General features: G+C 72.8%; 53 protein-coding genes. 34 read left to right on the forward strand and 19 right to left on the reverse strand.

What is annotated here, in order from left to right:
- Positions 1–217 precede the first annotated feature (217 nt).
- On the forward strand, positions 218–1,093 hold the full coding sequence (locus A6A27_RS23450) for a biotin--[acetyl-CoA-carboxylase] ligase (protein WP_073836811.1): 876 nt from the start codon (positions 218–220) through the stop codon (positions 1,091–1,093).
- A gap of 127 nt (positions 1,094–1,220) precedes the next feature.
- Positions 1,221–1,793 carry a PH domain-containing protein gene (locus A6A27_RS23455; RefSeq protein WP_073836812.1) on the forward strand — a complete coding sequence of 191 codons (573 nt, stop codon included), beginning with the start codon at positions 1,221–1,223 and terminating at the stop codon, positions 1,791–1,793.
- A 95-nt stretch (positions 1,794–1,888) separates the two neighbouring features.
- Here A6A27_RS23455 and A6A27_RS23460 read toward each other — a convergent pair whose 3' ends face one another.
- The gene (locus tag A6A27_RS23460) at positions 1,889–2,608 is read right to left on the reverse strand and encodes a GtrA family protein (RefSeq protein WP_073836813.1); all 720 of its coding nucleotides are present in this window, start codon (positions 2,606–2,608) and stop codon (positions 1,889–1,891) included.
- 63 nt (positions 2,609–2,671) lie between these two features.
- Complete coding sequence (locus A6A27_RS23465; protein WP_073836814.1) at positions 2,672–3,208, reverse strand: GtrA family protein; 537 nt, start codon at positions 3,206–3,208, stop codon at positions 2,672–2,674.
- 493 nt (positions 3,209–3,701) lie between these two features.
- Here A6A27_RS23465 and A6A27_RS23470 point away from each other — a divergent pair, with 493 nt between their 5' ends.
- From A6A27_RS23470 to A6A27_RS23485, 4 genes are all read left to right on the forward strand, one after another.
- The gene (locus tag A6A27_RS23470) at positions 3,702–5,546 is read left to right on the forward strand and encodes a phosphoenolpyruvate carboxykinase (GTP) (protein ID WP_073836815.1); all 1,845 of its coding nucleotides are present in this window, start codon (positions 3,702–3,704) and stop codon (positions 5,544–5,546) included.
- 37 nt (positions 5,547–5,583) lie between these two features.
- Positions 5,584–6,435, forward strand: coding sequence for a hypothetical protein (locus A6A27_RS23475; protein WP_073836816.1), 852 nt, complete (start codon positions 5,584–5,586; stop codon positions 6,433–6,435).
- A gap of 99 nt (positions 6,436–6,534) precedes the next feature.
- A complete protein-coding gene (locus A6A27_RS23480) occupies positions 6,535–7,677 on the forward strand; it encodes a geranylgeranyl reductase family protein (protein WP_073836817.1) in 1,143 nt (380 codons plus the stop codon).
- Positions 7,678–7,708: 31 nt separating this feature from the next.
- Positions 7,709–8,479 (forward strand): isoprenyl transferase, encoded by a 771-nt coding sequence (locus A6A27_RS23485; protein WP_073836818.1) that lies wholly within the window; start codon positions 7,709–7,711, stop codon positions 8,477–8,479.
- Between the two features lie 38 nt (positions 8,480–8,517).
- Here A6A27_RS23485 and otsB read toward each other — a convergent pair whose 3' ends face one another.
- The 3 genes from otsB to A6A27_RS23500 form a co-directional block, all read right to left on the reverse strand.
- A complete protein-coding gene (otsB, locus tag A6A27_RS23490) occupies positions 8,518–9,342 on the reverse strand; it encodes a trehalose-phosphatase (protein WP_073836819.1) in 825 nt (274 codons plus the stop codon).
- A gap of 67 nt (positions 9,343–9,409) precedes the next feature.
- Positions 9,410–9,763, reverse strand: coding sequence for a hypothetical protein (locus A6A27_RS23495; RefSeq protein WP_073836820.1), 354 nt, complete (start codon positions 9,761–9,763; stop codon positions 9,410–9,412).
- Between the two features lie 162 nt (positions 9,764–9,925).
- Positions 9,926–10,366: a helix-turn-helix domain-containing protein gene (locus A6A27_RS23500; RefSeq protein WP_073836821.1), complete on the reverse strand. Its 441-nt coding sequence runs from the start codon at positions 10,364–10,366 to the stop codon at positions 9,926–9,928.
- A 264-nt stretch (positions 10,367–10,630) separates the two neighbouring features.
- Between A6A27_RS23500 and A6A27_RS23505 the strand changes: the two genes are divergently transcribed.
- The 6 genes from A6A27_RS23505 (at position 10,631) to A6A27_RS23530 (ending at position 16,066) form a co-directional block, all read left to right on the forward strand.
- Positions 10,631–10,972, forward strand: coding sequence for a hypothetical protein (locus tag A6A27_RS23505; RefSeq protein ID WP_073836822.1), 342 nt, complete (start codon positions 10,631–10,633; stop codon positions 10,970–10,972).
- A gap of 91 nt (positions 10,973–11,063) precedes the next feature.
- Entirely contained in the window at positions 11,064–11,498 is a 435-nt protein-coding gene (locus tag A6A27_RS23510; RefSeq protein ID WP_073836823.1) for a hypothetical protein, read from the forward strand.
- Positions 11,499–11,843: 345 nt separating this feature from the next.
- On the forward strand, positions 11,844–13,259 hold the full coding sequence (locus A6A27_RS23515) for a PhoH family protein (protein WP_073836824.1): 1,416 nt from the start codon (positions 11,844–11,846) through the stop codon (positions 13,257–13,259).
- Positions 13,260–13,543: 284 nt separating this feature from the next.
- Complete coding sequence (locus A6A27_RS23520) at positions 13,544–14,218, forward strand: lytic transglycosylase domain-containing protein (RefSeq protein WP_073836825.1); 675 nt, start codon at positions 13,544–13,546, stop codon at positions 14,216–14,218.
- 112 nt (positions 14,219–14,330) lie between these two features.
- On the forward strand, positions 14,331–14,993 hold the full coding sequence (locus A6A27_RS23525; protein WP_073836826.1) for a rhomboid family intramembrane serine protease: 663 nt from the start codon (positions 14,331–14,333) through the stop codon (positions 14,991–14,993).
- Between the two features lie 104 nt (positions 14,994–15,097).
- Positions 15,098–16,066, forward strand: a complete 969-nt coding sequence (locus A6A27_RS23530; protein WP_073836827.1) for an NAD(P)/FAD-dependent oxidoreductase — start codon at positions 15,098–15,100, stop codon at positions 16,064–16,066.
- Positions 16,067–16,103: 37 nt separating this feature from the next.
- On the opposite strand, the gene A6A27_RS23535 is transcribed toward A6A27_RS23530, so the two are convergent.
- Positions 16,104–16,796, reverse strand: coding sequence for a TetR/AcrR family transcriptional regulator (locus A6A27_RS23535; protein ID WP_073836828.1), 693 nt, complete (start codon positions 16,794–16,796; stop codon positions 16,104–16,106).
- Positions 16,797–16,937: 141 nt separating this feature from the next.
- Between A6A27_RS23535 and A6A27_RS23540 the strand changes: the two genes are divergently transcribed.
- Positions 16,938–17,855, forward strand: coding sequence for an NAD-dependent epimerase/dehydratase family protein (locus A6A27_RS23540; protein WP_073836829.1), 918 nt, complete (start codon positions 16,938–16,940; stop codon positions 17,853–17,855).
- Here A6A27_RS23540 and A6A27_RS23545 read toward each other — a convergent pair.
- The gene (locus tag A6A27_RS23545; RefSeq protein ID WP_073836830.1) at positions 17,824–18,828 is read right to left on the reverse strand and encodes a DMT family transporter; all 1,005 of its coding nucleotides are present in this window, start codon (positions 18,826–18,828) and stop codon (positions 17,824–17,826) included. The genes A6A27_RS23540 and A6A27_RS23545 overlap by 32 nt on opposite strands.
- Positions 18,825–19,856: a class II fructose-bisphosphatase gene (gene glpX, locus A6A27_RS23550; protein ID WP_073836831.1), complete on the reverse strand. Its 1,032-nt coding sequence runs from the start codon at positions 19,854–19,856 to the stop codon at positions 18,825–18,827. Before glpX ends, A6A27_RS23545 begins: the two co-directional genes overlap by 4 nt.
- A 159-nt stretch (positions 19,857–20,015) precedes the next feature.
- On the opposite strand from glpX, the gene A6A27_RS23555 reads away from it, so the two are divergent.
- The 3 genes from A6A27_RS23555 to A6A27_RS23565 all read left to right on the forward strand — a co-directional run bounded on the left by A6A27_RS23555 (position 20,016) and on the right by A6A27_RS23565 (position 22,708).
- Positions 20,016–20,714 carry a DUF4245 domain-containing protein gene (locus tag A6A27_RS23555; RefSeq protein ID WP_073836832.1) on the forward strand — a complete coding sequence of 233 codons (699 nt, stop codon included), beginning with the start codon at positions 20,016–20,018 and terminating at the stop codon, positions 20,712–20,714.
- Positions 20,715–20,825: 111 nt separating this feature from the next.
- Positions 20,826–21,644, forward strand: coding sequence for a hypothetical protein (locus tag A6A27_RS23560; protein ID WP_073836833.1), 819 nt, complete (start codon positions 20,826–20,828; stop codon positions 21,642–21,644).
- 227 nt (positions 21,645–21,871) lie between these two features.
- Positions 21,872–22,708 carry a hypothetical protein gene (locus A6A27_RS23565; protein ID WP_073836834.1) on the forward strand — a complete coding sequence of 279 codons (837 nt, stop codon included), beginning with the start codon at positions 21,872–21,874 and terminating at the stop codon, positions 22,706–22,708.
- Between the two features lie 51 nt (positions 22,709–22,759).
- Here the strand turns inward: A6A27_RS23565 and A6A27_RS23570 are convergent, their stop codons facing one another.
- Positions 22,760–22,972: an exodeoxyribonuclease VII small subunit gene (locus A6A27_RS23570; protein ID WP_073836835.1), complete on the reverse strand. Its 213-nt coding sequence runs from the start codon at positions 22,970–22,972 to the stop codon at positions 22,760–22,762.
- 23 nt (positions 22,973–22,995) lie between these two features.
- A complete protein-coding gene (gene xseA, locus A6A27_RS23575) occupies positions 22,996–24,240 on the reverse strand; it encodes an exodeoxyribonuclease VII large subunit (protein ID WP_443189996.1) in 1,245 nt (414 codons plus the stop codon).
- 226 nt (positions 24,241–24,466) lie between these two features.
- Between xseA and A6A27_RS23580 the strand changes: the two genes are divergently transcribed.
- The gene (locus tag A6A27_RS23580) at positions 24,467–25,456 is read left to right on the forward strand and encodes a 4-hydroxy-3-methylbut-2-enyl diphosphate reductase (RefSeq protein WP_073836865.1); all 990 of its coding nucleotides are present in this window, start codon (positions 24,467–24,469) and stop codon (positions 25,454–25,456) included.
- A 41-nt stretch (positions 25,457–25,497) separates the two neighbouring features.
- The gene (locus tag A6A27_RS23585) at positions 25,498–25,893 is read left to right on the forward strand and encodes a hypothetical protein (RefSeq protein ID WP_073836836.1); all 396 of its coding nucleotides are present in this window, start codon (positions 25,498–25,500) and stop codon (positions 25,891–25,893) included.
- A 64-nt stretch (positions 25,894–25,957) separates the two neighbouring features.
- Here the strand turns inward: A6A27_RS23585 and A6A27_RS23590 are convergent, their stop codons facing one another.
- Positions 25,958–29,173, reverse strand: coding sequence for a S8 family serine peptidase (locus A6A27_RS23590; RefSeq protein WP_241825419.1), 3,216 nt, complete (start codon positions 29,171–29,173; stop codon positions 25,958–25,960).
- Positions 29,174–29,503: 330 nt separating this feature from the next.
- Positions 29,504–30,733, reverse strand: a complete 1,230-nt coding sequence (locus A6A27_RS23595) for a DNA recombination protein RmuC (protein WP_083672796.1) — start codon at positions 30,731–30,733, stop codon at positions 29,504–29,506.
- A gap of 54 nt (positions 30,734–30,787) precedes the next feature.
- Between A6A27_RS23595 and A6A27_RS23600 the strand changes: the two genes are divergently transcribed.
- Positions 30,788–31,642 carry a hypothetical protein gene (locus A6A27_RS23600; RefSeq protein WP_073836838.1) on the forward strand — a complete coding sequence of 285 codons (855 nt, stop codon included), beginning with the start codon at positions 30,788–30,790 and terminating at the stop codon, positions 31,640–31,642.
- Positions 31,643–31,803: 161 nt separating this feature from the next.
- On the opposite strand, the gene ppc is transcribed toward A6A27_RS23600, so the two are convergent.
- Positions 31,804–34,590, reverse strand: coding sequence for a phosphoenolpyruvate carboxylase (gene ppc / locus A6A27_RS23605; protein ID WP_073836839.1), 2,787 nt, complete (start codon positions 34,588–34,590; stop codon positions 31,804–31,806).
- Between the two features lie 123 nt (positions 34,591–34,713).
- On the reverse strand, positions 34,714–35,769 hold the full coding sequence (locus A6A27_RS23610) for a hypothetical protein (protein WP_073836840.1): 1,056 nt from the start codon (positions 35,767–35,769) through the stop codon (positions 34,714–34,716).
- A gap of 152 nt (positions 35,770–35,921) precedes the next feature.
- Here A6A27_RS23610 and A6A27_RS23615 point away from each other — a divergent pair, with 152 nt between their 5' ends.
- Positions 35,922–36,962: a S66 family peptidase gene (locus A6A27_RS23615; RefSeq protein ID WP_073836841.1), complete on the forward strand. Its 1,041-nt coding sequence runs from the start codon at positions 35,922–35,924 to the stop codon at positions 36,960–36,962.
- On the opposite strand, the gene A6A27_RS23620 is transcribed toward A6A27_RS23615, so the two are convergent.
- The gene (locus tag A6A27_RS23620; protein ID WP_083672797.1) at positions 36,956–37,177 is read right to left on the reverse strand and encodes a winged helix-turn-helix domain-containing protein; all 222 of its coding nucleotides are present in this window, start codon (positions 37,175–37,177) and stop codon (positions 36,956–36,958) included. The two genes, A6A27_RS23615 and A6A27_RS23620, sit on opposite strands and share 7 nt — an antisense overlap.
- A 174-nt stretch (positions 37,178–37,351) precedes the next feature.
- On the reverse strand, positions 37,352–38,266 hold the full coding sequence (locus A6A27_RS23625) for a cyclase family protein (protein WP_073836842.1): 915 nt from the start codon (positions 38,264–38,266) through the stop codon (positions 37,352–37,354).
- Positions 38,267–38,687: 421 nt separating this feature from the next.
- Here A6A27_RS23625 and mfd point away from each other — a divergent pair, with 421 nt between their 5' ends.
- The 4 genes from mfd (at position 38,688) to A6A27_RS23645 (ending at position 45,897) form a co-directional block, all read left to right on the forward strand.
- The gene (mfd, locus tag A6A27_RS23630; RefSeq protein ID WP_073836843.1) at positions 38,688–42,332 is read left to right on the forward strand and encodes a transcription-repair coupling factor; all 3,645 of its coding nucleotides are present in this window, start codon (positions 38,688–38,690) and stop codon (positions 42,330–42,332) included.
- Between the two features lie 101 nt (positions 42,333–42,433).
- Positions 42,434–43,198, forward strand: coding sequence for a hypothetical protein (locus tag A6A27_RS23635; protein ID WP_073836844.1), 765 nt, complete (start codon positions 42,434–42,436; stop codon positions 43,196–43,198).
- A gap of 2 nt (positions 43,199–43,200) precedes the next feature.
- Positions 43,201–44,187: a nucleoside triphosphate pyrophosphohydrolase gene (locus A6A27_RS23640; RefSeq protein ID WP_073836845.1), complete on the forward strand. Its 987-nt coding sequence runs from the start codon at positions 43,201–43,203 to the stop codon at positions 44,185–44,187.
- A gap of 90 nt (positions 44,188–44,277) precedes the next feature.
- The gene (locus tag A6A27_RS23645; protein ID WP_073836846.1) at positions 44,278–45,897 is read left to right on the forward strand and encodes a DUF885 domain-containing protein; all 1,620 of its coding nucleotides are present in this window, start codon (positions 44,278–44,280) and stop codon (positions 45,895–45,897) included.
- An 18-nt stretch (positions 45,898–45,915) separates the two neighbouring features.
- On the opposite strand, the gene A6A27_RS23650 is transcribed toward A6A27_RS23645, so the two are convergent.
- Both A6A27_RS23650 and A6A27_RS23655 read right to left on the reverse strand, forming a co-directional pair.
- Positions 45,916–46,881 carry an NAD(+) diphosphatase gene (locus A6A27_RS23650; protein ID WP_241825420.1) on the reverse strand — a complete coding sequence of 322 codons (966 nt, stop codon included), beginning with the start codon at positions 46,879–46,881 and terminating at the stop codon, positions 45,916–45,918.
- Positions 46,878–47,573, reverse strand: a complete 696-nt coding sequence (locus tag A6A27_RS23655) for a hypothetical protein (RefSeq protein ID WP_073836847.1) — start codon at positions 47,571–47,573, stop codon at positions 46,878–46,880. The genes A6A27_RS23650 and A6A27_RS23655 overlap by 4 nt, the downstream gene beginning before the upstream one ends.
- 232 nt (positions 47,574–47,805) lie before the next feature.
- Here A6A27_RS23655 and eno point away from each other — a divergent pair, with 232 nt between their 5' ends.
- From eno to A6A27_RS23690, 7 genes are all read left to right on the forward strand, one after another.
- Positions 47,806–49,089, forward strand: coding sequence for a phosphopyruvate hydratase (eno, locus tag A6A27_RS23660; RefSeq protein WP_073836848.1), 1,284 nt, complete (start codon positions 47,806–47,808; stop codon positions 49,087–49,089).
- Between the two features lie 29 nt (positions 49,090–49,118).
- Positions 49,119–49,748, forward strand: coding sequence for an FtsB family cell division protein (locus A6A27_RS23665; protein ID WP_073836869.1), 630 nt, complete (start codon positions 49,119–49,121; stop codon positions 49,746–49,748).
- An 83-nt stretch (positions 49,749–49,831) separates the two neighbouring features.
- Positions 49,832–50,389 carry a DUF501 domain-containing protein gene (locus tag A6A27_RS23670; protein ID WP_073836849.1) on the forward strand — a complete coding sequence of 186 codons (558 nt, stop codon included), beginning with the start codon at positions 49,832–49,834 and terminating at the stop codon, positions 50,387–50,389.
- Position 50,390: 1 nt separating this feature from the next.
- The gene (locus tag A6A27_RS23675) at positions 50,391–50,900 is read left to right on the forward strand and encodes an amino-acid N-acetyltransferase (protein WP_073836850.1); all 510 of its coding nucleotides are present in this window, start codon (positions 50,391–50,393) and stop codon (positions 50,898–50,900) included.
- A 33-nt stretch (positions 50,901–50,933) separates the two neighbouring features.
- Positions 50,934–52,223, forward strand: coding sequence for a hypothetical protein (locus A6A27_RS23680; RefSeq protein ID WP_083672799.1), 1,290 nt, complete (start codon positions 50,934–50,936; stop codon positions 52,221–52,223).
- A gap of 8 nt (positions 52,224–52,231) precedes the next feature.
- Positions 52,232–53,161 carry a Ppx/GppA phosphatase family protein gene (locus A6A27_RS23685; RefSeq protein WP_073836851.1) on the forward strand — a complete coding sequence of 310 codons (930 nt, stop codon included), beginning with the start codon at positions 52,232–52,234 and terminating at the stop codon, positions 53,159–53,161.
- A gap of 147 nt (positions 53,162–53,308) precedes the next feature.
- Positions 53,309–53,743: a peptidoglycan-binding domain-containing protein gene (locus A6A27_RS23690; RefSeq protein ID WP_158074035.1), complete on the forward strand. Its 435-nt coding sequence runs from the start codon at positions 53,309–53,311 to the stop codon at positions 53,741–53,743.
- Positions 53,744–53,886: 143 nt separating this feature from the next.
- Here A6A27_RS23690 and A6A27_RS23695 read toward each other — a convergent pair whose 3' ends face one another.
- Positions 53,887–54,576 (reverse strand): hypothetical protein, encoded by a 690-nt coding sequence (locus tag A6A27_RS23695; protein ID WP_073836853.1) that lies wholly within the window; start codon positions 54,574–54,576, stop codon positions 53,887–53,889.
- A gap of 347 nt (positions 54,577–54,923) precedes the next feature.
- Between A6A27_RS23695 and A6A27_RS23700 the strand changes: the two genes are divergently transcribed.
- The 3 genes from A6A27_RS23700 to A6A27_RS23710 all read left to right on the forward strand — a co-directional run bounded on the left by A6A27_RS23700 (position 54,924) and on the right by A6A27_RS23710 (position 56,890).
- Complete coding sequence (locus A6A27_RS23700; protein ID WP_073836854.1) at positions 54,924–55,256, forward strand: PadR family transcriptional regulator; 333 nt, start codon at positions 54,924–54,926, stop codon at positions 55,254–55,256.
- Positions 55,253–56,251, forward strand: coding sequence for an HAAS signaling domain-containing protein (locus tag A6A27_RS23705; RefSeq protein WP_073836855.1), 999 nt, complete (start codon positions 55,253–55,255; stop codon positions 56,249–56,251). The genes A6A27_RS23700 and A6A27_RS23705 overlap by 4 nt, the downstream gene beginning before the upstream one ends.
- Before the next feature lie 141 nt (positions 56,252–56,392).
- Positions 56,393–56,890, forward strand: coding sequence for an LppU/SCO3897 family protein (locus A6A27_RS23710; RefSeq protein WP_083672801.1), 498 nt, complete (start codon positions 56,393–56,395; stop codon positions 56,888–56,890).
- Positions 56,891–56,961: the final 71 nt, after the last annotated feature.

Genomic DNA, 56,961 nt, shown 5'->3' on the forward strand with positions numbered 1-56,961 from the left:
CGCGTGCTGCTTCTCGACCGCGCGCGCCGACCCTGCGTGCACCGCCTCGTCGACCCGGCGTTCCAGGTCCGCCAGCTTGCCGGCGGTGGTGTGGATGTTGATCCCGGTCTCGGTAGTCACCCAGCGAATATAACGATGGTTCAGGTGGGTGCCGCTGTGCAGTGCGCCTCACCGCCTTCCGGGCGACCGCCCGCAGCGGGGGCCGTAGGCTGGCGGGATGCCCAGCTCGCCGTACACCAATCTGGACCGCCCGCCGCTGTCGGCGGCCCGGCTGCGGCGCGCGCTCGTCGCCCCGCACGGGCCGTGGCGCCGGCTGGAGCTGCGCGCGGAGACCGGCTCCACCAACGCCGACGCGGTCGAGGCCGCGCGGGCCGGCGAGCCGGAGGGGCTGGTGGTGGTGGCGGAGCGGCAGACCGCCGGCCGCGGCCGGCGCGGCCGGGTCTGGCAGTCGCCGCCCCGGGCCGGCATCGCGACCAGCGTCCTGCTCCGGCCTGGCGAGGCCGTCGCGGAGCGCGACTGGTCCCCCGTGCCATCCCTGCGGTACGGCTGGCTGCCGCTGCTCGCCGGGGTCGCGCTGGTCGAGGCGGTGGCCCGGCTGGCCGAGCTGGACGCCCGCCTGAAATGGCCCAACGACCTGCTCGTCGACGGCGCCAAGTGTGCGGGCGTGCTGGCCGAGGCGGTGCCGGGCGACGCGCCGGACCAGCCGCCCGCGATCGTGGTGGGCATCGGGCTCAACGTGACGCTGCACGCCGACGAGCTGCCGGAGAACCCGACCGGGCTGCCCGCCACCTCGCTCCAGCTCGCCGGGGCCGCCGCCACCGACCGGGACCCGCTGCTGCGCGCCCTGCTCCGCTCCCTCGCCGACTGGTACGACCGCTGGCGTTCGGCCGGCGGCGACGCGGTCGCCAGCGGCCTGCGGGACGCCTACCTGGCCGCCTGCGCCACGGTCGGCCGCCAGGTCCGGGTGCTGCTCCCCGACGGCCGGGAGGTGCACGGCACCGCCACCGGGGTGGACCCGGACGGCCAGCTGCTGGTCGACGGCCCGGCCGGCGAGCTCCGCCTCGCCGCCGGCGACGTGCTGCACGTGCGCTGAGCGGAAGGGCCCTTGCTGCCGCCTCCGGCATAGGAAGGGGCCCTCCCAACACCCGCCGCGCGGCTGATCCCGTGGACGAGCGTCGACCGGTTACGGTCAGCGCGTCCTGTTCTGCGAGGAGGTTCCCGTGGCGTTCCCCGAAGACGTGCTCACCGAGGACGAGCACGTCGTGCTGCACCTGCACCCGCACTGGAAGGCCCTGATCCGGCCGATCCTCGTGCTGGTGCTCACCATCGCGGCGGTGGTCGCGGGCTGGGTCCTGCTGCCCGAGGGCGACGGCGGCATGATCGCGCTCTACGTGATCGCCGCCCTCGGCCTGGTGCTGGTGCTCTGGCTGGGCCTGTGGCCGTTCCTGGTCTGGCGCACCACGCACTACCTCTTCACCAACGAGCGGGTGCTGCTGCAGGAGGGGGTTTTCTCCCGCAACCGGCGGGACCTGCCGCTGACTCGGATCAACGACCACTCGATGCACCAGCGTTTCGTGGAGCGGCTGCTCGGCTGCGGCACCCTCACCATCGAGTCGGCCGGTGAGCGCGGCCAGTCGGTGCTCGCCGACGTGCCGCACGTCGACAAGGTGCAGACCAAGCTCTACGAGCTGGTCGAGGCCCACCACGACAAGCACTCGCTGGGTGACGGCGAGATGCGCGAGATCCTGGCCGACATGCGCGAGGGCAAGTCCCTCCGCGACCCGTCCGCCTGACCTTCACCCTGCTGATCAAGAAGTTTGCGCCGGATCCATCGGTGGTCCGGACGCAAACTTCTTGATCAACTCTGCTCGCGGTGCCCGCGGCCGGATCAGCGGCGGGGGCGGCGCGGGGTGGGCTGGAGTTCGGCGGCGAGTTCGGCGTCCAGGTCGGCACCGAGGACCCGGCCGAGCCCGGCATCCGCCGCGGCGGGCCGGCTCTGGGTCGGCGCGTAGTCCGGCCGGTGGTCGGCCGCCCGCGTAGCCCGCGGGGCCGGCCGGGGCTCCGTCTCCTCCAGCTCGCTGACCGACTCGGCCAGCTCCGCCACCGGGTCCATCTCGCCCACGTTGTCCCATTCGTCGCGCGGGATGCTGTGCCAGTTCTCCCTCGCGTGCTGCGGAGCCGGCTGGAAGACGAACGTCCGGTACGACCAGAACCGGAACATGGTGGCGAGCAGGACACCGCCGGTCTTCGCGACGTTCAGCATGAGCAGGCTGGTCACGCCGAAGCCGTACTTCGCGGCCGCCAGTACGCCGAGTTCGATGAGCAGGCCGGTGGCGTTGAACAGGAAGAACAGGACGTATTCGCGGCGTAGGGCCGACTTCGGTCGATCCCGGTACGTCCAGTGCCGGTTCATCAGATAAGACGTGATCGTCGCGACGATGGTGGCCACTACCGTCGCCTTGAGCTGGCCGTCGCGGAAAACCGTGAGTGCCAGCGCGTTGAACACCGCGTAATTGATGACGGTGTTGATGCCGCCGACGATGCCGAACTTGAGCGCCTCGTGGATGAACTTCCGCCAGCGCTCGGGCAGCAGACGGACTCCAGGCATGCGAAACACCTTAGGGCAGCGGGCAGGGCCGGCTCGGCCCGGCGGGACGGGATGGGCGCTGAGTCACGCCCCTGACTCTCGGTCGTGGCTCGTTGCCGGAACGGGAGGAGTTCCCGCTTCCACGAAAACGAACCGCCGGTACGACCAGAATCGGAACAGCGTCCCGAGGCCGGTGCCGACGATGAAGCTGGCGATGTTGTCGGCCAGTGGGGTCTGGAACACGTGGGGCCAGAGGGCGCCCAGCCCGTAGCGACTGATCGCGAGGCAGCCCACGGCGATGCCGAGGCCGACGCCGTTGAAGAAGAAGAACAGCGCGTACTCCCGGGCCGGGTGGTTGCGCTGGCGGTGCCGCCAGGTCCAGAACCGGTTACCGAGGAACGCCATGGTCGCGGCCACCACGGTGGAGATGGTCTTCGCCATCACCGGCGGCTCGTGCTGGACGCTGGCCAGGTAGTTGAAGAGCGCGAAGTCGACGAGGAAGGCGAGCCCGCCAACCGTGGCGAACTTGCTCAGCTCACGGACGAGGTGACCGAAACGGTCGATCAGCGCCCCGAGCAGACCTCGACGGGTCTGCGGAGCCCCCGGCTGGTCCCCGGTCATCGTCGTGGCCACCCGCCGAGAGTACCGGTTGGGCGTACCTGGACGGGGTAGCAACGGCGAGCGGGCGGCACCCGGGTCAGGCGTGCCGCCGAGGGCCGGGAAGTCTGCCTGCGGGACGTTGTGTTCACGCCGCCCCGCCTCCCCGCCCGTTCCCGCCTTTGTGAACGGAGCGTAACGGGCTGTCGCCGAATTGTGGACCGGATCACGGAAGTCACGGTTGGTGGGATGGAAGGTCGCGACGGGTCGCTCCGCCAGCGTCCGGCGAAGGTTCTTCACAAGATTTGCGTGAAACTGCGCGCGAAAGCGGGTATCAGATCGCGATGCCGCAGCGTGGCCGTACCTTGTGCAGTTCTTCACAACAAGTCCCACTGACTCGCGACGCAGGCCGGTTTACGCTGAGGCCAATCCCAGGTTTCCACGAAGGCGACGCGCCAGCGCGCCAGAACTCGTGCATCCAATACATCGGTCAGCGTCGACCACAAGGAGATGTGACATGGTTGCTCCGGCTACTGTTCGGGGTATCGATCAGGCCCCGACGTCCCACCCCAAACTGCTTGCCTGGGTACGTGAGGTCGCGGAACTGACCACGCCCGATCGGGTGGTCTGGGTGGACGGGTCCGATGAGGAGTGGCGCCGCCTCACCGACGAACTCGTCGAGAACGGCACCCTGATCCGGCTGAACCCCGAGAAGAAGCCCAACTCGTTCTACGCGCGTACGGACCCGACGGACGTCGCGCGGGTCGAGGAGCGCACCTTCATCTGCTCGGTTGACGAGGCGGACGCCGGCCCCACCAACAACTGGATGGCGCCGTCCGAGATGAAGCGCACCATGACCGACCTTTACCGCGGTTCGATGCGCGGCCGGACGATGTACGTCATCCCGTTCGTGATGGGTCCGGTCGAGGCGAAGAACCCCATGTTCGGCGTCGAGATCACCGACAGCGGGTACGTGGTCGCCTCGATGCGGATCATGACGCGGATGGGTGCCAAGGTCCTGGAGGCGATGGGCGACGACGCCGACTTCGTGCACGCGCTGCACTCCATCGGCGCCCCGCTCGCCCCCGGCCAGCAGGACGTGCCGTGGCCGTGCAACGACACGAAGTACATCTCGCACTTCCCGGAGACCCGGGAGATCTGGTCCTTCGGCTCCGGCTACGGCGGCAACTCGCTGCTCGGCAAGAAGTGCTACTCGCTGCGGATCGCCAGCGTGATGGGCCGCGACGAGGGCTGGCTCGCCGAGCACATGCTGATCCTCAAGATCACCTCGCCCGAGGGGCGCGTCTACCACGTCGCCGGCGCGTTCCCGTCGGCGTGCGGCAAGACCAACCTCGCCATGCTGGAGCCGACCATCCCGGGCTGGAAGGTCGAGACCATCGGCGACGACATCGCCTGGATGCGATTCGGCCCGGACGGCCGCCTCTACGCGATCAACCCGGAGTTCGGCCTCTTCGGCGTCGCGCCCGGCACCGACTGGAAGACCAACGCCAACGCGATGCGGACGCTGGACCGCGGCAACTCGGTCTTCACCAACGTCGCCCTGACCGACGACGGTGACATCTGGTGGGAGGGCATGGGTGAGCCGCCGGCGCACCTGATCGACTGGAAGGGCAACGACTGGACGCCGGAGAGCGACAACCTCTCCTCGCACGCCAACAGCCGGTTCTGCACCCCGATCACGCAGTGCCCGATCCTGGCCGAGGACTACTACGACCCGAACGGGGTGCCGATCGACGCCATCCTGTTCGGCGGCCGACGCCGGGACACCGTCCCGCTGGTCACCGAGGCCCGCGACTGGGTGCACGGTGTCTACATGGGCGCCACGCTCTCCTCGGAGACCACCGCAGCGGCCTCCGGCGCGGTCGGTGTGGTCCGCCGCGACCCGATGGCCATGCTGCCGTTCATCGGCTACAACGCCGGTGACTACTTCCGGCACTGGATCGAGATGGGCAAGGGCGTCGACGGCGACGAGTCGAAGCTGCCCAAGATCTACTACGTCAACTGGTTCCGCAAGGACCCCGAGGGCAACTTCCTCTGGCCGGGCTTCGGCGAGAACTCCCGGGTGCTCAAGTGGATCATCGAGCGGATCGAGGGCCGCGCCGAGGCGGTCGAGACCCCGATCGGCATGGTCCCGGCCCTGGACGCGCTCGACGTCGAGGGTCTGGACATGACCCCGGAGGACGTCCGGATCGCCATGAAGGTCGACCCGGAGGAGTGGCGCAACGAGCTGCCGCTGGTCACCGAGTGGTTCGAGAAGTTCGGGGACAAGCTCCCCGGTGTCCTCTGGGCCGAACTGGACGCGCTGCGCGCCCGGCTCGACGCGGAGCAGCCCCAGCGATAGGTGTGCCGGTTGCCCGCACCGGGCAACATCGGATGCCATGAGGACGGCCGCCGCGACCATCGAGGTCCGGCGGCCGTCCGCCGTCCGGGCGCTGACCCTGCTGCTCGGCGTCACGGCGGCGGCCACCGTCGTGGTCGAGCTGCTCAACTGGTGGTACGCCCCGGGGCAGGAGTTCGGGCTCGCCGTACGGACCGGCTGGGCGATGCTCCGCTCGCTGGGCTTCCTGGTGCTGATCGGGCACGTGAACCGGGGCCGTGCCGTGGCGAAGCCGCTGGGGCTGATCCTCGCGGTGACCACGGTCTTCGCGGTGGGGCGGCTGGTCGTCCCCCGGGCGGGGGTGCCGCCGCTGCCCGGCCTGCTCGGCTTCGGGCTGCTCACCGGCCTCTGCGTGGCGGTGGTCGGGCTGCTCTACCGGTCGGACGTGGTCGGCGGCCACCTGGTCCGGCACCGCAAGGGCCTGGTCATCTCCGGTGGCAGGCTCTCCTGGCGGGAGGTCGCGCCGAAGCGCCCGGCGGTGACCGGGTGGCTGCTCACCGCCCGGGCCGCCGCGTTCACGTACAGCCCGCTGGTGCTGGTCCCGGCGCTGGTCGCGGGCGGGTCCATCCTGGACGGCCGGCTGAGCTCCGTACCCGCGGTGCTGTTCTGGTTCGCGGCCGGCATCGCGGTCAGCTACCTGGTGCTCTTCTGCACCGCGTTCCTGCTGCGCGGCCGGAGCTGGGCCCGGAAGCTACTGGTCGCGATCACCCTCGGCACGCTCGCCGTCGACCTGCCGCTGTGCTGGTGGCTCCTCGGCCTGGACGGCCTCGTCCGCGACGGCGCCCCCCTGCTGGCCGCCGCCGCCCTGGCCCTCTACTCCCTCCACCGCACCCACCCCACCCCCACCGGTTGATCAAGAGGTTTGCGCCCGGATCTGGCCGGACGGCGCCGCAAAGTTCTTGATCAACGCCGATGGGGGTCCTGGCGGGGCCGGCGGGGGGAGGATGGGTGGGTGGGTGAGGAGTGGGACGTGATCGTGGTGGGGGCGGGGCCGGCGGGGTCGGCCGCGGCGCTGTCCGCGCGGCGGGCCGGGGCCCGGGTGCTGCTGCTGGACCGGTACGACTTCCCCCGCGACAAGGCGTGCGGCGACGGCATCGCGGCGCACGCGCTGGACGTCCTCGCCGAGCTGGGCGTGACCGGGGCGGTCGACGGGTACGCCCCGCTGCCCGTGCTACGTCTCGTCGGGCCCGGCGGCGGCACGGTGGCGCGGGAGCTGCCCCGGCCCGCGTACACGGTGCCCCGGGCGGTGTTCGACGCGCGGCTGGTGGCCGCGGCGGTCGCGGCCGGGGCGGAGCTGCGCCGGCACGCCGTACGCCGGGTCGACCTGCGTGCCGACCGGGTGGTGTTCGACGGCGAGTTGGCCGGGCGGGCCGTGGTGGGGGCGGACGGCGCCGGCTCGGTGCTCCGCCGGGCGCTCGGCCACCCGGTGAACCCGGACCGCCACCTCGCGCTCGCCATCCGTGGCTACGCCCCGGCGCTGCCCGGGCCGCCCGAGCAGCTCATCGTCACCTCGGCCCCGCGCTGGCCGGCGTACGCCTGGTCCTTTCCGATCGGCGACGGCCGGGCGAACGTCGGGTACGGCGAGGTGCTGCGCGGCGAGCCGTTGACCCGGACGCACCTGCTGGACCGCCTGGCCGCCCTGCTGCCCGGCACCGACCCTGCCACGGTCACCGAGTTGCGGGCCCATCACCTGCCGCTCTCCACGCACCGGCCGGCGCCGGGGCGGGGTCGGGTGGTGCTGGCCGGCGACGCGCTCTCGCTGATCAATCCGTTCACCGGCGAGGGCATCTTCTACGCGCTGCGCTCCGGCGCGCTGGCCGGCGCGGCGGCGGCCGGCAGCCCGGCGCGGGCGGCCCGCCGGTACGCCGACACCCTCCGCGGCCGGCTCGGCACACATCTGCGGCACAGCTCGGTGGCGGCCTGGCTGGCCCGACGGCGCCAGGTGGTGGACGCGGCGGTCGGTGCGGCCCGGCGGGACGGCCGGGTCTACCGGACCGTGGTGGAGCTGGGGCTGGGTGACGGACGTCTCGACGCCCGCACCCTGGCCATGATCGGCATCGGTCTCACCAACCGAGACCAGCCACCGCGACACTGATCTTCAACCTGGGTCGCTACCCTGCAAGGTGATGACTCTGCGGAAACTCCTCTACTCCGTGTACGAGCGCCGGCTGACGGCGAGGCTCGCGGGCAAGCCGGTGCCCCGGCACGTCGGCGTGATGTGCGACGGCAACCGCAGATGGGCCCGGGAGATGGGCTTCGTCGATCCGAACGACGGCCACCGGATGGGCGCGGAGCGGATCAAGGAGCTGCTGCGCTGGTGCGACGCGGCCGGCGTCGGGCACGTGACCCTCTGGCTGCTCTCCACCGACAATCTCTCCCGACCGGCCACCGAGCTGGATCCGCTGCTCCAGATCATCGAGGACCTCACCACCGAGCTGGCCGAGGAGGGCAACCCCTGGCGGCTGCGCATGGTGGGCGCCCTCGACGTGCTGCCCGCGCACCACGCCGCCGCGCTCAAGGCCGCCGCGGAGCGCACCCGGGACCGCAGCGGCGGGGCGCAGGTCAACATCGCCGTCGGGTACGGCGGGCGGCGCGAGATCGCGGACGCGGTCCGCTCGCTGCTGCTGGAGCACGCGGCCAACGGCGGGACCATCGAGGAGCTGGCCGGCTCGATCGACGTCGACCTGATCTCCGAGCACCTCTACACCAAGGGCCTGCCGGACCCGGATCTGATCATCCGGACCAGCGGCGAGCAGCGCCTGTCCGGCTTCATGCTCTGGCAGTCGGCCCACTCGGAGTTCTACTTCTGCGAGCTCAACTGGCCCGACTTCCGGCGGGTCGACTTCCTCCGGGCCCTGCGCTCGTACGCCACCCGCCAGCGCCGCTACGGCGTCTGACCGCGGCGCGATCGCCCGGCCACCGGCCCGTGGAGCGGTCAGCGCAGCCGGGACAGGGCCGTGCTGAGGAAGTCGGCGAGGGCGGCGGGCGACTCCAGGGTGAGGTCGGCGGCGTCGGCGACCTCGTGCCCGGTCTCCGGGTTGGCGACGGCCACGCAGACGCCGATGAAGTCCGGATCGGCGGCGGCGCGGGCGCGTAGCGCGGCGAACGCCTTGAGGTCGGAGACGTCGTCACCGAAGTACCAGGCGCCGGCGGTGTCCCGAACCGCCTCACCGATGACCATGCCCTTGTCCCGGTCGACCGGGGGCTTCAGTTCCAGCACCATGCGTCCGGCCTGGCAGCGCAGGCCCAGTCGCTCGGCCCGGGCCCGGCCCCATTCCTGGACCAGGTCGCCGAGCTGCGGAGCGGTGCGCCAGTGCAGGGCGACCGAGAGCCGCTTGAACTCCACGAGGGCGCCGGGCGGCAGTTCCGCGCGCGCCTGCTCGGCCAGTTCCGCCATGGTCGGCACCCAGGGCAGGGCGGCCGGCTCGGTCACGGTCTCCCCGCCGGAGTGGCTGTGCTCCAGCCCGTAGAGCCCGTAGAGGTCGATGCCCTCGAGGCCGCCGAGCTGGTCGCGAAGGAACTCGACCGGGCGGGCGGAGACGATGGCGATCCGGCGTACGTGCGGGGCGAGCGCCTCCAGGGCGGCGAGCACCTTCGGCGCGGGCCGTACGGCGGTGGGATCGTCGTCGACCGGCGCCAGGGTGCCGTCGAAGTCGAAGAAGAACACCACGTCGGCGGCACGGGTGGCGGTGGCCCGCCAGGCGTGCTCCACGTCCAACGGGGTCTTCGGCTGCTGGTTGCCCAGGTTCAACGGCGGCACGCGCGACAGCGTACCCCGGTCACGGCGGCATATTCGTGGCCGAGATGTGACGTTCGGGCGACGTGGATCAGCGTTCGGCGGCTCCCCGCCCCCGGCGCCCGAACGGCACCACGGCCGCCTCCGGGCCGTGGCTCAGCAGGTAGCCCTCCACGAAGCCGGTGTTCCGGTCGCCGGTGTGCGCCTCGATCTCGTTGAGCCGCGCCACCAGGAACTCGGTCAGCGCGCTGACCCGGTCGTTGAGCCGGTCGTGCAGCTCGGCGAGGACGGCGAGGACCACCGCGGTGCCGGCCGTGATGAGCGCGAAGAGGTTGACGATCAGCGGAAGCTCCCCGCCGTTCAGTACGCCCACCACCACGTTGCCGGTCACGCACGATGTCACCGACACCACCGCGACCACGACTGCCAACCATTTCAGGGTCATGGACAGACCCCTCCTTCTGTCCCGCAGGGCTGGGTTCGGCCTTGTCCCGTCCCCCCGCCGACGACGAGCCCCAGCAGTACGAATAGGGACGCTAGCGTGCCCGTTCCGCCCGCGGGGCGAAACGAACGGGTCTGACCTTCGGTTCTTTCGCCATCTGAGGAACTACCCCGCCTGTTTACCGCTATTTCGGAGATTGACCGGGAGGGTTGGCCGATAAGCGAGGTAGCGAATGGTTTCTCGAATATGGAATTTCTCCGCGTCCGACACGTTCGGGTCGACCAGTCGGCGGAGCAGTGCCTCGACGTCGGGGTCCATCGGCGGCGGGGTGGCGGCGGCGCGCGGGGTGGCGGCGCGGTCCCAGCCCAGGGCGGTGAAGGCGGCTGCCGGGTTGAGGCCCAAGCCCTCGCAGAAGGCGACCACCCGTTCCGCCTCGGGGTCGCTGGCCCAGTCGCCGCGTACCCAACGGTTGATGGTCTGCCGGGAGACCCCGGTGCGCCGGGAGACCTCGGTGCCGCTCCAGGCCCGCATGGCCCGCGCGTCGTCCAGCGCGCGGCGGACGAAGGTGGCGAAGGCGATCTTCCGGGCGTTGGCGGTCTCGGTCACTCCGTGACGGTACGACCCGTCGGCCTCGCGGGCGCGTCCCGGCACGCTGCTGTCACGCTGACGTGACGAGGTTCTCGGATTTCCGGTAAACGATCCAGTGCTGCTCCTGAGGGGTGTCACCCGGGCAGAATAGAAGGACCCCAGGACGGCGGTAAACAGACGAAAAGCTGATACTGTCACGCTCATGAGACAACTTACGGTGTGTCACGTGCATGAGACGATTAGTGCTCACATGCGTCACTCCGCGGGTGACGAGGGGGTCTCGTGACCGAGCTCGCGACCCGTGCCCAGGCCTTCGGCCTGATCGCGGACGGCGTGGCCGCCGGGCTGAGCGCGCCGTGGCGCCTATACCTCGCCCGGGGCTGCCGGTACCTCTCTCTCAGTGTCGGTGACCGGGACGAGTGGAACGCCTGGCGGACCCACCTCGGCTGTCCGGAGTTGAGCGTCCGGGTCTACGACGCCGGTGGGGAGATCCGGCGCTCCTCGGTGGCCGAGGTGATCCTGGACGGCTGCCGGATCAGCGTCGAGCTGGTCGAGGAGGTCAGCACCGCCGACCTGGAGCGGCTGCTGGTCGTCGACCCCGAGGTCGAGCCGGAGGAGCGATGACCCGGCGGGCCGACCTGGAGCGGCGACTCCCGCCCGACACGTCCGGCGCCGCGCCACGAGTTGTCGACCCGACCTCTTCGGGAGTGACCGGATGAGCCCGTTCCTCGCCGTCGTGCTCGTACTCGTGCTCGGGTCGACCTGCTACGCGGCAGGTCGGCTGCACGGCCAGCTCAGCTACCGGATCGGCTACCGGTTCGGCTACCGGCAGGGATACTTCGACGGCGACCGGGGCGCCTGGCACCGGCGGCGCCGCGACGCGCAGGCCGCGATCGCCCCGGCACTGGCCGGTCCGGTGCCGACGTCGGTGACCACCTCGGCCACCCGCGCCGCGGCCCCGTTCGCCGGCACGGTCGCCCCCGCCGCGGTCACCGCGCGGGCGACCTCCAGCCCGGCCCTGCGGGCCACCGCGACCGCCCAGCTCGGCGGGCTCGCCACCCGGCAGGGCACCACGTACACCGGGTCCTCGTTCAGCGCCTCCGTCGCCGGCGGGCGGCCGACCGGGACCCTCGTCCGCCAGCAGGGCTGAGCCCCGCCCCAGAGCACGGTGTGTCGTCCGCGGCGGACGCGCACCGTCGGGGCCACGTCAGACCGGTGACGGTGGCTCCGCCGGCCGGGATGCGCGCAGGGGGCATGCATCCCGGCCGGTTCCGCCGTGCGCCGTTCATCTCCCGGTCAGGTGAGATCCATCCGCACCACTAGCCGACGGGCTCAGGTGCCATTAGCGTCTAAGCATGGCGCGGGGTTTTCCCGGGCCAGCCGGAGAGCCCGGACCTGCGACCTCGCGCACGGGGCCCGCATCCGACCCCGTGTCCACCGGGCACCGGACGAGGCGGAATACGGGTGGCCGGGTGCCCATCCGCGGAGCAGGCCTGTGACGACTCGCCGTACCCCCGCCGGTGCCGACCAGACCCCGGCCGCGACTGCCACCACCCGCCGGACCACCCGCAGCCGCCGGGCGGCGGCAGCCGCGCCGGCCGGCACCGAGGAGCCCCGACCAGCCGGTCCGGCCTTCGTCCTGGACACCTCGGTCCTCCTCTCCGATCCCGCGGCGTTCCACCGCTTCGCCGAGCACGAGGTGGTGCTGCCGCTGGTGGTCATCTCCGAGTTGGAGGGCAAGCGGCACCACCCCGAGCTGGGCTGGTTCGCCCGCCGGTCGCTGCGCATGCTGGACGAGCTGCGGGTGAAGCACGGCCGGCTGGACCGGCCGGTGCCCGCCAACGACCAGGGCGGCACCCTCCGGGTGGAGCTGAACCACACCGACGACGGGGTGCTGCCGCCCGGCTTCCGGAACGAGTCGAACGATGCCCGGATCCTCTCTGTGGCGCTCAACCTCGCCGCCGAGGGGCGGGAGGTCACCCTGGTCAGCAAGGACATGCCGCTGCGGGTGAAGGCGGCCTCGGTCGGGCTGCGGGCCGACGAGTACCGGCACGGCCAGGCCAGCGACCCGACCTGGACCGGGATGGCCGAGCTGGACCTGGCCGAGGAGGAGATCGCCCGGCTGTACGCGGGGGAGACGCTGGACGTCGACGCGGCCGGCGATCTGCCCTGCCACACCGGGTTGGTGCTGCACTCGACGCGCGGCTCGGCGCTCGGCCGGGTGCGGCCCGACAAGACCGTCCGGCTGGTCCGCGGCGACCGGGAGGCGTTCGGCGTGCACGGCCGCTCGGCGGAGCAGCGGATCGCGCTCGACCTGCTGCTGGACGAGTCGATCGGCATCGTCTCGCTGGGTGGCCGGGCCGGCACCGGCAAGTCCGCGCTGGCGCTCTGCGCCGGCCTGGAGGCGGTGATGGAGCGTCGCCGGCACAAGAAGGTGATCGTCTTCCGCCCGCTCTACGCGGTCGGCGGCCAGGAGCTCGGATATCTGCCCGGCTCGGAGTCGGAGAAGATGTCGCCCTGGGCGCAGGCGGTCTTCGACACGCTCGGCGCGGTGGTGCATGAGAACGTGCTTGAGGAGGTCACCTCGCGGGGTCTGCTGGAGGTGCTGCCGCTGACCCACATCCGCGGTCGCAGCCTGCACGACGCCTTCGTCATCGTGGACGAGGCGCAGTCGTTGGAGCGGGGCGTGCTGCTCACCGTGCTGTCCCGGATCGGTCAGGGGTCCCGGGTGGTGCTCACCCACGACGTGGCCCAGCGGGACAACCTCCGGGTGGGGCGGCATGACGGGGTGACCGCGGTGATCGAGGCGTTGAAGGGTCATCCCCTCTTCGCGCACGTCACCCTCAGCCGTTCGGAGCGTTCTCCGATCGCCGCGATGGTCACGGATCTGTTGGAGGACATTCCCCTCTGAGGCCGATCAGCCGGCATCTTCGTCCCTGTTTGACGGCGTTCACATTGTGGTGCAGATCACAATTGGCCGTCTTCATTTCCCATCAGCCTCACCGTGCGCAATGGTGTCCAACGAGCGCTCATGTACCGGGAGCATCGTCGAGCATCGTTCGCCACGGACGGCGGAGAGCCACGAACGCCGGTGCGTCGGCTGCGACCGCGGGGTCGGGGCGCTCGCGACGCCGGCGCGGCCCACCGACGGCCACGCGTCGCGTCGCGTCCTTGCCCCCGACGAAGGGACACTTCGTGAGTCGGCTGTGGAGCCGGTTCGGTGCCCGTACGGCCGCTGTCGCGCTGCTCTCCGTGGGCGTTGCTGGCGGCTTCTACCTGGGCGAAGACCGACAGGCCCAGCAAGAGGGTCTGACTGCGCAGGCCGGCCTGGAGGTCGACCAGGCGGAGTACGCGTACCAGCGCGAGCGGCAGGCGGACCACCGCCTGGAGTCGGCCCGGCAGCGGGCCGCCGAGTACCAGGCGAAGCTGCAGGCGGCGGCGGCCGCCAAGGAGGCCGCCCGGCGGGCCCGGGAGGCCGAGGCGGCCGCCGCGTCCCGGAAGAAGGCACGCGAGGCGGCGGCCGCGACCAAGCCGTACGACGGGCCGATCCCGGCCTCCTGCGAGGAGTACAGCGGCAACCGGGCCATCGGTTGCGCCATCATGCTGCAGGAGGGCTTCGGCATCGACCAGTTCCCGTGCCTGGACAGGCTCTGGACCAAGGAGAGCGGCTGGAACCACAAGGCCTACAACGAGGGGTCCGGCGCGTACGGGATCCCGCAGGCCCTGCCCGGCAGCAAGATGGGCTCGGTCGCGGCCGACTGGAAGACCAACCCGGCCACCCAGATCAAGTGGGGCCTCGGCTACATCGAGGGCCGGTACAACAACCCGTGCGGTGCCTGGCAGCACTCGCAGAACAAGGGCTGGTACTGATCGGACGGTGACGACGGCGGGGTGGGCGGGCATCCATCCCGCCGTCGTCATGTCGGGGCGTGCCGGGGCGCTCGGGTGGCGGCCGGCCGGGATTGCTGATAGCTGTTGGTACGTGACCTGGCGCGATGGCTCGACGAGCGACGATCCCCGACGGTTCGGCACCGAGGCGTTCTACGCCGCACTGGGCCGGGCCTTCGTGGCCATGTGCGCGGTCGTGCCGGTGCTGTTCCTCATCGAGGCGCTCGACGTCGGCCTGCACGCCAACCTCGACGTCACCGCCGGGATCATCCCGCACCGGATCCAGGGGCTCGACGGGGTGTTCTTCTCGCCGTTCCTGCACGCCGACTTCAACCACCTCTACAGCAACAGCATCCCGCTGATCCTGCTCGGCACGTTCGTGCTGGCCGCCGGCACCCACCGGTTCCTCTGGTCCACTCTGGTGATCATCCTGGTCAGCGGCCTGGGCGTGTGGTTCACCGGCTCCCCGAACTCGGTGGTGGTCGGCGCGAGCGGGGTGATCTTCGGCTATCTCGGCATTCTGCTGACCCGCGGCGTCGTGGAGCGGAGCTGGTGGAACCTCGCGGTGGTGCTGCTGGTCGGCCTGCTCTACGGCTGGCAGTTGCTCGGCATCCTCCCCACCGACGAGCTCATCTCCTGGCAGGGGCACCTGTTCGGGCTGCTCGGCGGGGTGGCGGCGGCCATCCTGTTCCGCCGCCGTCGAGCGAACGGACCGGCGGGGGCACGCAGTGAGTCGCCCACGGTGACCCTGCCCTGACCGGGCATCGAGCCGTCGGCGTCAGGTGCTTGCCCGGCGGCACCGGTCCGCCTACCGTCGGGACCAGCACGCGTTGATCCGTGAGCGGGAAGTGACGGTGCGCCATGCGCGAGGTCGATGTCGCCGTGATCGGCGCCGGTCCGGCCGGGCTCTTCGCCGCCTACTACGCCGGGTTCCGCGGGCTCTCCGTGGCGGTGGTCGACGCGCTGCCCGAGCCGGGTGGGCAGGTGACCGCCATGTACCCGGAGAAGCTCATCCTCGACGTCGCCGGGTTCCCCGCCATCAAAGGGCGGGAGCTGGTGGCGAACCTGGTCGCCCAGGCCGCGCCGTTCCATCCCGAATACCTGCTCGGCGCACGGGCGGAGAAGCTGTCGTACCTCGACGGGCGGCCGGTGCTCGGCCTGGCCGGCGGCGAGCAGCTGCGCTGCGGCGCGGTGCTGGTGACCGGCGGCCTGGGCAGTTTCACGCCCCGGCCGCTGCCGGTGGCTGACAGCTTCCTGGGCGGCGGGATCGTCTACTTCGTACCGCAGCCGGCCGAGCTGGCCGGCCGGGACGTGGTCATCGTGGGCGGCGGCGACTCGGCCTTCGACTGGGCGGTGACGCTTGAGCCGATCGCCCGCTCGGTGACGCTGGTGCACCGGCGGGAGAAGTTCCGCGCCCACGCGTCGACCGTCGCCCGGGTGCGGTCGCTGCCCGTCCGGCTGGTGGTCAACGCCGAGGTGACCCGGTTGCACGGCGAGGATCAGGTCACCGGCGTGGAAATCACCGTACGTGGCGGCGGGGTGCAGACCCTGCCGGTGGACACCCTGGTCGCCGCACTCGGCTTCACCGCCGACCTGGGCCCGCTCGCCGAGTGGGGCCTGCGGCTGGACCGGCGGCACATCCTGGTGGACAGCGCGATGGCCACCAACCTGCCGCGGGTCTTCGCGGCCGGGGACATCACCGAGTACCCGGGCAAGGTCCGGCTGATCGCCACCGGCTTCGGCGAGGCGGCCACGGCGGTGAACAACGCCGCGGTGGTCATCGACCCGACGGCCCACCTGTTCCCCGGCCACTCCTCCGACGGCACCTGACCGCTGACGTCTCGCCCGTTGCTGAGGCGAGGACGGGTCACGCAGCGGGCAGGCCGATGAGGTCGGCCATCAGGGCGGTCTGGTGGTCGAAGTACTCGTCGCGGTGCGGGATGACCCCGTTCAGCCGCCCGAACAAGTCGAAGCTGATCAGCCCGAAGAGCTGGGTCCAGCCGGCCAGGCCGCGGGCCAGCAGCGCCTCCGGCACGCCGGGGGAGAAGCTGGCGGCCAGCTCGGCGAGGTCGGCGCGGACCGGCTCGGGCAGCTCCTCGTCGGTCGGGCTGAGCCGGCCGGCGGCCAGGCCGTCGCGGAGGATGCCGACCAGGGTCAGCGGGGGCCGCGCCGCCGGTGCGACGGTGTCCTCGGGGGCCGCGTACCCGGGGACCGGGCTGCCGTAGAGCAGCGCGTATTCGGCGGGGTGGACCAACGCCCAGGCCCGGGCGGCCCCGCACGCGGCGTGCCAGCGTCCGCGCAGGTCGGCCCGGTCGACGGCGGCGTCGGCCGCCTCCACCGCCTCGCCGAGGGCGTCGTACGCCTCGAGGATCAGCGCGGTGAGCAGGTCGTCCCGGCTGGGGAAGTAGCGGTAGATCGCCGAGGAGACCATGCCCATGTCGCGGGCGACCGCGCGCAGGGAGAGGTTCGCGCCGTCGGTGGCGAGATGGCGGCGGGCCACCGCCTTGATCTCGTCGATCATGCCGGCACGGACCCGGGCGCGGAGCGTGTGAGCCACCATCCCCCCACTCTGCCACGGCCGAGAGCGCTAATCAAAACCAAGAGCGGTGCTCTTGACAGTGAGCGGCGCGCGGACCATGCTGGGGAGGTCTTGGAGAGAGCACCGATCTCGGATTGGATCCATGCTTCGAAGGGTGGCCTCATGGCCCTGCACGTGATCGTCGGCGCCGGACCCGTCGGCACCGCCACCGCCCGCCTCCTCGCCGAACGGGGCGACCAGGTGCGGGTGGTGACCCGCCGCGGCACCGGACCCGAGCACCCGGCGGTCGAGCGGGTCGCCGCCGACGCCGCCGACCCCGCCCGGCTGACCGCGCTGACCGAGGGCGCGGTCGCACTGCACAACTGCGCCAACCCGGCGTACCACCGGTGGCCGGTGGACTGGCCGCCGCTGGCCGCCGCGCTGCTCACCGCCGCCGAGCGGACCGGCGCGGTGCTCGCCACCGTCGGCAACCTCTACGGGTACGGCCCGGTCGACGGCCCGATGACCGAGGCGACCCCGCCGGCCGCGACCGGCACCAAGGGGCGGGTGCGAAACCGGATGTGGGCCGACGCGCTCGCCGCGCACCGGGCCGGCCGGGCCCGGGTCACCGAGGTGCGCGGCTCCGACTACCTCGGCGTCGGCGGCACCTCGCTGGCGATGATGGTGCTGCCCCGGGCGCTCGCCGGCCGGCGGGTCTTCCTGCCGGTGGACTGGGACGCCCCGCACACCTGGACGTACATCCCGGACGTCGCCCGTACCCTGGTCGCCGCCGCGACCGACGAGCGGGCCTGGGGGCGGGCCTGGCACGTGCCCAGCGGGCCGGCGGTACCGATGCGGGACCTGGCCGTCCGCGCGGCGGCCCTGACCGGCGCGCCGGCGCCGAAGCTGACCCGGATGCCCTACCCGGTGCTCTGGCTCGGCGGCCTCGCCAACCCGATGGCCCGTGAGCTGCGGGAGACCGCCTACCAGTTCGACCGGCCGTACCTGATGGACTCGTCAGCCGCCACCGCCACCCTGGGCATCGAGCCGACCCCGCTGGACCAGGCGATCAAGGAGACGGTGGCGGGGCTGCGCGGCTGACCGTCAGCTTCAGCGGCGGTCCGAGCGCGGCGACGAGGACCGCGACCAGGGTCAGCGCCGCGCCGAGCAGGGTGGCCGGCCCGGGGTGCGAGGCCGCCGTCGGCAGCACCACGTCCAGCAGGACCGCGCCGACGATTTGCCCGGCGATGGTGGCCAGGCCGAGCAGCAGTACCCCGGTGAACCGGACGATGGCGGCGGCCAGCGCGATGAACACGATGCCGATCGGGCCACCCAGATAGAGCCAGGGCTCGCTGGGCAGGGCGCCGCCCGGGCGGCCCCGGACCGCCACCTCCACGGCGAAGGTGGCGAGCAACGCGACGGTGCCGACGGTGAAGTTGACCAGGGTGGCGGCCAGGGCGCTGCCGGAGGCTCCCCGGACCTGGCCGTTCACCGCCTGCTGCCAGGCGATGCCCACCCCGGCCGCCAGCGGCAGCAGGGCCAGCGCCAGGGCGCGCGGGTCGCCGAGCCGGCCGCTCACCGCCAGCAGCACGGCCAGCACGGTGAGCACCGCGCCGACCAGCCGGTTCGGGGTGACCGGCTGGCGGCCGGTCGGGCCGATGCCGGCCCGGTCCACCAGCAGGCTGCTGCCGGACTGCCCGGCCACCACGGCGACGGTGAACACGGCCACCCCGAGCGTGCCGATGGTCAGCCCCTGGGTGGCCACCAGAAACGCGCCGCACACCCCGCCGAGGCACTGCCATGGCCGCAGGGAGCCCGCGCGCAGCGCCGCCCGGAGGGCGGCCAGTCCCCGCCGGCCGCCCGGGGTGCCGAGGACCAGCACCAGCAGCACGAGCAGGCCGAGGCCGAACGAGACCACTGCGGCGGCGATCCCGTCGGCCAGGCGTACGCCCAACTCGCCGTTGATCCGGGACTGGACGGCCACCGCGACCCCCGAGGCGGTGGCCAGCCCGACGCCGGCGATCCGCCGCGCAGCCGACAGCGTGGGGGGCGCCGCCGTCCCGGTCGCGGTCACTCCTGCTCGGCCAAGGGTCGTCCGTCGAAGTCGACCGCCGAGTAGAGGGCAAGCTTCTCCAGCCGGTGGTACGAGTCGATCACCCGGATCGTGCCGCTCTTGGAGCGCATCACGATCGACTGCGTGTACGCCCCGCCGGCCCGGTAGCGCACGCCACGCAGCAGGTCGCCGGAGGTCACACCGGTGGCCACGAAGAAGCAGTTGTCCCCGGTGACCAGGTCGTCGGTGAACAGCACCCGGTCCAGGTCGTGCCCGGCGGCGAGCGCCCTCTCCCGCTCCTCGGCGTCCTTCGGCCAGAGCTTGGCCTGCATCATGCCGCCCATGCACTTGAGCGCGCAGGCCGCGGTGATGCCCTCCGGGGTGCCGCCGATGCCCATCAGCACGTCGACGTCCGACTCGCCACGGGCGGCGGCGATGGCACCCGCGATGTCGCCGTCGGAGATGAACCGGATGCCCGCCCCGGTACGCCGGATCTGCTTCACCAGGTCGTCGTGGCGGGACCGGTCCAGCACGCAGACCGTCACCTCGGCGACGTCGGTGCCCTTGACCTTGGCGATCCGGCGGATGTTCTCGGCCACCCCGGCGTTGATGTCGACCACCTCGGCGTACATCGGGCCGACGGCGAGCTTCTCCATGTAGAAGACGGCACTCGGGTCGAACATCGCGCCACGCTCGGCGACCGCGAGCACCGCGAGCGCGTTCGGCATGCCCTTGCTCATCAGGGTGGTGCCGTCGATCGGATCGACCGCCACGTCGACCTCGGGACCGGTTCCGTCACCGACCTCCTCGCCGTTGAAGAGCATCGGGGCGTTGTCCTTCTCGCCCTCGCCGATCACCACGACCCCGCGCATCGGGATCGAGTTGATCAGCTTGCGCATGGCGTCGACGGCTGCCCCGTCGCCGCCCTCCTTGTCGCCCCGGCCGACCCAGCGGCCGGCCGCCATCGCCGCGGCCTCGGTGACCCGGACCAGGTCGAGGGCGAGGTTGCGGTCGAGGTTCTGCGGGGTCCGCGTCCTGGTGGTTGTCATCACGGCTTCCTCCTCGCGACGTTGCGGGGTGGGCCGGCACGCTGCGGCCGTCGCCGCCGCCGGCTATGTCGCTGATCCTCACACGATGACACCTCGCGTGCTGGGTCGGGGCGGAGGAGGCCAGGATCACGTCACCCGGACGGCTGCGAGAATGGGCGGGTGGAAGCCGCACACCCTGCCGATCGCGTACCGACCGACGCCACCCCGCCGGACGGCCAGCCACCCGTCCGGTCGACCGCCGGGCCGACCCCTCCGACGGCCGGCGAGCCCGCCCTCGTGGAGTCGTCGGGCGGGTTAGCGCCGCTGGCCGACGCGGGCGACCACGCCGCGCCGCCCGCGCGGAAGGACCGGGCGCGCTCCGAGCGGTCGCCGCGGGACATGGCGCTCTCGCTGCTGGTGCTCCTGGTCCCGATCGCGCTGCTGCTCGCCTTCTACCGAGGCGTCCTGGGTGGGGACGAGCCGGCCACGGTCGACCCGGCACCTGCCATCGAGCAGGCCCGGTCGGCGGGCGCCTTCCCGGTCAGCCCGCCGGAGGGGCTGAGTTCCGGCTGGCGTACGGTCAGCGCGCGCTACCAGGCCGAGGCGGGCGGCGGGACGCTGCGGATCGGCTACCTGACCCCGGAGGGGCGCGGCGCGCAGCTCGTGGAGAGCAACGTGCCCGCCGACAAGCTGCTCCCCGCCGAGCTGAAAGGTGGCCAGCCGCAGGGGCCGGCCGACCTGGCCGACGGTAGCTGGCAGCGGTACACCGCTCGGGGCAACGAGCAGGCCCTCGTCCTGCTGGAACCGAACCGGACGGTGATCGTCGTGGGCGATGCCCGGGACAACGAGCTCCGCCAGCTCGCCACCGCCGTGCGCTGATCCGCCCGTTTCCGGTGCCCCCCGAGGGCCGGGGCCGGTCCGCTAGGCTGCCCGGGCCGGACAAACTGGCACGCATCACGCGTCCGCACCAAACACCGGAAAGAGAACAACGTGAACATTCGACGGTGGAGCGTCGGCGTCCTCGCCGCCGCCCTGTTCGTCCCTGGTCTGGCCGCCTGCAAGTCCGAGGCCGGCTCGCCGACCGCCGACAGCAAGTCCGCCGCCGCGGGGATTCCGGCGGACCCGAAGGAGGCGCTCGCCGCCGCCACCAAGGAGATCCAGAAGGGCAACTTCACCTTCGGCATCAAGGGTGGTGAGTTCAACGGCAGCGGGACCGTACACATGCCGTCCAAGAGCGCCGAGATGAAGCTGGAGAGCGGGCAGACGGCCAACGACGACCTCGCCATGTCGATGCACCTCGTGTTCATCGACGCCGACAGCTGGGTCAAGCTCGAGCTCGCCGGGGCGATGGCCGACGCCGTCCCCGGCTTCAAGGCGATGAAGGGCAAGTTCCAGCACCTGGACCGCAGCAAGATCAAGGACGCCAAGGAGCTGAACTTCGACTTCACCGACGTCGACCCGGCGGGCGCCGACAAGATGATCAAGGCGATCACCGACGTCAAGCAGACCGGCGAGGGCACGTACGCGGGCACGATCGACGCCACCAAGGCGAGCGACTCCGACCTGCTCGACGCCGAGACCGTCAAGGCGCTCGGCGCACAGGCCAGCGCCGTGCCGTTCACCGCGAAGCTCGACGCGCAGGGCCGGCTGACCGAGTTCGCCGTCCAGGTGCCCGCCGCCGGCGGCGCCGAGGCGCAGGCCGTGACCGTCACGTACGCCGACTACGGCAGCGCCGCCGCCGTCCAGGCGCCCCCGGCCGGCCAGGTCGTCGAGGCGTCCGACCAGCTGTACCAGATGTTCCAGGGCTGATCCGGGTGCGGGTGGGGGGCGGCGTCGGTCCGTCCCCACCCGACGCGGGGTCGTTCGCCCGGAACGGACAGGGATTGCCGAAGGCCGCTTCCGGGAACAGATGAGGGCACGAGCCCGCCGGGGCGCGACGCCGGCCGGACGGGGCTCGTGCGCCGCAGCCGGCGTCAGGGCAGCGGCGCCCGCCTCCGGCACCTCCGTGGGCCGGACGACCCACCTGGAGAGTTCACGTGAAGATTCGACGCTTCAGCGCGGCGGCCTTCGCCGCGGCACTGCTCAGCCCCGCCCTGGCCGCTTGCAACGACAACGGGACCGGCACCGCGGGGGCCACGGCGTCCCCGAGCGTCTCCGGCAGCGTCGCGCCGAGCGCTACGTCCGGCGACGCCAAGCAGGCCCTGCTCAACTCCACGAACGCGATCCGCGACGGCAACTTCCGGTTCAGCATGTCCGGCGCCGGCTCCACCGCGGAGGGGCAGGTGCACGAGCCGAGCCAGAGCGCGGAGATGCGGATGACGATCGGTGAGCCGACGTCCGACCTGATGATGAAGCTGGACCTGATCCACTACAAGCCGGACAGCTGGGTGAAGCTGGAGCTGGGCGGCAAGGCCGCGAGCAGCGTGCCCGGCGTGCAGAAGCTCAACCTCGGCAAGTACCAGCACCTCGACCAGAGCCGGATCAAGGGCAACCGGGCCCTGGGCTTCGACTTCGACCAGATCGACCCGGCCGGCAGCGCCGTGCTCACCCAGGGCATCACCGAGGTTCGCCAGACCGGCGAGGGCACGTACGCGGGCACCGTCGACGTGTCCAAGGCGGCTGAGGCGGGCTCGCTCGACCCGGCGGTGATCACCGCGCTCGGCGCGCAGGCGCAGTCGGTGCCGTTCACCGCCAAGGTCGACCCGCAGGGGCGGCTCAGCGAACTGGTCATGCAGATCCCCGCCGCCGGCCAGAGCGCCGCGCAGGACATCAAGATCACCTACACCGACTACGGCAACGCCAGCGCGGCGCAGAAGCCCCCGGCCGACCAGGTCGTCGAGGCGCCGCCGGAGTTCTACAACCTGTTCAATTGAGCACGACGTCGACGGGGCGGCCCCGGCCGCCCCGTCGGCCGTCCACCCAGGTCACTCCTCGGCGCGCTGCCGGGTGGCGTCGATGCGGGCCCGCGCCCCGTCCAGCCAGCGCTGGCAGGTCTCGGCGAGCTGCTCGCCGCGCTCCCAGAGCGCCAGCGACTCCTCCAGCGAGGTGCCGCCGGCCTCCAGCCGCTCCACCACGCCGGCCAGTTCGGCACGGGCCTGCTCGTAGCTGAGCCGCTCGTCCTTCTTCGCGTCAGTCATCGGCTCCCATCCCAACACATCGCTCAGCCGTCCACGGTCGCGGTGAGCTCACCCTCGGCGAGGCGGACCCGCAGTGGGTCACCCTTGGCCACCTCGGACGCGGCGCGCAGCACGTGGCCGTCGGCGCGCTGGACGATCGCGTACCCCCGGTCGAGGGTCGCCGCGGGAGAGAGCGCGCGCAGCCGGGCCAGGGTGTGGCGCAGGTCGTCGGCGGCACCGCTGAGCCGGTGCTCCAGGCAGCGCCCGGCCCGGTCGCGCAGCGCGGCGACGTCGGCGGCCCGCTGGTCGACCATCACCTGCGGGCGGGCCAGCACCGGGCGGGACCGCAGCAGGTCGAGGCGGTGCTGCTCCCGGTCGACCAGGTTGCGGACCGCCCGCTCCAGCCGGGACCGGGCCTGGCCGATGAGGCGTACCTCCTCGGTGAGGTCGGGGACGATCCGCTTCGCCGCGTCCGTCGGCGTCGAGGCGCGGACGTCGGCGACGTAGTCGAGCAGCGGCGCGTCCGTCTCGTGGCCGATCGCGCTGACCACCGGGGTACGGCAGGCGAAGACCGCGCGGCAGAGTGCCTCGTCGGAGAAGGGCAGCAGGTCCTCGATGCTGCCGCCGCCCCGGGCGATGATGATCACATCGATGCTCGGATCCGTGTCGAGCACCTTGAGCGCGTCGACGATCTGTGGCACCGCGCTCGGCCCCTGCACGGCGACGTTGACCGTGCGGAACTCCACCGCCGGCCAGCGCCGCCGGGCGTTGGTCAGCACGTCCCGCTCGGCGGCCGAGGCGCGGCCGGTGATCAGGCCGATCCGGCCGGGCAGGAACGGCGGCCGGCGCTTGCGGGCCCGGTCGAAGAGCCCCTCCGCGGCCAGCAGCTTCTTGAGCTTCTCCAGCCGCGCCAGCAGCTCGCCGAGCCCGACCTGGCGGATCTCGTCGGCGCGCAGGCTGAGCGTGCCCCGGGCAGCGTAGAACTCGGGCTTGGCGTGCAGCACCACCCGGGCGCCCTCGCGCAGCTCCGGTGCGCCCGCGTCGAGCACGTCCCGGTTGGTGGTCACGGTCAGGCTGAGGTCGGCCGAGGGATCACGCAGGGTGAGGAAGACGGTGGTCGCGCCGGGCCGGCGGCTGATCTGCGCGACCTGCCCGTCCACCCAGACCCAGCCCAGCCGGGCGATCCAGGCGCCGATCTTCTGGCTGACCACCCGGACCGGCCACGGCTCCTCGGACGTGCTCCGCCCCACCTCCGCGCCGCCCCGCCCGACTTCGCCGCCCCGCCCCACCTCGCTGCCCCGCCCCTCGCTCACCCGCCCACCCTACGGCCCGGGGCCGACACCACCCGCGTCGATCATGAGGTTGACGGCGATGTCGATCTCCCCTGCCGCCGCCAACCTCATGATCGACGGTCCAGGCGGGGGCGGCCGGCGCGGTGTCAGACGGGCCGTGCTGGAGGTGTCGCAGGGGTGCGCGGGCGCTGCCGGGGAAAAATCGGGCACGTACGATGGTCGGGTGACTGAGGTTGAGGCGACTCCCCGGACCGGCAAGCGCGTGCTCCTGGCCAAGCCCCGCGGCTACTGTGCGGGCGTGGATCGGGCGGTGCAGACCGTCGAGGAGGCGCTGCGGCTCTACGGCGCCCCGATCTACGTCCGCAAGCAGATCGTGCACAACAAGCACGTCGTGCAGACCCTGGAGGCCCAGGGGGCGATCTTCGTGGAGGAGAACGAGGAGGTGCCGGAGGGCGCCACCGTCATCTTCTCCGCGCACGGCGTGGCCCCCGAGGTGTACGAGCAGGCGAAGGCGCGCTCGCTCAAGGCGATCGACGCGACCTGCCCGCTGGTCACCAAGGTGCACCAGGAGGCCCGGCGGTTCGCGGCCGAGGACTACGACATCCTGCTGATCGGCCACGAGGGGCACGAGGAGGTCGTCGGCACCGCCGGTGAGGCTCCCGCGCACATCCAGCTGGTGGACGGGCCGGACGGCGTCGACAAGGTCACCGTGCGCGACCCCAGCAAGGTCGTCTGGCTCTCCCAGACCACCCTCTCGGTGGACGAGACGCTGGAGACCGTCGCCCGGCTCAGGCAGAAGCTGCCGCTGCTCCAGTCGCCGCCCAGCGACGACATCTGCTACGCCACCTCCAACCGGCAGCACGTGGTGAAGGAGATCGCCCCCGACTGCGACGTGGTGATCGTGGTGGGCTCGCGCAACTCCTCCAACTCCGTACGCCTGGTCGAGGTGGCCCTGGACGCCGGCGCCCGGGCCGGGCACCTGGTCGACTTCGCCCACGAGATCGACGACGCCTGGCTCGCCGGCGCCCGTACGGTCGGCGTCACCTCCGGCGCCAGCGTGCCGGACGATCTGGTCCAGCAGGTGCTCGCGCACCTGGCCGAGCGGGGCTTCACCGACGTCGAGGAGGTCACCACCGCCAACGAGCGGCTGACCTTCTCGCTGCCGCAGGAGCTCAAGCGGGACCTGAAGGCCGCCGCGGCCGCCCGCGGCTGACCCGCCGGAACGGATCGGCGGCCCGGTACGTCCAACCGCTCATGAACACTCCTCGGACGGCGATCGTCGCCCTGCTCGCCTGCGTCGCCCTGGGCGCGTGCGCCAGCCCGGGCGCCGACCCCGCCAGCCTCGGCCCGACGGGAGCCGCCCCGGTGACCAGCACGCCCAGCCCCGACCCCAGCGTCAGCCCGACCGACCCGACAGCTCCCACGACGGGTGGGCCGTCGAGCGGCGCCACCACCACGCTCACCGGCACGCTGCAGGCCGGGGTGGAGCCGGGCTGCCTGCTGCTCGACGGCAACCTGCTGGTCGGCGGCCCGCGCGACGTGCTGAAGGCGGGTGCCCGGGTGACCGTCACCGGCCATTCCCAGCCCAACCTGATGACCACCTGCCAGCAGGGCACCCCCTTCGTGGTGGAGTCCGCCCGCCCGGCCTGATCCAGATAAGACAGGAGGCCCGCCCCCACGTCGGGGACGGGCCTCCTGTCTTGTTGTCGAAGCGTCAGCCGACGTTGCGTACCACGACGTCACCGCTGCCGATGAGGATGTTGGTGTCGGTGCGGACCTGCACCGTGCCGTAGAGCACGCGGCCGGTCGCCGGGGCGGCCTTCACGGTTACCGACCCGGGCACGATCCACGAGGTGCCGCTGGGGCGCGGCGCGTTCGCGTCGCTCACCGCGACGGAGCCGAAGGTCGGGTTCGTGAAGACGTCGACGTAGTCGTAGCTGGTCGAGCCGGCGGGCACCGAGTACCCGTCGACACGGACCTTCCAGGCACCGGCCGCCGGGTTGGAGATGGTCACCGACTCCTCGGAGTCGCCGTCGGCGCTGCGTCCGGCCTCCACGCAGGTCCCGGACGTGCAGTTGAGCACGTACAGGTCGAGGTCGGCGGCCGGGTCGGCGGTCCCGCCGATGGTGGCCCGCAGCTGGGTCGACCCCGGAGTGACGGTCAGGTCGTACTCCTGGACGGTCCGGTTGGCGATGGTGAACGGACCCTGCCGGGCGCTGCCCAGCGTGCCGCCGACCGCCCGGCCGGTGAACGAACCGAGCGTGCTGGTCAGCGAGTACGACCGGGTCACCGGCACGTCCGGCTTGGCGGAATCGATCACGTCGGGGTTCGGGGTGACGGTCGCACCGAGAACCGAGGCGGTCAGCGTGAACTTGGTCCACTCCGCGTCCGAGGTACGTCGGCCGTCCACGGTGACCTCCCAGACCCCGGCGAGGGGGTTGGAGGTCGTGCGGCTGTTCGGCGAGCCGGTGGCGCAGGCGCCCGCGGCCGGGACGAAGCAGGAGGTGGACGCGTTGTCGTCGATGTTGACGCCGTACGGGTGGTAGCGCAGGAACCGCGCCTGGCCGGAGCCCGGCTCGGTGGACGGGCCGGTGAAGTCCACCTTCAGCGCGGGCGTGCCCGCCGGTACCCGGAAGAAGTAGCGCAGCGACTGGTTACGGCCGACCTTGCCGTTGATCGTCACCTGGTAGTTGTCCGCCGCGGCGAACGTGTACGGGGCGATCACGGTGTTCATGGTCTGGTAGTCGACGCCGGTGGTCGCCGGGTCGTCCAGCCGCAGGATCGCCGAGTGCGCACCCGGCGACGCCGGGTTGATCGCGACGGGCACCTCGACGGGCTTGTTCAGCGGCAGAGCCACCGACGTGCCGGAGGAGAAGGTGCCGTCGTTGCCGATCCAGGACAGGTCGTAGGTGACGGCCGGCGACCCGCCGGTGGTGCGGGTGAAGGTGTAGGTGCGGGTGTACTTGCGGCCCACCGTCACGCCTTCGCGGTCGTAGATGCCGACCCCGACACCGGGGGTGGCGAGGAAGCCGGAGAGCACCGTGTTCACCGGGACCGAGGAGGTGATGTCCACGGTCTTGATGTTCATGCGCAGCAGCTCGTACGCGGCCGGCACGTTGATCAGGCCGGCGCCCTGCTCGTACGCGCCGATGTCGTCGAGGAACCGGGCCGAGGACATCATGGCCTGCCGGAGCTGGGCCGGCTTGCGCTGGAAGCCCTCCGCCTTGGCGGCGCCGACGAGCAGCGCCCCGGCGCCGGTGGCCTGCGGCGCGGCCATCGAGGTGCCGTTGAGCATGGCGTAGCCCGGGGGCAGCGGGTACGTGCCCGCGACCGGGCCGCCCGGCTGCCAGGTCGGGGTGCTGGAGATGGCCGAGCCGGGCGCGACGAGGTTGGGCTTGAAACCGCCGTCCTCGCGCGGCCCACGGGAGCTGTAGTAGTGCAGGTTGTCCCGGTTCGACGAGCTGGAGCCGTAGTTGGCCCGCCAGGTGGCGTCGGTGATGTACGAGCCGACGCTGACGACCTTCTCCGCCACCGACGGGTCACCGACGGTGTTGGTGCCGGGCCCGCTGTTGCCGGCCGAGATGAACATCTGCACCTTGTACTGCTCGATGAGGCGGTTGTAGAGCAGCGCGCGGGTGTTGTTGCCGTCGTTGAGCGACGGCAGGCCGCCGATCGACATGTTGATGACGTCCACGTTCGCCTGCTTGGCCGCGTAGATCATGCCCTCGATCAGGGCGTGCGAGGTGCAGCCCGCGACGAAGAGGCAGACCCGAACGGAGACCAGCTTGGCGCCCGGGGCGACACCGGTCATCTTGCCGCCGAACAGTCCGTTGGCGGCAGTGATGCCGGCGACGTGCGAGCCGTGCTGGCCGGACACGATGCCGATGTTGACGAACTTGTTCTTGCCGTCGACCTGCACGACGAACGGCATCGCCTCGGCGATCGGGGTCGCCGGGTTGTCGGTGCCGAAGGTGCCGACGTCGTTGCGGACCTTGTAGTCGGTCATCGGGGTCTGGTCGGCGAAGGAGCCGTCCTGGTTGGTGTCGACCCAGACGGTCTTGTTGCCGTCCCAGAGCACCCCGAAGAGGCCGCTGCTGCCGGCCGGGTTGCCGTCCCGGTTGACGTCGTTGCCGACCTCACCGCCGAGCGTGGCGGCGCGCTCGTTGAAGACGCCGAACCGGTAGGAGCCGGCGCCTGGCGCGGTCCAGGTGCGGCCGTCGACGGCGAAACTCGGGCCGGAGACGTTCGTGGTCATGCTGACCCAGGTCGGGTCAGCGTCGTCGGTCGGCGAGGTCGCGGTGACCCAGTCGATGATCTTGCGCTCGCCGGTGGTCGTCTTCTGCAGTGCCGGGTGCGCCAGGTCGACGCCGGTGTCGAGGATGCCGATGGTGACGCCGCGCCCGTCGAGCGTGGGGTGCTGGGCCACGAACTGCGCCGCTCCCATGTCGCGGGTCGGCATGTACGGGTTGTCGGCGGGTGTGTCGGGGCCCGGCGCGGGCTGGGGCGCCGGCGACTCGCTGCCGTCCGGGCGGGGGTCGGGCAGCGGCACCGCTGCATCGATCTCCACCGTCTGCACGCCGCTCAGCCGCGCGATCTGGTCGGCCCGGTCGGTGGCCACGCTGGCGCGCAGGTAGCCCAGGTCGTCGTCGCGGTAGCCGATGGTCGCACCGAGCGCGGCGAGGCGGCCGGCGACGGCGCTGGACTGGCCCTCCTGTGCGCCGACCAGCACGTCGACGCTCTGCTGGCCCTGCTGCTTCGCCTCGGCCAGTCGATCCTGGTCGGTCGGGCTCCATCCGGCCTTGGGCACCTCGGGCGAGGGCTCGGCGAGGGCGGGGCCGCCGGCGGAGGTCAGCGTCAGGGCGCCGGCGGTCAGCATCGACGCGAGGATCGCGGCGGGTATGCGCCTGCGTCTGATGGGGGTATTGCTCACGTTCTCTTCCTCCGAAGGGGGCAAGGGAGGGCGGGTGCCAAGTTGGACGGGGCGGATTGGCGCGACCGTCACTGCTCCAGCGACCGATGTCACAGCTCCGTTACATCGAACGGGCCGCCACGCAACAGTGGCGTAAGTCATTGCCTAACGGCAACCAAAAATGGACACGCCCGGATGTCGATCGGCCATAACGAAGCAGCCGCTCGGTGAGCCAGGGGATCGGCTGAACGGCAGGAGCCCGCCCTGGGCGCAGACTCGCCCGTCGCCAACACCCCGGGTGGGCGCGGACCTGAGAACGGGGACGGGCCACCCACGGACCGGCCCGCGCGCTCAGTGGGCCGGGCGGTGATCTCGCTCGGCGGCGGCGGTCGGTTCATCGACCGCCCGTAGCGTGGCCGACCGGAGCGCGGTCGGGCCCGCCGACCCGGCCAGCTCCGGCGCCTGCGGCTGGCGCGGTGCCACCTCGACCTGAGCCGGAGCGGTCAGCTCCTGGTCGGAGACGCCCAGCTCGGCCAGCTTGCGGGCGCTGACCAGCACCCGTGCCTCCAGTGAGCCCACCGCCCGGTTGTACGCGGTCACCGCCCCGCCCAGCGACGCACCCAGCTTGCCGACGTGGTCGCCCAGGGTGGACAGCCGCCCGTACAGCTCGCGGGCCAGCAGGTGCACCGTGGCCGCGTTGCGGGCCAGCGCCTCCTGCCGCCACGAATACGCCACCGTGCGCAGCAGCGCCACCAGGGTGGCCGGCGTGGCCAGCACGACGTTGCGGGCGAACGCGTGCTCCAGCAGCGTCGGGTCGCGCTGCAACGCCACGTCGAGGAACGGGTCCGCCGGCACGAAGAGCACCACGAACTCGGGCGACGGGTCGAACGCGGCCCAGTAGGACTTGGCGGCCAGCGCGTCCACGTGCGCCCGCAGGTGTCGTGCGTGCGCGTCGAGGTGGGTGTCCCGCCCCCGCTCGTCGCGCGCCTCCATGGCGGTCAGGTACGCGTCGAAGGGCGCCTTGGCGTCGACCACCACCGTCCGGCCGCCGTGCAGCCGGACCACCAGGTCGGGGCGTACCCCCTGATGGTCGGTGGCACCAGTGACCTGCTCGGAGAAGTCGCAGTGCTCCAGCATCCCGGCCGCCTCGACGATCCGGCGGAGCTGGTGCTCGCCCCACCGGCCGCGGACCTGCGGGGCGCGCAGCGCCGCGACGAGCTGCTTGGTCTCGGTGCGCAGCTCCCCGGAGACCGTGCTCATCGCCCGCACCTGCTCGCGCAGCTCCGCGTACGCGTCGACCCGGTCGCGTTCCAGCTCGGCGACCCGCTGCTCGTAGCGCCGGAGGGTGTCGTGCAGCGGGGCCACCGCCCGCGCCACGGCCTCCTGCGACTGGGCGGTCGCCTCGTAGCTGAGCGCCCGCATCGACTGCTCCAGCCGTCCCTCGCCCTCCCGGGTGGCGGCGAGGGTCGCCTCCAGCCGGGCGATCTGGGTCGCCGAGCGGGACCGGGCGGCCAGCCAGCCCACCGCGCCGCCCGCGGCGAGACAGATGATCACCACGGCCAGCGTTGCGATGCTCGTCACCCTCCGAAGCTTGCCAAACAGGTACGACGTGACCCCCGTGGGTACCGTCGAGTCATGAAAGTTGGGCTGTGGTTCGTCCTGGTGCTGATGCTCGGGGGTGCCTACGTGTTCTGGCGGTGGGGTAGCAGGTCCCGCGAGGCCACCGAGCTGGCCGACGCGCGGGCCGAGGCGCAGCGCTGGTACGAGCGGCTCGGCGGGCAGCTCATGAACCTGCACGGCGACACCCCGGCGGTACGCCAGGCGCTGGCCGACGCGGGCGAGCGGTACAACGCGGCCGGCTCACAGCTGGAGCAGGCGCGTACCCCGCGCCAGTTCGCGCTGGCCCGGGAGACCGCGCTGGAGGGGTTGGCGTACATCCGGGCGGCCCGGACCGCGCTGGGCATCGACCCGGGGCCGGACCTGCCGCCGCTGGCCGCCGCCCGGGGTGCCGGGACGCTCACCAAGGAGCGCGAGGTCAACGTCCAGGGGCAGACCTACCGGGCCGGGCCGCAGCCGGGCAGCGGCACGCCCTACTACTACCCCGGCGGCCACTGGCAGGGCCGGCGGGTGCCCGCCGGCTGGTACTCGACGCCGTGGTGGAAGACCGCGCTCGGCACCGGCGCCGGGGTGCTCGGCGGCCTGCTGATCGCCGACGCGCTCTTCTCGCCCGCCTTCGCCGACCCGGGCTACGGCTACGAGGCCGGCTACCAGGAGGGCTTCCAGGACGGGTTCGGCGACGGCCAGGACTACGGCGACCAGTTCGCCGGCGACCAGGGCGGCAACGACTTCAGCGGCGACCAGTTCGCCGGCGGCCAGGGCGGCGGCGACTTCCCCGGCTACGGTGGCGGCGACTTCTCCGGCTACAGCGGCGGCGACTTCGGCGGAGGCGACTTCGGCGGCGGGGACTTCGGCGGCGGCGGCGACTGGTGACCCCGCCAGGCCTCGCGCACCGCTAGCCGGCGCCCGCCACCTCCCCGATCTGGCGGGGTTGACGCGGCGCGGATGCCACCCCCTCGCCGCTCGGGCGCGGCGGCGAGCACCGGTCCCGCCACCTGGCCGACCGGGCGCGGCGGAGTGCGGCGGGCCGGCTGTCAGCCGGTGTTGCGCATGCCGGCGGCGATGCCGTTGACCGTGGTGAGCAGCGCCCGCTCCAGCGCCGTACCGTCGTTGGGGGCCCGGCGGCCGCCGGGCGCGGTCGCCACCGCGCGGCCCGCCGCGCCGGAGTCCCGGTACTGGCGCAGCAGCGCCACCTGGAGGTGGTGCAGCGGCTCCAAGTAGGTGTCCCGCACCGCCAGGGTCCGCTGGAGGACGGGCGAGTTGTCCAGCAGGGCCGGCGAGGCGGTGACGGCCAGCACCTCCTGCTTGGTCAGCTCGTACTCCTGCCCGATCTTGTCGAAGATCGGGTGCAGCTTCTTCGGGACCAGGGTCTCCACGTACCGGCGGGCGATGGTGAGATCGGTCTTCGTCAGCATCATCTCCACGTTCGACAGGAACGTGCGGAAGAAGTGCCAGTTCCGGTGCATCTCGGCGAGCACGTCGTCCAGGCCGGCGGCGCGCGCGGCGGCCAGCCCGGCCCCGACGCCGAACCAGCCGGGGACGATCTGCCGGGTCTGGGTCCAGCCGAACACCCACGGGATGGCCCGCAGGCCGGCCAGGCCGGCGCCGGTGTTCGGCCGCTTCGCCGGGCGGGAACCGATGTTCAACTGGCCCAGCAGCTCGGTCGGGGTGGAGGCCCAGAAGTACGCGGGCAGGTCCGGGTCCTCGACCAGCGAACGGTACGACCGGAACGCCGCCTCGGAGACCACGTCCATGGTGGCGTCCCAGCGTTCCAGCATCTCGGCCGGCTGCCGGGGGGCGGTGTGCAGCAGCGTCGCCTGGAGCACCGCGGCCACGGTCAGCTCCAGGTTCTCCCGGGCCAGCGCGGGCAGCGTGTACTTGTCGGAGATGACCTCGCCCTGCTCGGTGACCTTGATCGCGCCGTCCAGCGTGCCGTACGGCTGGGCCAGGATAGCGTCGTGGGTGGGGCCGCCGCCCCGGCCGACCGTGCCGCCCCGGCCGTGGAAGAGCCGCAGGTGTACGCCGTGCCGGGCGGCCACGTCGCGCAGGGCGCGCTGGGCCCGGTGGATGGACCACTGGCTGGTGGTGATGCCGGCCTCCTTGTTGGAGTCGGAGTAGCCCAGCATCACCTCCTGCACGTCGCCCCGGGCCGCGACGAGCGCCCGGTACGCCGGCAGCGACAGCAGCTCGTCCAGCAGTTCGCCGCCGGCGTTCAGCTCGGCCGGGGTCTCCAGCAGCGGCACGAAGCCGATCCGGGCCCGGCCGCTGTGCACGTCGATCAGGCCGGCCTCGCGGGCCAGCACCACCGCGGCGAGCACGTCGTCCACGCCGAGGGTCATCGAGATGATGTACGACTCGATCACCTCGGTGCCGAACCGGTCCTGGGCCTCGCGGATGGCCCCGAACACGCCGAACGTCTTCCGCGCGGTCTCGGTGAGCGGCGTGTCCAGGGTGGAGAGCGGCCGGCGTCCGGTCAGCTCGTCGGCGAGCAGCTTGGTGCGCTCCAGCCGGCTCAGCGACGGGTAGTCGGACACCTCGCCGACCGCCCCGTAGAGCTGGGCGAGGACGGCGTGATGCGCCTCGGCGTGCTCGCGGACGTCCATGGTCGCCAGGTGCAGCCCGAACGCGGAGACCGTACGGATCGTCGAGGCGAGCCGGCCCACGGCGGTGAGCTGCCCGGAGTTGCGGGCCAGTGAGGCACGCAGCAACTCCAGGTCGACGATCAGCTCGGCGGACCCGCGGTAGTCCCGCCCCGGCACGTGCGGGGTGCCGTTGCGCAGCCGCTCCCGGGTGTTGGTCAGCTTCGCCTTCACGCACCGCGCCTTGAGGCGGTAGGGCTCCTCGGCGTTGACCCGGCGGAACCGGGGCGCCACCTCGGGCAGCGCGTCCAGATCGGTGGCGAGGCTGGCGGAGAGATCGAGGGAGACCGCGCGCAGCCGGCGAGAGACGGAAACCTCGCTGATGAGCTCGTCCATCGCCTTCTCGGTGGCCTCGATGCCGTGCTCGTGCTGGATCTGCAGCACCTCTCGGGTGACCGTCGGGGTGACGAAGGGATTGCCGTCGCGGTCGCCGCCGATCCAGGTGCCGAAGGTCAGCGGGCGGGCGGTCGGCGACGTCTCCACGCCCAGGGTGCGGAGCGTGTCGGCGAGGTCGTCGAGGACCTGCGGGGCGGCCTCGGCGTGCAGGTCCCGCAGGTAGTAGATCGCGTTGCGGGCCTCGTCGGTCGGGTCGGGCCGGTCCAGCCGCAGCTCGTCGGTCTGCCACATCAGGTCCAGCAGTTCGGCCAGGCGCCGGTTGGCCGGGCCCTCGTCGCTGGCCCCGTAGAGGATGGCGTTGGCGGTCTCGGCGTCCAACTCGTCGGCGATGGCGCGCAGCTTGGACAGGATCGACCGGCGGGCCGCCTCGGTCGGGTGGGCGGTGAAGACCGGGCGTACCGCCAGGCGGCGGGCCACCGAGGCGATCTCCTCGGCCGGCACCCCGCGCTCGGCGATCATCTTGGCCGCCTGGTCCAGCCAGCCGCCGTGCATGGCCCGGCGCCGGCGCAGGTCACGGGCCCGGTGCACCTGCTCGGTGATGTTGGCCAGGTGGAAGTAGGTGGAGAAGGCGCGGGCCAGCTTCGTGCCGGTGGTGACGTCGAGGCCGGCGAGGCGCTGCGCGGCGGCGGGGGCGTCGGAGCGGACCTGGGCGCGGATCTCCTCGACCAGGTCGAGCAGCGGCCGGCCCTCCTGGCGGGCGAGGGTCTGCCCGAGCAGGGTGCCGAGGCGGCGGATGTCGGCCCGGAGAGCGGCGTCGGGCCCTTCGTGGTCGTGCTGGTCGGTCACGGTGCGCTCCTTACGCGAGTACGAAGGACAGCGCTGTCCGACTCCCTGGATCGTATCCGTGTGCGCCCCGGTGTCAGGAGGGGGACGGGGTGATGATCTGCACTCCGGGACGGATCGACGGGCTCAGCCATCGGTGGCCGGTCCGCCGGGTAGGACCGGGCGGACCCGCGCGGCGCGGACGGCGCGCCGGTGCGCCCGGAAGATCGTCGCGGTGACCAGCCCGAGGATCCCGAGCAGGACCCAGAGCGCCAACCCCACCAGCGGCCAGCGCCCCGCCCGCCAGTCGAAGTAGACCGCCGACTTGAGCAGGTCGGTGGCCAGCCCGGTCACGTTCCACCGGTGCATCCCGCGCAGGAAGGTCGGCAGGAACTCCGGGGCGTAGATGCCGCCCGAGCCAGGATTGCCGAGCACCACCAGCAGCAGGATCACCAGGCCGGTACCGAGCAGTCCCAGCCACCCCTGCACCGCCGCGGCGACCATGCCGGCGGCGAACACGGTGAGCGCGCCGACCAGGAAGACCGCCAGGACCTGGTGGGCCCAGATGCCCATCACCGGCCCGACCAGCACCGCGCCGATGATGCCGAGCAGCACGGAGTGCACCGCGAGGGTGGCGATCCGCAGGCCGGCGCGGCGCAGGCTGCGGGGCGCGGTGCCGAGCGAGATACCCAGGGCAGTGGACGCCAGGTAGCCGCCGAGCACCAGGCCGACCGCGAGGTAGAACGGCACCAGCCCACGCGGGTCGTCGGCGGAGACGGGCACCTCGTCGGTGACCTGGAGCGGCAGGTTGGCCTGCCCGGCGGCCTGGATGAGCACCTTGGTGACCAGGTCGGTGGCGGTGGGCGCGCCGGCGCTGGCGGTGGCCAGGGTCAGGCCGCCGCCCGGGTCGGTGTGCAGCACCGCGTAGACCTCGCGGGACCGCAGGGCGTCGAGGGCACGGTCCTGGTCGTCGTACTGGACGGGTTTGATGGTGTCGGTTCGGCTGCGGACGGCGGCCAGCACCGCTTGGGCGCGCTGGTCGCTGCGGGCCACCCCGACCGGCACGTCGCGCGGGGTCGGCTTGTGCAGCGCCCCGACGTACGCCGCGATGAACGCGGTGGCCAGGGCGAGCGTGCCGACCAGCAGCGCGGCCGCGCGCGGCAGCCAGTCGCGTACCGGAAGCTCCGGCCCCTGATCGCCCACGTGGCCAGCCTAGGGCGGCGCTTCGCCCGGGTTGTGCGGTTTGGCCGCCCTGTCCGGTGACCCTTCGGGGGCGACGGCGTGCCGGCACGAGCGCCCGCCGGCCGGACGGACGCCCGGAAAACCCGCTGGCCCCGGCCGATAGCGTCGGGGGCATGACGTCGTTGCGATACCCCGCCAAGCCGAAGCCGGGCGACCGGGTCGCCGTGGTCTCCCCGTCCGCCGGGCTGCCGGGCCTTTTCCCCCACGTGTACGAGCTGGGGCTGCGCCGGCTGCGCGAGGAGTTCGGAATGGAGCCGGTGGAGTATCCGACGACCCGGCAGTTGGGCGCCGACCCGCGGGACCGGGCGCGGGACCTGACCGCCGCCTTCGCCGACCCGACGATCACCGCCGTGCTCGCCACCGTCGGCGGGGACGACCTGATCACGGTCACGCCGCATCTCGACGACGCGGTGCTGCGGGCCAACCCGAAGCCGTACTACGGCTACTCGGACAACACCAACGTCCTCAACCACCTCTACCGGCTGGGCATGGTGGCGTACCACGGCGGGTCAGTCCTGGTGCACCTCGGCCGGCCGGGCAAGCCGCACCCGCTGACCTTCGACTCGCTGCGCGCCGCCCTGTTCACCTCCGGCTGGTACGAGCTGACCCCGGCCGCCGAGTGGGGCGACCAGCCGAACGACTGGCGGGACCCGTCCACCCTGGCGTACGAGCCGGTGATGTTCCCCGGCGCCGGGTGGCGCTGGCAGGGGCCGGCGACCGTGGTGCAGGGCCGCACCTGGGGCGGCAACCTGGAGATCCTGCACTGGTTGCTGGCCACTGACCGGGTCGGTGCGGTGGCGGACCACGCGGGTGAGGTGCTGATCATCGAGACGTCGGAGGAGTTGCCCTCGGCCACCGAGGTGTTCCGGATCCTGCGCAACATGGGCGAGCGGGAGCTGCTCGCCGGCTTCCCGGCGGTGCTGGTGGGCCGCGCCAAGGCGTGGGAGTTCGACAAGCCGCACACGGTGGAGCAGCGACGGGAGTGGGGCGAGGCGCAGCGGGAGGCGATCACCCGGGCGCTGGCGGACTACGCCGAGGATCCAGTGGTGGTCTTCGACGTCGATCTCGGGCACACCGATCCGCAGCTGATCATCCCGTACGGCGGGGAGGTCCGGGTCGACGCGATCGAGCGCCGCATCTCGGTGCGCTACTGACCGCCCCGGACGAACACGCCGGCGCCCGGTGCGCCTTCCACGAGCCCGCGTGCCTTGAGCCAGTCGATGGCGGAGCGCACCACCTGGCGGGACACGTCGAACTCGGCGCAGAGTTCGGTGCCGGAGGGCAGCTTCGCGCCCGGCGGGTACTCGCCGGATTCAATGCGCTCGGTCAGGGTGTCGATGAGGCGTTGCTTCTTCGTGTACGCAGGCATGGGTTGACTTCCGTGGCAGGTACCGCCCATGTGATCACGGCTGCCGCCGCCGAGCCGCACATCGACTCCAGTTGCGCGATATCGCGGTCTCTGCCCGGAGTGGATACCGCAACATCGCGCATCTGGAGTGGACCTTGACCACGGCGAGCGGTGCCGGACCGGGCGAGCATCGGATCAGGCGTCGACGATGGCGAAGGCGCGGACCGGGAAGGTGCCCATGCCGGCCACCCGCGGCGGCGCGGCGGTGAACCGGAACCCCTCCGGAGGCAGGGCCGCCAGGCCGGTCAGGTGCTCCACGATCGGGATGCCGGCGGCGAGCAGGGCGCTGTGCGCGGGGCGCTCGCCGGCCGCCGCCGGGGTCATGTCGTCGATGTTGATCGAGTCGATGCCGATCAGGGACGCGCCCGCGTCGACCAGCCAGTCGGCACCGTCCCGGGCCAGGTAGGGCGCGCCGGGGCCGGCGTACCGGTCGGTGCCGAAGTGCGTGTCCCACCCGGTGTGCAGCAGCACCGCCCGCCCCGCCACGTCGTACGGGGCCAGCATCAGCCGGTCCACGGACCGGGTGCCGGGCGGTACCCGGACCACGATCCCGGGCAGGTCGGCGAGGCGGTCGAGCGGGGTTCCGGCCAGGTCGGCCCCGTCGGCCCAACGGTGGGCGGGCGTGTCGAGGTAGGTGCCGGTATTGGCGATCATGTCGATCCGGGCGACGTGGAACTCGACGCCCGAGGCGTAGTTCGCCCGGGACGCGTCCCGGGTGAGCCAGTCGGTGATCCGCGGTGCCGGCCAGCCGGGCAGGGTGATCATCCCGTCGGTGATCACGTGGCTCAGCTCGACAAGTCGCCGGCTGCCGTCGCCGGCCGGAACGGCGACCGCCCGGCCGCCCTTGTGCGGCTCCTCGACGACCGTCCGGTTGGTGATCCGCACCTCGCCCACCATGAGCAGGCCGAGGTGCCGGACGAGGAGCGCGCCCAGCGTCGCGTCGTCTATCTCCGGGCCGGGGACGTCCAACCGGAACCCCTCGGTCCGCAACCCGCCGCCGTTGGCGAAGACGACCTCCGCGTCGAAGACCGCCCGGTACTCCGCTGCCATACCGTCACCGCACCACGCCCTCCCGCCCGTGGTCAAGATCCTTCCCAGCCACCCGCCACCATCGCCCCGCCACGGGAGCGCCCACTTTCCCGGAAGTAGTGGTCTCCCGAGCGCTGGAGGCCACTACTTCCGGGAATTAGTGCGGATCTTGGGCGCGATGCGGTGCGCGCGGGCCCGGGGCGCGGATCTTGGAGGCGGTGCGGGATGCGGGGACCCGGGGCGCGAATCTTGGGCGGGGCGCGGTGGGCGTGCGGATCTTGGGAGCGGGGGCGGGCGCAGGCGGGCGCGGGGCGCGGGGCGCGGGTGGGCGGCGGCTGGGGCCCGGAATGTCCGGGGAGGGGGATAGTCTCGAACGGTGCACCCCCCGTCCGGCTGGACGCGGGGTCGTCGCCGTGCGTTGACCTCCTGGATGTGATCACAGATGCTCACCGGACTCTTCTCCGCCGCCCTGGCCGACCCGGGGTTGGCCCGGGCGCGTGACCTGGCGCGCTCCGGTGCCGCGCAGGTCGACGGCCTCGACCTCACCGCTCCGGCCGCGCTGCGTCCGTTCGCGGTGGCGGCCGTCGCCGCGGACGAGCCGGTGGGCGGCGCCGGGCGGCCAGTGCTTGCCGTCACCGCCACCACCCGGGAGGCCGAGGACCTGGCGTCCGCGCTGGGCAGCCTGCTGCCGCCGGAGCAGGTGGCGATCTTCCCGTCCTGGGAGACGCTGCCACACGAGCGGCTCTCGCCCCGCTCCGACACCGTCGGGCGGCGGTTGGCCGTGCTGCGCCGGTTGGCGCACCCCGAGTCGGCCGACGCGCACGGGCGGACCGGGCCGCTGCGGGTGGTGGTGGCGCCCGTCCGGTCGCTGCTGCAGCCGCAGCTCAAGGGGCTCGGCGACCTGGAGCCGGTGCAGCTCACCGCCGGTGACGAGGCGGACCTGGAGGAGGTCGCCCGCCGGCTCACCGACATGGCGTACGCCCGGGTCGACCTGGTGACCAAGCGGGGCGAGTTCGCCGTCCGGGGCGGCATCCTGGACGTCTTCCCGCCCACCGACGAGCACCCGTCCCGGGTCGAGTTCTGGGGCGACGAGGTCGAGGAGATTCGCACCTTCGCAGTCGCCGACCAGCGGACCATCGAGCAGGTTCCGCAGCTCTGGGCGCCGCCGTGCCGGGAGCTGCTGCTCACCCCGGCGGTGCGCCGGCGGGCCGCCGCGCTGGCCGAGGAGCACCCCGAGCTGGCCGAGATCCTCGACAAGCTGGCCGAGGGCATCCCGGTCGAGGGGATGGAGTCGCTCGCCCCGGCGCTGATCGGCGCCGGCTCGATGGAGCTGCTGCTGGACTGCATGCCGGCCGGCACCCACGTGCTGCTCTGCGACCCGGAGCGGATCCGCACCCGGGCGCACGACCTGGTGCGTACCTCCGATGAGTTCCTCCAGGCGAGCTGGGCCGCGGCCGCCGTCGGGGGGCAGGCCCCGGTCGACCTCGGCGCCGCCGCCTTCCGGACCCTGGCCGACGTACGCACGGCCGCCCGCGCCCTGCGCCAGCCCTGGTGGACCCTCGCGCCGTTCGGGCTGGTGGAGGCGGAGGCCGCGCCCGCCCGGCAGCCCTGGGAGGACGAGCCCACCGAGGTCGACGTGACCCCCGACGACGCGATCGCGGTGATCCTGGCCGCCCAGCCGGCGCCGCTCTACCACGGCGAGACCGCCCGGGTGGTCGACGACCTCAAGCGCTGGGCCGGCGAGGGCTGGTCGATCGCGCTGGTCTTCGAGGGGCACGGCCCCGCCCAGCGGGCCGTCGAGGTGCTCCGCGACGCCGGGCTCGGCGCCCGGCTCACCGAGGAGGTGCCCGCCGCGCCCGCCCCCGGCGAGCTGCTGGTCTCCTGCGGCTGCCTGACCGCCGGCTTCGTCGACGAGGCGTCCCGGTTCGTGCTGCTCACCGGCAACGACGTGACCGGCGGCCGGGGCGCCTCCACCCGGGACATGCGCAAACTGCCCAGCCGACGGCGCAACACGATCGACCCGCTGGAGCTCAAGGCCGGCGACCACGTGGTGCACGAGCAGCACGGCATCGGCCGGTACGTCGAGCTGGTGCAGCGCACGGTCAACGGCGCCTCCCGGGAATACCTGGTCATCGAGTACGCCCCGAGCAAGCGCGGCCAGCCGGGCGACCGGCTCTTCGTCCCCACCGACCAGCTCGACCAGCTCTCCCGGTACGTCGGCGGCGAGCAGCCCACCCTGCACAAGATGGGCGGCTCGGACTGGCAGAAGTCGAAGGCGCGCGCCCGCAAGGCGGTCCGCGAGATCGCCGCCCAGCTCATCCAGCTCTATGCCGCCCGCAAGGCGTCCAAGGGGCACGCGTTCGGCGCCGACACCCCGTGGCAGCGGGAGCTGGAGGACGCCTTCCCCTGGCAGGAGACGCCGGACCAGCTCGCGGCGATCGAAGAGGTCAAGCGGGACATGGAGCAGACGGTCCCGATGGACCGCCTGATCTGCGGCGACGTCGGGTACGGCAAGACCGAGATCGCGGTCCGCGCGGCGTTCAAGGCGGTGCAGGACGGCAAGCAGGTGGCCGTGCTGGTGCCCACCACCCTGCTCGTGCAGCAGCACTACAACACGTTCGCCGAGCGGATGAGCCAGTTCCCGATCACCATCCGGCAGCTGTCCCGGTTCCAGACGCCGAAGGAGGCCGAGCAGACGCTGGCGATGGTCGCCGACGGCACCGCCGACATCGTCATCGGCACCCACCGGCTGCTCCAGGCGGCCACCCGGTTCAAGCAGCTCGGCCTGGTCATCATCGACGAGGAGCAGCGCTTCGGCGTCGAGCACAAGGAGCACCTGAAGACCCTGCGCGCCTCGGTCGACGTGCTGGCCATGTCGGCCACCCCGATCCCGCGCACGCTGGAGATGGCGATCACCGGCATCCGGGAGATGTCCACCATCGCCACCCCGCCGGAGGAGCGGCACCCGGTGCTCACCGCCGTCGGGGCGTATGACGAGCGGCAGGTGGCCGCCGCCGTGCACCGCGAGCTGCTCCGCGACGGTCAGGTGTTCTACCTGCACAACCGGGTCGAGTCGATCGAGCGGGCGGCCCGCCGGATCCGCGAGCTGGTGCCCGAGGCCCGGGTCGCGGTGGCGCACGGCCAGATGGGCGAGGAAGCGCTCGAGAAGGTGATGGTCGGCTTCTGGGAGAAGGATTTCGACGTCCTGGTCTGCACCACGATCGTGGAGTCCGGCATCGACATCCCGAACGCGAACACGCTGATCGTGGAGCGGGCCGACCTGCTCGGCCTGGCCCAGCTGCACCAGATCCGGGGCCGGGTCGGCCGCGGTCGGGAAAGGGCGTACTCGTACTTCCTCTATCCCGCGGACCGGCCGCTGACCGAGAACGCGCACGAGCGGCTGACCACCATCGCCCAGCACACCGAGCTGGGCGCCGGCATGTACGTGGCGATGAAGGACCTGGAGATCCGGGGCGCCGGCAACCTGCTGGGCGGCGAGCAGTCCGGCCACATCGAGGGCGTCGGCTTCGACCTGTACGTCCGGATGGTCGGCGAGGCGGTCTCCGCCTTCAAGGGCGAGCACGCGGAGGAGGAGACCGAGGTCAAGGTGGACCTGCCGGTCGACGCGCACCTGCCGCACGACTACGTCGGCGTGGAGAGGCTGCGCCTGGAGATGTACCGCAAGCTCGCCGAGGCCCGCGACGAGGAGCGGCTGCGCGAGGTGGTCGCCGAGATGACCGACCGCTACGGCGAACCGCCCGCGCCGGTGCAGAACCTGGTCGCGGTGGCCCGGTTCCGGCTGCTGGCCCGGCAGTACGGCCTGGCCGACGTCTCGATGCAGGGCAAGCACATCCGGTTCAGCCCGCTGCCGCTGCCCGACTCGAAGCAGCTGCGGCTCAAGCGCTACCACCCGGATTCGGTCTACAAGCAGGCGCTCGACCAGGTCAGCGTGCCCCGGCCGAGCACCCGCCGGGTCGGCGGCGAGCCGCTGCGCGACCAAGCGCTGCTGGAGTGGTGCGCCCAACTTCTCAGGGACGTGCTGGGCGAGCCGGTCGCGGCGCAGCCGGCCGGAGCGGCGGCCCGATGAGCGCGGCGGGCGGGGGACAGCCGGTCGGAGCGGCGGCGCGGTGAGCCCCGGCGGGGTGGGCGGCGTCACAGCTGCCTGCCGGGCATGAGAGAGTGGCCGTCATGCGTGCTCGCCGTCTTGTCGCCGCCGCCAGTGTGGCGGTGGGTCTCGTCGCCCTCGCCGGTTGCCGTTCCGAGCCGGGAGTCGCCGCCTACGTCGGTGACCACCGCATCACCGAGGATGCGGTGACCCGCCTGCTCGACGAGTTGCGGGCCGAGGTGCCCACCCCCAGCGCGGAGCCGAGCGCCGGCCCGGAGCAGGCCGCGCCAGCCGAGGTGCGGATGCCCACCCGCACCCAGTTGGTCAGCAACCTGGTGCTGCTCGACGTGTGCCAGCGGCTCGCCGACGACAAGGGCTACCAGCCGCCGCCGCAGCGGGTCACCGCGAGCCAGATCGCCCCGCAGCTCGGCGTCCCCGCCGACACCGCGTACGCGGAGCGGGTGGCCGACCTGACCAACTGCATGAACAGCCTGCCCGCCCCCGAGCCGGTCGCGCCGACCGAGCAGGACCTCGCCGAGGTGGTCGCCGCCGGCAAGGCGGCCGGGGTGATCCCGGCCGAGGTGACCGTCCAGCAGGCCGCCGCCCAGCTCGACGGCGACCAGCTGCGCGGGGCGCTGGGCAGCAAGAAGGTGCTGGCCGACGCGATCACCGGCTACGAGGTCAGTGTCAGCCCCCGGTACCGCCCGCTGGAGATCCCGCTGCTCAGCTTCGCCGCCGGGCAGGCCGCGGTGAGCGTGCCGCTGGGCGAGCCCGGTTCCGACTCGGTGACCGACGTCTCCAAGCCCGAGCCGGCGGTCACCGAGTCGGCCGGCACGGTCGCACCCTGAGCATGACCGCCCGGATCGTCCTGCTGGTCACCTCGCCCAGGCTCCCGGCCGGTCTGCTGACCGCGTCCGCCTGGGACGTCGTACGCTCCGCGCCGGTGCTGGCCGGCGCGGAGAGCGAGCTGACCAGGGCGGTCGGGGCGGCGGGCGCCGAGGTCACCGTCGTGACCGAGGGCGCCACCCAGGCTCTGCTCGACGCGGTGGCGGAGCACGGCACCGTGGTCTGGCTGGCCGGGCCGGCCGGCGACGAGGCGCTGGCCCGCGAACTGGGGCTGCGGCTGGCGCGCCAGCCGGGCCTGGCCGAGCTGGAGCTGCAGTACGGGTCCTGGGATCCGCCGGGCGCCCGGCTGCTCGACGCGGTCGAGGTGATGGACCGGCTCGCCTCCCCGGGCGGTGACCCGTGGAAGCGGGCGCAGACCCACCGCAGCCTCGCCGGCTTCCTGCTGGAGGAGTGCTACGAGGCGTACGACGCGATCAGCGCTGACGACACCGACGCGCTCCGCGAGGAGCTGGGCGACGTGCTGCTCCAGGTGCTGCTGCACGCCCGGCTCGCCGAGGAGCTGCCGGACGGGAAGCGCTGGACAGTCGACGACGTGGCCGGCGGCCTGGTCGACAAGATGGTCCGCCGCAACCCGCACGTCTTCTCCGGTGAGCAGGCCGGCTCGATCGAGGAGATCGAGGCGGCCTGGGAACGGATCAAGCGGGCCGAGAAGGCGCGCGCGTCGGTGCTGGACGGCATCGCGATGAGCCAACCGGCGCTCGCCCTGGCCGCGAAGATCCTGGACCGGGCCGGCCGGATCGGTCTCGCCGTGCCGCCACCGCTCGCCGACTCCCAGGTGGATCCCGAGGCCCGCCTCGGCGCCAGCCTCTTGGCCACGGTCGCCGCCGCCCGGCAGGCGGCCATCGACCCCGAGGCGGCTCTCCGCCGCACCACCCTGGCGTACGCCGACGCCGTCCGCGCCGCCGAGTCCACCCAGCGCGAGCCGAGTTGATCAAGAAGTTCGCGGCCGGAACGAGCGCTCCGACAGACGCAAACCTCTTGATCAACGAGAACGTCGGCGAAGATCGGTAGGGTCGTCGGTATGGAAGCGTTCGTGCCGCTGGCGGAGCAGATCGTCGAGGCGTTGCTGGAGAGCCGGCCGGGGCTGGCCACGTCGGCCGGGGACCACCGCTACGACGACCGGCTGCCCGACCTCTCCGCCGACGCCCGAGCGGCCGACCAGGCGATGCTCCGGGACGCGGCCGACGCGCTCTCCGAGCTGGACCCGGACTCGCTGGACGTCGAGGAGCGGGTCGACCACGCGCTGCTCAGCAGCATGGTCGACCGGGAGCTGTTCGAGGCGACGGAGATCCGTGCGTACGAGTGGGACCCGCTGCGGCACAACCCGGGCCCGCTGCTGCACGCCCTGCTGGCCCGCCCGTTCGCGCCCGCCGAGGAGCGGCTGGCCTCGCTGGCCGGGCGGCTCGCGGCCGTACCCGATGCCCTGGCGACCGCGCGCGCGACGCTGCGCGACATGCCGCGGATCCACGCCGAGACGGCGGTCGGTCAGTTCACCGGCACGGCGGCGCTGATCCGCGACGAGCTGCCCGGGCTGCTGGCCGAGGCGCCGGCGATGTACGGCCGGGTGGAGCCGGCGGCCACCGCGGCGATTGCCGCGCTGGAGGAGTTCGTGGCCTGGCTGCGGATGGGCCTCTCCGCCGACGCGGGCCCGGGTCGTGACCCGCGGCTGGGCCGGCGGCGCTGGGAGGCCCGGCTCTGGCACACCCTCGACACCGAGCTGAGCGCCGCCGAGGTGCAGCGCCGCGCCTGGGACAACCTGGACCGGGTCACCGCGGAGATCCGCGAGGCGGCCGTCGAGCTGGTCGGTGGCCCGACCGACGACGAGACGGTACGCCGGGCCCTGAACCTGCTCGCCGCGGAGCACCCCGACGACGCCACTATCGTGGACCTGGCCTCGGTCACGTTGGACGAGGCGACCGACTTCGTCCGCGCGCACGACCTGGTCACTCTGGTCGACGACCCGTGTGTGATCCAGGAGATGCCGGAGTTCGCCCGGGGTGTGGCGGTGGCCTACTGCGACTCGCCGGGCCCGCTGGAGACGGCGAACGTGCCGACGTTCTACTGCATCGCGCCCACCCCGGCGGACTGGTCGGCGCAGCGGGTCGAGTCGTTCTACCGCGAATACAACGACCACATGATCCGCAACCTGACCGTGCATGAGGCGATGCCCGGGCACTTCCTCCAGCTCGCCCACGCCCGCCGGTACGCCGGCCCGACCCGGGTCCGGCCGCTCACCGAGTCGGGGGTGTTCGTCGAGGGCTGGGCGGTCTACACCGAGGAGCTGATGACCGGCCTGGGGTTCGGTGGGCTGCCGGTTCGCCTCCAGCAGCTCAAGATGCAGCTCCGGATGACCATCAACGCGCTGCTCGACCAGCTCGTGCACTGCGACGACCTGCCCGAGGCGGAGGCGATGGCGCTGATGACCGGGCGCGGCTTCCAGGAGGAGGGCGAGGCGGCCGGCAAGTGGCGGCGGGCGCTGCTCACCTCCACCCAGCTCTCGACCTATTTCGTGGGCTACAGCGAGCTGGCCGACATCGCCCGCTCGCGCCCGGAGGGGGTGTCGGTCCGCGAGTGGCACGACGCGATGCTCGCGCACGACTGCCCGCCGCCGCGGCACCTGCGTACCCTGCTGGGGATCTGACCGGCCGGGCGTGCGGGTTCAGGGCCGAGGGCGGGCGGCGGCCGCGTCGATCAGCCAGCGCGAGAGGGAGTACGCCGGTGGCAGCTCGGCCGGCAGCGTGTCCACCGGGAACCAGCGGGCCTCGGTCAGCTCCTTCGCGTCGATCACCGGCTCGGCGTCCGGGCCGGTCACCGGGGTGGTGAAGCCGGCGAGCAGGGTGCCCGGCCCGGACATCGCCCAGGGCTGGCTGTCGACGTAGGACGGTCGCCCGATGCTGAGCCCGACCTCCTCGCCGACCTCGCGGTGCACGGCCGCCTCCAGCGACTCGCCCGCCTCCACGAAGCCGGCCACCAGCGCCCACAGCTCCGTCGGCCCGTAGGCGTGCCGCACCAGCAGCAGCTCGTCGGGGCCGCCGGCCCGCCCGGGACGGGTGATCGCCACGAGCACCGCGACGGAGAGCGGCACGAACACCGTCAGGTCGCAGCCGGGGCAGCGGCGGGCGGTCTCGCCCGGCACGTCGGCCAGTTCCGTCCGGCACGCCCCGCACCACCGGTGCGTACGCCGCCAGGTGATCACGGCGAGGGCCCGTCCGGCCGGGGTGGCCAGCTGTTCCGGCAGTTCGGCGGCGATGCCCCGCCAGCCGCGCCAGCGGCCGGGCAGTGCCTCGGCGTCGGCCACCTCGGCCGCCCAGGCCGGCACGCCGTCGAGCGTCCCCACCGGCACCCAGTCGAGGCCGGTGGGCAGGTCACCGATCCGGAGGAACCCGTCCGGCCCGGTCAGCAGCCGGCGTCCGGTCACCGGCAACGCCAGGTCGCCGGGCGCCGGGGGTCGGGTCTGGTCGGCGCCCGGGACGAATCCACCCCCGCCGGCCCGGGCCCTGGTGGCCAGCGCGTCGGCGGCGGGTGCCGCGTCGCCGGATGCCGCAGGGGTGTCGATGCCGGCCGGCGCCTCGGTCCCGGCCCTGGATCCGGTCGCGGCAGCGGCTTCTTCGGGCCGCCCGGTCACGAGGTCTCAGGGCGGCGGCGGTCCACCACGCCCGCGCCGGCCGGCACGTCGAAGCTGGCCGCCTCGACGGTGTCGGTGTAACGGCTCAGCGTGATCTCCGCCGGTTTGCCGTCGAGGGCGCCGGTGAAGCTGGCGAGCACCCCCTCGGTGGTGACGCAGGCGGTGAAGCGCTGGCCGGCGCGGGTGACGTCGACGCAGGTGGCGTGGCGGCCGGCCAGGGTGGTGTCGCTCTGCTCGATGGTCGCCTGGGTGTCCAGGGCCGCGTCGGTGAGCAGCCGGATCACCGCTGGCGGGGTGACCTGACCGTGCTGGCGGGCCTCGGTGTAGACGATCACCGACGGCTTGCCGGCGGTCAGCACCGGCGGCGACACCTCGCAGGAGGTACGCCTGCCGGCGGTCGCGCAGCGGGTCACCGCCTCCTGAGTCACCGTGATCTTGCCGTCCGGCCAGGTGTACGCCGAGCGGAGCGGCTTCGCGGTCTGGGCGATCGAGGCGGTGCGCCCGCCTGGGAGCTGGTAGTCGGCCGCCCAGGTCTGCTCCAGGGCCCGGTCCATCCGGGCGGCCAGGTCGTTGACGAGGTCGGCCCGCCCGAGCGCGACCCCGGCGTCGTCGAGGGTCTGACAGCCGGTGACCGTGAGCGACGCGATGATCGAGGCGGCGAGCGCGCGAAGAGTCGTCGAGGCGGCGGGCATGGCGCCCAGCCTTGTCGATCGGGGCAACCTCTCGCAAACCCGTTGCCGGTTGACGCCCGGGATTTCGGGAATGTCCGTCGTGGCGGGACCGCGGGGGTCGTCACTGAGCGTTGCGGTCCGCCGGGCCCCGGCGTGCGTACCTCGGGGGCCCGATACGCTGCGTTCAACACCTGCCTCAGCCGCACCGTCGCGGCCCATACCGGACCGGAACACACAAACGAGGAGCGACTCAGTGGCAACCATCGAGGGAATCGTCGCCCGGGAGATCCTGGACTCGCGGGGCAACCCGACGGTCGAGGTCGAGGTCGGGCTCGACGACGGCACGATCGCCCGCGCCGCGGTGCCGTCCGGCGCCTCCACCGGCGCGTTCGAGGCGATCGAGCTGCGCGACGGTGACAAGGACCGCTACCTGGGCAAGGGTGTCGAGAAGGCGGTCACCAACATCGAGGACAAGATCGTCGACGAGCTGATCGGGTACGAGGCCAGCGAGCAGCGGCTGATCGACCAGAAGATGCTCGACCTCGACGGCACCGACAACAAGGCCGAGCTGGGCGCGAACGCGATTCTCGGCGTCTCCCTGGCCGTGGCGAAGGCCGCCGCGGGCAGCGCCGAGCTGAGCCTCTTCCGCTATCTGGGCGGGCCGAACGCGCACCTGCTGCCGGTGCCGATGATGAACATCCTCAACGGCGGCGCGCACGCCGACTCGAACGTGGACATCCAGGAGTTCATGATCGCGCCGATCGGCGCGCCCACCTTCCGCGACGCGTTGCGCTCCGGCGCCGAGGTCTACCACGCGCTGAAGTCGGTGCTGAAGAAGAAGGACCTGTCGACCGGCCTCGGCGACGAGGGCGGCTTCGCCCCGAACCTGCCGACCAACGCCGCCGCGCTGGACCTGATCGCCGAGGCGGTGGAGAAGGCCGGCTACCGGCTCGGCACCGACATCGTCTTCGCCCTCGACGTGGCCGCCACCGAGTTCTTCGACAACGGCACCTACACGTTTGAGGGGGCCAGCAAGAGCGCCGAGGAGATGAGCAACTACTACACCAAGCTCGTCGGCGACTACCCGATCGTGTCCATCGAGGACCCGCTGTCGGAGGACGACTGGAGCGGCTGGGCCACCCTGACCGCGGCGCTCGGCGACCGGATCCAGATCGTCGGCGACGACCTCTTCGTCACCAACCCGCAGCGGATCGCCCGGGGCATCACCGAGAAGGCCGCCAACGCGGTGCTGGTGAAGGTCAACCAGATCGGCTCGCTCACCGAGACCCTGGACGCGGTGAACCTGGCCCACCGGGCCGGCTTCGCCTGCATGATGAGCCACCGCTCGGGCGAGACCGAGGACACCACCATCGCCGACCTGGCGGTCGCCACCGGCTGCGGCCAGATCAAGACCGGTGCCCCGGCCCGGTCCGACCGGGTCGCCAAGTACAACCAGCTCCTGCGGATCGAGGAGGAGCTGGCCGACGCGGCGCGGTACGCCGGCGCCGGCGCGTTCCCGCGCTACCGTTCGGCCTGAGCGGAGAGCTCCGGGGGAGGGGTGTGACGATGCAGCAGCGCCGCACACCGGGTGGTCAACGTCCCGTCCGTCGGCCGGGTCAGACCGGCCGGCCAGGCGGTGCCCGGACGTCGGCCCGCGAGGGTGGCGTCCGCGCCGAGCCGCGGGCCGCCGGACGGTCGTCCGGCGGCGTCCGCGGCACCGATGGCGTTCGCTCCGCGAGCCGTCCCGCGGCGGCCCGACGTACGGCCGCCGGGGGCACCGTCAAGCGGCTCACCGCACCCCAACCCCGGCGCTTCACCGGGCGCGCCACCGTGCTCTTCGCGGTGCTGATCGCGCTCGCCCTGGCGTACACCTATCCGGTCCGGGTCTACCTCGACCAGCAGGCCGACATCGAGCGGATGGAGGCGTCCCAGGTCGACCAGCGGAAGCGGATCGAGGACCTCACCGCCGAGGCGGCCAAGTGGAAGGACCCGGCGTACATCGAGACGCAGGCCCGGGAGCGCTTCTTCATGGGCCGGCCGGGGGAGACCCTGCTGGTGGTGCTCTCCGACCCGGAGGGGGCCGCCCGGGACGCCGGCAAGGGTGCGAAGCCGGGGCCGCCGAAGCAGCCCGACGCCTGGTACGACACCCTGTGGTCCAGCGTGCAGGCGGCCAACGCCGAGCGCCCGACCAACTAGGCACCACCCCGAAAGGCGACACCGTGAGCGCGAGGAGCGAGCCGGTTCTGCGAGCCCCGCAGTCGCGAACGAAAGGCGACACCGTGAGCGTCGTACCACCGCAGGATCCGGCGGCGGATTCCGTACCCTCGCCCGAGCGGCAACCGGCCACCGAGGCCGACCTGGCCGCGGTGGCCGCGCAGCTCGGACGCCCGCCCCGCGGCACTCGGGCGGTGGCCCACCGCTGCCCGTGCGGCCTGCCCGACGTGGTCGAGACGACGCCACGGCTGGCCGACGGAACCCCCTTCCCGACGCTGTTCTACCTGACCTGCCCCCGGGCGACGGCCGTGTGCAGCCGGCTGGAGTCGGCTGGGCTGATGAAGGAGATGGCCGAGCGGCTGGCCGCCGACCCGGAGTTGGCCGCCCGCTACCGGGCCGCGCACGAGGACTACCTGGCCCGGCGGGAGGCGATCGGCCAGGTGCCAGAGATCGCCGGCATCTCGGCCGGCGGCATGCCCGGCCGGGTGAAGTGCCTGCACGTCCACCTCGGGCACGCGCTCGCCGCCGGGCCGGGGGTCAACCCGTTCGGCGACGAGACCCTCGCCCTGGTGGAGAAGTGGTGGGCGGCTGGTCCGTGCGTGGACGTCCCGGCGGCGGAGTGAGATGAGGGCCGCCGACGAGATCGTGGTCCGCCGGGCCCGCACCTCCGACGTACGCGGCATCCGGCGGCTCGTCGACACCTACACCGACGACCGGCGGCTGCTCAGCAAGGCCACCGTCACCCTCTACGAGGACGTGCAGGAGTTCCGGGTGGCGGTGAGGGACGGCGCGGTGGTCGGCTGCGGCGCCCTGCACGTGATGTGGGAGGACCTGGCTGAGATCCGTACGGTGGCGGTCGACCCGACCTGCCGGGGCCGCAAGATCGGGCACCGGATCGTCGGCGAGCTGATCGACGCCGCCCGGGAGCTGGGGGTGGCCCGGATCTTCGTGCTGACCTTCGAGACCCGGTTCTTCGGTTCGTTCGGGTTCCAGGAGATCGACGGCGCGCCGGTGCCGCAGCCCGTCTACGAGCAACTGCTCCGCTCCTACGACGAGGGCGTGGCCGAGTTCCTCGACCTGGAACGGGTCAAGCCGAACACCCTCGGCAACATCCGCATGCTGCTGCGCCTGTGACGACCGCTTGACCGGTTGCGGCACGCTGTCCCGGTGCGGATCATGCGATGGGCCGGCCGCGTCGCGGCGGGCCTGGTCAGCCTCGCCGCCCTGCTCGGGGCGGTACGCCTCGTCGCGCCGGCCACCGCGCCCGGCCCGACCGGCGACGCACCCGGCGTGGCGAGGCAGCTCACCTTCCTCCGGCAGGCGCTGGACGGGGGCGCGGGCGACGACGCGCAGGCGCTCTTCCCGGAAGGCTGGTTCTTCGCCCACGTCCTCTACGGGCTGGCCCGGGTGGACAGCGGGTTGCGCGCGGCGCACGGGGAGCGGGACACCGCGCTGCGGGAGGCCCGCTGGGCGCTGGAACGGCTGGAGTCGCCGGCCGGCCGGGCTCCGTTCAGCCCCGACCTCGCCCCGGCGTACGGAGTCTTCTATCAGGGCTGGACGAACTGGCTGCGCGGCGGGGTGCTGGCGCTCCAGGCGCCGCAGCACCGTGACCCGGCCGAGGTTCGCCGTTTCGCCGGCGCCTCGGCCGCCCTCGCCGCCGCGTTCGACGCTTCGGCCTCGCCGTATCTGCCGGCGTACCCGGGGCAGGCGTGGCCGGTGGACTCGACCGTAGCGGTCGCCTCGCTCCGGCTGCACGACTCGCTGCTGCCGCCCCGTTTCGACCCGGCGGTTCGGCGCTGGCTGGACGGCGTACGCCAGCGGCTGGATCCCCGGACCGGGCTGATGCCGCACCGCGTCGACCTCGCCACCGGCGCCCCGGCCGAGGTGGCCCGGGCCACCTCGCAGAGTCTCATCCACCGTTTCATCGGCGAGATCGACCCGGCCTTCGCCCGCGCCCAGTACCTGCGCTTCCGCGAGCTGTACGTGGTGTCGCCGCTGAGCCTGGGCCCGGCCACGCGCGAGTACCCGCGTGGGACGGACGGACCGGCCGACGTGGATTCCGGGCCGCTGCCGCTCGGGGTGAGCTTTTCGGCCACCGTCGTCACCCTTGGCGCGGCCCAGGTGCAGGGGGACGCGGCGCTGGCCAGCGCGCTGGCCAACTACGGCGAACTGGTCGGCCTGCCGGTGGACACCCCGCACACCAAGCGGTACGCCCTGGGCCTGCTGCCGGTCGGCGACGCCTTCCTGGCCTGGTCGAAGACCGCCCGTCCGTGGGTGTCGCCGGCGCCGGAACCGCCCCCGGCGACCGTCTCCGGGTGGTGGCGGCTCCCGCTGCTCAGCCTGCTGGCGCTGGTCGCCGCGCTGCCCTGGCTGCCCGAGCTGCTGCGGTGGCGCCGTCGCCGGCTGTCCGGCGCGCCCGCGAGGGCACGTCCGGCTGCCGTAGGGTTGCTGCCGTGACGACGCGCGTGGCTGCCATCGACTGCGGGACCAACTCGATCCGGCTGCTGGTCGCCGACCTGCCCGACCGGGAGGCCGGCCCGCAGGCGCCGCTGGTGGATCTGAGCCGCCGTATGGAGATCGTCCGGCTGGGCCAGGGCGTCGACCGGACCGGCCGGCTCGCGCCGGAGGCGATCGAGCGGACCCGGGTGGCGCTCGCCGACTACGCGGCCGAGATCGAGAAGTTCGGCGCGGAGCGGGTCCGGATGTGCGCCACCTCGGCGACCCGGGACGCCAGCAACGCCGCCGACTTCCGGGCGATGGTCGAGCAGACCCTCGGCGTGCCGCCCGAGGTGGTCACCGGCGACGAGGAGGCCCGGCTGTCCTTCACCGGCGCGGTGCGCGGGCTGCCCGCCGACGCCCGGCCGCCGTACCTGGTGGTCGACATCGGCGGTGGATCGACCGAGTTCGTGGTCGGCGCCCGCGAGGGCCGGGTGGAGGCGGCCGTCTCGGTGGACATCGGCTGCGTCCGGATGACCGAGCGCCACCTGCACAGCGACCCGCCGAGCCTCGACGAGATCGCGGCCGCGCAGGCCGACATCGCCGTGGCGGTGGACCGCGCGCTGGCGGCGGTGCCGGGGCGCGAGGCCGCCACGCTGGTCGGGCTCGCCGGGTCGGTCACCACCGTCGTCGCCATCGCCCAGGGCCTCCAGGCGTACGAGCCGGAGCGCATCCACCACGCCCGGGTGTCGTACGACCAGGTCGCCGAGGTCACCGCCGACCTGCTGGCGAAGAGCAGCGCGCAGCGGCTGGCCATCCCGGTGATGCACCCCGGCCGCGCCGACGTGATCGGCGCGGGCGCCCTGGTGCTCCGGGTCATCATGGGGCGCGCCGGCATGCCGTCGGTCGTCGCCTCCGAGCACGACATCCTCGACGGCATCGCCTGGAGCCTGCAGTAGCAGGTTGGACCAACCGGGTTCGATGAACCGGTTTTCACCCCGATGCATTGAATCGGAAGAATGTCATTGCGGTCGATGGAACAGGAAAACCCCTGCTACTGTCTCGCGAAGATGCTTATCGATGCATCATTACGGGGAGGAGCGTGGATGTCGAAGCGTGTTGTTCGGCGAGCGGTTGCGGCGGTTCTGCTGGTGGTGGCCAGCGGTTCCGTCCAGTTGGTGGGCTCCGGCCCGGCGTCCGCCGCGACGCCGACCTGCGTGAAGTCTGTTACCTATCAGGGAGCCCTGGTGCCCGCCGCGTCGACCAATTCGGTCGACTGCAACATGGTGCGCGGGAACGTCAGTGACGGGGTGGCCCGGCTGCAGGACACGATGAACGACTGCTACCCGGGCACGCTCAGGGCCGTCGGCGTCTACCCGCTGATTGTCGACGGCAACTTCGGCGGCAACACGCAGAAGGCGCTGATCGAGGTGCAGAAGGTCGCCCGCACCTCGGCGGACGGGGTCTACGGGCCGAACACCCGGAAGGCGATGCTGCACGTCGACCCCGACTACGGGGACCCCTGCCGCCGCGTCAGCTGAGTTCCTGCCGGACCGGCAGCCCGCGCCGGGATAGGCGAGGTGGGAGGTAGAGGTGGGTCAGGACAAGCTGACCCACCTCTACCTCGGTGGCGATGTGCGCGGCACCGGTGTCCCCAAAATGCGGCATCACAAGATCTGCCGGTTCACCTCGACGGCTGGCGCGGCCAGTCCGACGACCGCCCGGGCCGGTCCCCGGCACCGCCCGACAGTGAGCCAGCCCAGTCCGAAGCGCCGGTCCCGTCCGAACGACCGGCCCCGCTCGAACTGCCGGCCCGTACCAGTTCCGGCTCGGGGGTCCTGCTCGGCGTGCCCAGGCCGAGACCGTCCACGCCCAGCGGGCGGTCCGGTTGCGTTGCGGGCGAGAGGATCTCGTCCGGCTGCAACGCTCCAGGTCCGTCGGCTTCGGGTTGCGGCCACCGCTGCCAGCGGCGGACGCTCACGACCGCGACGAGCAACAGCGAGCCCACCAGCAGGGTCGTCCCGGTCCGGACGGGGGCTGCCAGGTCGACCTGGTAGCCGGCCAGAGTCGGTTCGTGGTCGAGGAGTTTCATCAGCGAGGTCGGGCTGACCAGCAGGCCCAGGTAACTTGCCGAGTAGAACAAGCCGGTCAGCGTCGCGCCCAGCGGGGAGATCCGGAGCGTGGCGACGAGCCCGAGCAGGATCCCAGCCGCCGCCAGCACGAGCGCGGGCCGGACGAGATCACCGCCGTCCAGCGCGCCGCCGTTCTGTGCGTCTGCGAACGCCTGCGCCGACCGGTCCTGCCCAAGGGCGAAGAGGATCCAGGCCGACGGGCCCACGATGGCTGCGGCGATCACGGTTCCGATGTGTCGCATCGGGGCAAGGTACCGACCATCCTCGTGAATCAGCAGGCACGTAAGGAGAACTTAAGTGCCAGCACAGCATGTATCCGGTTTTGGCGGGCAGGCCGTCACACTGCGGATTCCCTGAGTGATGCAGCGCGGCCGGGCCTCATCTGGTGACCGTCGAGCGCGTCAGGCCGAACATTCGCTCCGACGACTTCGAGGCAGCCGCCGCTGCTACCGCGATCTGACCGGGGCTCGGCGGCGGCGACGGGCTCGACTGGACCCCCTTTTCCGTCGGCGAGAGCCGCGAGGTCCAACTCGCGGGAGAACTACTGTTTTCTTGACGGTACTGTGTAATCCACAGTACCGTGCAACGCGTGGATACGACGCAGCTCCTCAAGGGCGTGCTCGACCTGGCCGTTCTCGCCGTGCTCAAGGACGAGGACGGCTATGGTTACGACATCCTCCGCCGGCTGCGCGAGGCCGGCCTGGAGGAGGTCGGCGACGCCTCCGTCTACGGCACCCTGCGCCGGCTCTTCGCCGCCGGCCTGCTGACCGCGTACGTGGTGCCGAGCGAGTCCGGCCCGCACCGCAAGTACTACGCCCTCAACGCCGCCGGCCGGGATCAGCTCACCCGCTCCGGCAAGACCTGGCGCTCCTTCGCCACCACCATGGACGCACTGCTCGACGATCGGGGGATGGCGGCATGACCGTCACTGGGCAGGAGATCGCGGACTACGTCGAGCGGGTGCGGACCGCCCTGGCCGACCTGCCGCCCGCCGTCCGCGACGAGTTGACCGAGGACCTGGCGGAACACCTCACCGAGGTCGCCGCGGAGACCGACGGCACGCTGGTCGACCGGCTGGGCACGCCGGAGGCGTACGCGGCCGAGCTGCGAGCCGCCGCCGGCGCGGACGGGGCCGGCGGGCAAGCGTCCGTGGACCGCCGGTTCGCCGCCGCCCGCGCTCGGATCTCCGCCGGGCTGCGCGGCCTCGACACCCGACTCGGCCCCCTCCTCGGGTACGCCATGGCGAGTGAGTTCCTCCGCCCGCTGCGCCCGGCGTGGTGGCTGGTCCGCGGGTGGCTCGCCGCGCTGCTGATCTCCGCCGCGCTCGGCGAGCCGTCCGGGTTGCTGCCCCGGCTCAGCGGCAGCGTGCTGGCCGGCCTGTTCCTGCTCGCCGGCACGGTGCTCGCCTCGATCTGGCTGGGCCGCCACTCCGTCGGCATCCGGGGCTGGCCGCGCCGGCTGCTGCGGCTCGGTACGGCCGCCCTGCTGCTCTTCGCTTTCGCCGCGCTGCTCAACGTGGACCAGCACGCCCGCTCGGACGACTTCGGGCCCTACTCGGGGGTTTCGGTCGGCAACCCGTACGACTCGATCGAGGACGTCTTCGTCTACGACGAGGAGGGGCGCCTGGTGCGGAACGCCCGGCTCTTCGACCAGAACGGCGTGCCGATCCGGCTCGGCTACCCCACCTGCGTCGACAGCGGCCAGTACCCGCCGCGCAACGTCTATCCGTACTGCCCGGACCGAGCCCCCTTCGCGCCCCGGCCGGCCGCCCCGCCCCCGACGGCGTCGCCGGCGTCCCCGGCCCCGACCGAGTCGCCCGCGCCGACCGGCGGCCCCACGGCCTCCACCACGCCGACCGCCACCCCGCCGCCCGGGGGGTCGGAATCGGCCGACCCGGGGCCGGTACCGACGCGCTGACTCCTCGCCGCGGGGCGTCCGTCGACCGACGGACGCCCCGCTTCGTGTCCATGATGGACCAATTGGCAGGGGAGGGGCGGCGCGGTCCGGTCCCGGTCGCTACGGTGTCGTCTGCTCGTCGACTCCCGTGAAAGGACCTCCGTGTCAGAGCCGGCCACCCTCTCCTCCGCCGAGCCCGCAACCGACGGGACCCCGCCGTCGGAACCTGCCCGCGATCCGGCCGCCCCGTCCCGTCTCGGCGCCGTGCTGGGCGTGGTCGTGCTGCTCCTCGGCGTCGCCACCGCCCTGCTGGTGGGATTTCTGATCAAGGTGGGCCCGAGTGGCGACCTGCGCGACGTCTTCGGCGGCGGTGACGGCACCGCCGAGGCGAGGATCGGTGACTGCGTGGCCGAGCTGCCCACCGTCGCCGGCGTCGAGGCGAAGGCGGCCGACGATGCGCGGGTGGTCCGCTGCGACTCGGCCGCCGCGGCGTACGCGGTGGTCGGCCGGGTGCAGGACCCGGCGGCGGCCCGTACCCGCTCGGCGGCGGCGTGCGAGCCGTACTTCCGGCCGGGCGACGACGGGTACGTCCTGTATCGCGTCGGCGACGACGGCGACGGCTACCTGCTCTGTCTGGTCCGCCAGGCGAACGGGAGGTGAATGCCACTCTGCCGGCGTCTTCCCCGGGCTGCCGGGAGCGTGGCACGCTACCGGCACGTAACACCCACTGG

It is taken from the genome of Micromonospora sp. CB01531 (assembly GCF_001905095.1).
Classification (GTDB): Bacteria; Actinomycetota; Actinomycetes; order Mycobacteriales; family Micromonosporaceae; genus Micromonospora.

Coding starts and splice junctions, on each gene's coding strand:
- A6A27_RS23450 (WP_073836811.1), top strand. CDS start 218: ATGCCCAGCTCGCCGTACACCAATCTGGACCGCCCGCCGCTGTCGGCG.
- A6A27_RS23460 (WP_073836813.1), bottom strand. CDS start 2,608: ATGCCTGGAGTCCGTCTGCTGCCCGAGCGCTGGCGGAAGTTCATCCAC.
- A6A27_RS23465 (WP_073836814.1), bottom strand. CDS start 3,208: ATGACCGGGGACCAGCCGGGGGCTCCGCAGACCCGTCGAGGTCTGCTC.
- A6A27_RS23470 (WP_073836815.1), top strand. CDS start 3,702: ATGGTTGCTCCGGCTACTGTTCGGGGTATCGATCAGGCCCCGACGTCC.
- A6A27_RS23475 (WP_073836816.1), top strand. CDS start 5,584: ATGAGGACGGCCGCCGCGACCATCGAGGTCCGGCGGCCGTCCGCCGTC.
- A6A27_RS23485 (WP_073836818.1), top strand. CDS start 7,709: ATGACTCTGCGGAAACTCCTCTACTCCGTGTACGAGCGCCGGCTGACG.
- A6A27_RS23495 (WP_073836820.1), bottom strand. CDS start 9,763: ATGACCCTGAAATGGTTGGCAGTCGTGGTCGCGGTGGTGTCGGTGACA.
- A6A27_RS23510 (WP_073836823.1), top strand. CDS start 11,064: ATGAGCCCGTTCCTCGCCGTCGTGCTCGTACTCGTGCTCGGGTCGACC.
- A6A27_RS23530 (WP_073836827.1), top strand. CDS start 15,098: ATGCGCGAGGTCGATGTCGCCGTGATCGGCGCCGGTCCGGCCGGGCTC.
- A6A27_RS23535 (WP_073836828.1), bottom strand. CDS start 16,796: ATGGTGGCTCACACGCTCCGCGCCCGGGTCCGTGCCGGCATGATCGAC.
- A6A27_RS23540 (WP_073836829.1), top strand. CDS start 16,938: ATGGCCCTGCACGTGATCGTCGGCGCCGGACCCGTCGGCACCGCCACC.
- glpX (WP_073836831.1), bottom strand. CDS start 19,856: ATGACAACCACCAGGACGCGGACCCCGCAGAACCTCGACCGCAACCTC.
- A6A27_RS23570 (WP_073836835.1), bottom strand. CDS start 22,972: ATGACTGACGCGAAGAAGGACGAGCGGCTCAGCTACGAGCAGGCCCGT.
- A6A27_RS23585 (WP_073836836.1), top strand. CDS start 25,498: ATGAACACTCCTCGGACGGCGATCGTCGCCCTGCTCGCCTGCGTCGCC.
- A6A27_RS23600 (WP_073836838.1), top strand. CDS start 30,788: ATGAAAGTTGGGCTGTGGTTCGTCCTGGTGCTGATGCTCGGGGGTGCC.
- A6A27_RS23615 (WP_073836841.1), top strand. CDS start 35,922: ATGACGTCGTTGCGATACCCCGCCAAGCCGAAGCCGGGCGACCGGGTC.
- A6A27_RS23620 (WP_083672797.1), bottom strand. CDS start 37,177: ATGCCTGCGTACACGAAGAAGCAACGCCTCATCGACACCCTGACCGAG.
- A6A27_RS23625 (WP_073836842.1), bottom strand. CDS start 38,266: ATGGCAGCGGAGTACCGGGCGGTCTTCGACGCGGAGGTCGTCTTCGCC.
- mfd (WP_073836843.1), top strand. CDS start 38,688: ATGCTCACCGGACTCTTCTCCGCCGCCCTGGCCGACCCGGGGTTGGCC.
- A6A27_RS23635 (WP_073836844.1), top strand. CDS start 42,434: ATGCGTGCTCGCCGTCTTGTCGCCGCCGCCAGTGTGGCGGTGGGTCTC.
- A6A27_RS23640 (WP_073836845.1), top strand. CDS start 43,201: ATGACCGCCCGGATCGTCCTGCTGGTCACCTCGCCCAGGCTCCCGGCC.
- A6A27_RS23645 (WP_073836846.1), top strand. CDS start 44,278: ATGGAAGCGTTCGTGCCGCTGGCGGAGCAGATCGTCGAGGCGTTGCTG.
- A6A27_RS23655 (WP_073836847.1), bottom strand. CDS start 47,573: ATGCCCGCCGCCTCGACGACTCTTCGCGCGCTCGCCGCCTCGATCATC.
- A6A27_RS23665 (WP_073836869.1), top strand. CDS start 49,119: ATGCAGCAGCGCCGCACACCGGGTGGTCAACGTCCCGTCCGTCGGCCG.
- A6A27_RS23675 (WP_073836850.1), top strand. CDS start 50,391: ATGAGGGCCGCCGACGAGATCGTGGTCCGCCGGGCCCGCACCTCCGAC.
- A6A27_RS23690 (WP_158074035.1), top strand. CDS start 53,309: ATGTCGAAGCGTGTTGTTCGGCGAGCGGTTGCGGCGGTTCTGCTGGTG.
- A6A27_RS23695 (WP_073836853.1), bottom strand. CDS start 54,576: ATGCGACACATCGGAACCGTGATCGCCGCAGCCATCGTGGGCCCGTCG.
- A6A27_RS23705 (WP_073836855.1), top strand. CDS start 55,253: ATGACCGTCACTGGGCAGGAGATCGCGGACTACGTCGAGCGGGTGCGG.